This window comes from Streptomyces tateyamensis, assembly GCF_003205575.1.
Lineage (GTDB): Bacteria > Actinomycetota > Actinomycetes > Streptomycetales > Streptomycetaceae > Kitasatospora > Kitasatospora tateyamensis.
On the sequence record NZ_PYBW01000087.1, the window covers coordinates 11,888 to 66,927 of the forward strand.

At 73.2% G+C, this 55,040-nt stretch carries 56 protein-coding genes and 1 pseudogene (1 of these 57 cut by a window edge); 30 read left to right on the forward strand and 27 right to left on the reverse strand.

Annotated features, from left to right (window positions below; all coding sequences use genetic code 11):
• Positions 1-51: 51 nt before the first annotated feature.
• From C7C46_RS23285 to C7C46_RS23300, 4 genes are all read right to left on the reverse strand, one after another.
• Entirely contained in the window at positions 52-846 is a 795-nt protein-coding gene (locus tag C7C46_RS23285; protein ID WP_146259183.1) for a peptidase, read from the reverse strand.
• A gap of 155 nt (positions 847-1,001) precedes the next feature.
• Positions 1,002-2,369: a VWA domain-containing protein gene (locus C7C46_RS23290; protein ID WP_110671853.1), complete on the reverse strand. Its 1,368-nt coding sequence runs from the start codon at positions 2,367-2,369 to the stop codon at positions 1,002-1,004.
• Between the two features lie 81 nt (positions 2,370-2,450).
• Positions 2,451-2,648, reverse strand: a complete 198-nt coding sequence (locus tag C7C46_RS23295) for a DUF397 domain-containing protein (RefSeq protein WP_110671903.1) — start codon at positions 2,646-2,648, stop codon at positions 2,451-2,453.
• Positions 2,649-2,656: 8 nt separating this feature from the next.
• Positions 2,657-3,484 carry a helix-turn-helix domain-containing protein gene (locus tag C7C46_RS23300; RefSeq protein ID WP_245984747.1) on the reverse strand — a complete coding sequence of 276 codons (828 nt, stop codon included), beginning with the start codon at positions 3,482-3,484 and terminating at the stop codon, positions 2,657-2,659.
• 97 nt (positions 3,485-3,581) lie between these two features.
• Between C7C46_RS23300 and C7C46_RS23305 the strand changes: the two genes are divergently transcribed.
• Positions 3,582-3,860 (forward strand): hypothetical protein, encoded by a 279-nt coding sequence (locus C7C46_RS23305; RefSeq protein WP_110671854.1) that lies wholly within the window; start codon positions 3,582-3,584, stop codon positions 3,858-3,860.
• A 9-nt stretch (positions 3,861-3,869) separates the two neighbouring features.
• Positions 3,870-4,067 carry a hypothetical protein gene (locus C7C46_RS23310; protein ID WP_245984749.1) on the forward strand — a complete coding sequence of 66 codons (198 nt, stop codon included), beginning with the start codon at positions 3,870-3,872 and terminating at the stop codon, positions 4,065-4,067.
• 138 nt (positions 4,068-4,205) lie between these two features.
• On the opposite strand, the gene C7C46_RS23315 is transcribed toward C7C46_RS23310, so the two are convergent.
• On the reverse strand, positions 4,206-4,619 hold the full coding sequence (locus C7C46_RS23315; RefSeq protein ID WP_110671855.1) for a DUF4259 domain-containing protein: 414 nt from the start codon (positions 4,617-4,619) through the stop codon (positions 4,206-4,208).
• 166 nt (positions 4,620-4,785) lie between these two features.
• Between C7C46_RS23315 and C7C46_RS23320 the strand changes: the two genes are divergently transcribed.
• Entirely contained in the window at positions 4,786-5,403 is a 618-nt protein-coding gene (locus C7C46_RS23320) for a GNAT family N-acetyltransferase (RefSeq protein ID WP_110671856.1), read from the forward strand.
• A gap of 89 nt (positions 5,404-5,492) precedes the next feature.
• Here C7C46_RS23320 and C7C46_RS23325 read toward each other — a convergent pair whose 3' ends face one another.
• Positions 5,493-6,707, reverse strand: a complete 1,215-nt coding sequence (locus C7C46_RS23325; protein ID WP_110671857.1) for a saccharopine dehydrogenase family protein — start codon at positions 6,705-6,707, stop codon at positions 5,493-5,495.
• Positions 6,708-6,967: 260 nt separating this feature from the next.
• Here C7C46_RS23325 and C7C46_RS23330 point away from each other — a divergent pair, with 260 nt between their 5' ends.
• Positions 6,968-8,041, forward strand: coding sequence for a hypothetical protein (locus tag C7C46_RS23330; RefSeq protein ID WP_146259184.1), 1,074 nt, complete (start codon positions 6,968-6,970; stop codon positions 8,039-8,041).
• Between the two features lie 113 nt (positions 8,042-8,154).
• Here the strand turns inward: C7C46_RS23330 and C7C46_RS23335 are convergent, their stop codons facing one another.
• A complete protein-coding gene (locus C7C46_RS23335; RefSeq protein WP_110671859.1) occupies positions 8,155-9,192 on the reverse strand; it encodes a PHP domain-containing protein in 1,038 nt (345 codons plus the stop codon).
• An 82-nt stretch (positions 9,193-9,274) separates the two neighbouring features.
• Between C7C46_RS23335 and ligD (C7C46_RS23340) the strand changes: the two genes are divergently transcribed.
• Positions 9,275-10,165, forward strand: coding sequence for a non-homologous end-joining DNA ligase (gene ligD / locus C7C46_RS23340; protein ID WP_110671906.1), 891 nt, complete (start codon positions 9,275-9,277; stop codon positions 10,163-10,165).
• Positions 10,166-10,295: 130 nt separating this feature from the next.
• Here ligD (C7C46_RS23340) and ku read toward each other — a convergent pair whose 3' ends face one another.
• A complete protein-coding gene (ku, locus tag C7C46_RS23345) occupies positions 10,296-11,402 on the reverse strand; it encodes a non-homologous end joining protein Ku (RefSeq protein ID WP_110671860.1) in 1,107 nt (368 codons plus the stop codon).
• Positions 11,403-11,488: 86 nt separating this feature from the next.
• Between ku and C7C46_RS23350 the strand changes: the two genes are divergently transcribed.
• Positions 11,489-12,151 carry a (2Fe-2S)-binding protein gene (locus tag C7C46_RS23350; RefSeq protein ID WP_110671861.1) on the forward strand — a complete coding sequence of 221 codons (663 nt, stop codon included), beginning with the start codon at positions 11,489-11,491 and terminating at the stop codon, positions 12,149-12,151.
• Positions 12,148-12,882, forward strand: coding sequence for a helical backbone metal receptor (locus C7C46_RS23355; protein ID WP_181442480.1), 735 nt, complete (start codon positions 12,148-12,150; stop codon positions 12,880-12,882). Before C7C46_RS23350 ends, C7C46_RS23355 begins: the two co-directional genes overlap by 4 nt.
• A 111-nt stretch (positions 12,883-12,993) precedes the next feature.
• Here the strand turns inward: C7C46_RS23355 and C7C46_RS23360 are convergent, their stop codons facing one another.
• A complete protein-coding gene (locus tag C7C46_RS23360) occupies positions 12,994-13,590 on the reverse strand; it encodes a TetR/AcrR family transcriptional regulator (protein WP_110671862.1) in 597 nt (198 codons plus the stop codon).
• A gap of 166 nt (positions 13,591-13,756) precedes the next feature.
• Here C7C46_RS23360 and C7C46_RS23365 point away from each other — a divergent pair, with 166 nt between their 5' ends.
• Both C7C46_RS23365 and C7C46_RS23375 read left to right on the forward strand, forming a co-directional pair.
• Positions 13,757-14,722 (forward strand): alpha/beta hydrolase family protein, encoded by a 966-nt coding sequence (locus tag C7C46_RS23365; RefSeq protein WP_110671863.1) that lies wholly within the window; start codon positions 13,757-13,759, stop codon positions 14,720-14,722.
• A 689-nt stretch (positions 14,723-15,411) separates the two neighbouring features.
• Positions 15,412-16,743: a recombinase family protein gene (locus C7C46_RS23375; RefSeq protein ID WP_110671864.1), complete on the forward strand. Its 1,332-nt coding sequence runs from the start codon at positions 15,412-15,414 to the stop codon at positions 16,741-16,743.
• Positions 16,744-16,745: 2 nt separating this feature from the next.
• On the opposite strand, the gene C7C46_RS23380 is transcribed toward C7C46_RS23375, so the two are convergent.
• Entirely contained in the window at positions 16,746-17,081 is a 336-nt protein-coding gene (locus tag C7C46_RS23380) for an SHOCT domain-containing protein (protein WP_220040682.1), read from the reverse strand.
• Between the two features lie 305 nt (positions 17,082-17,386).
• On the opposite strand from C7C46_RS23380, the gene C7C46_RS23385 reads away from it, so the two are divergent.
• Entirely contained in the window at positions 17,387-19,201 is a 1,815-nt protein-coding gene (locus tag C7C46_RS23385) for a SpoIIE family protein phosphatase (protein ID WP_110671865.1), read from the forward strand.
• A gap of 157 nt (positions 19,202-19,358) precedes the next feature.
• The gene (locus tag C7C46_RS23390) at positions 19,359-19,736 is read left to right on the forward strand and encodes a hypothetical protein (protein WP_181442481.1); all 378 of its coding nucleotides are present in this window, start codon (positions 19,359-19,361) and stop codon (positions 19,734-19,736) included.
• A gap of 147 nt (positions 19,737-19,883) precedes the next feature.
• Here C7C46_RS23390 and C7C46_RS23395 read toward each other — a convergent pair whose 3' ends face one another.
• Positions 19,884-20,270: an Imm32 family immunity protein gene (locus C7C46_RS23395; RefSeq protein ID WP_110671866.1), complete on the reverse strand. Its 387-nt coding sequence runs from the start codon at positions 20,268-20,270 to the stop codon at positions 19,884-19,886.
• A gap of 61 nt (positions 20,271-20,331) precedes the next feature.
• Complete coding sequence (locus tag C7C46_RS23400; protein ID WP_110671867.1) at positions 20,332-20,850, reverse strand: histidine kinase; 519 nt, start codon at positions 20,848-20,850, stop codon at positions 20,332-20,334.
• Between the two features lie 461 nt (positions 20,851-21,311).
• On the opposite strand from C7C46_RS23400, the pseudogene lnt reads away from it, so the two are divergent.
• Positions 21,312-22,634: pseudogene (gene lnt / locus C7C46_RS23405) on the forward strand (apolipoprotein N-acyltransferase); the annotation flags it as partial.
• A gap of 232 nt (positions 22,635-22,866) precedes the next feature.
• Here lnt and ligD (C7C46_RS23410) read toward each other — a convergent pair.
• The gene (gene ligD, locus C7C46_RS23410; protein WP_181442482.1) at positions 22,867-23,874 is read right to left on the reverse strand and encodes a non-homologous end-joining DNA ligase; all 1,008 of its coding nucleotides are present in this window, start codon (positions 23,872-23,874) and stop codon (positions 22,867-22,869) included.
• Positions 23,875-24,039: 165 nt separating this feature from the next.
• Between ligD (C7C46_RS23410) and C7C46_RS23415 the strand changes: the two genes are divergently transcribed.
• From C7C46_RS23415 to C7C46_RS23440, 6 genes are all read left to right on the forward strand, one after another.
• Entirely contained in the window at positions 24,040-25,119 is a 1,080-nt protein-coding gene (locus tag C7C46_RS23415; protein WP_110671868.1) for an ATP-dependent DNA ligase, read from the forward strand.
• Between the two features lie 92 nt (positions 25,120-25,211).
• Positions 25,212-25,445, forward strand: coding sequence for a DUF3040 domain-containing protein (locus tag C7C46_RS23420; protein ID WP_146259185.1), 234 nt, complete (start codon positions 25,212-25,214; stop codon positions 25,443-25,445).
• A 159-nt stretch (positions 25,446-25,604) separates the two neighbouring features.
• Complete coding sequence (locus C7C46_RS23425; protein ID WP_110671870.1) at positions 25,605-26,126, forward strand: hemerythrin domain-containing protein; 522 nt, start codon at positions 25,605-25,607, stop codon at positions 26,124-26,126.
• Between the two features lie 96 nt (positions 26,127-26,222).
• Positions 26,223-26,516 carry a DUF6158 family protein gene (locus C7C46_RS23430; protein ID WP_110671871.1) on the forward strand — a complete coding sequence of 98 codons (294 nt, stop codon included), beginning with the start codon at positions 26,223-26,225 and terminating at the stop codon, positions 26,514-26,516.
• Between the two features lie 10 nt (positions 26,517-26,526).
• The gene (locus C7C46_RS23435) at positions 26,527-27,171 is read left to right on the forward strand and encodes a TIGR03086 family metal-binding protein (protein ID WP_181442483.1); all 645 of its coding nucleotides are present in this window, start codon (positions 26,527-26,529) and stop codon (positions 27,169-27,171) included.
• Between the two features lie 228 nt (positions 27,172-27,399).
• The gene (locus tag C7C46_RS23440) at positions 27,400-28,269 is read left to right on the forward strand and encodes an LPXTG cell wall anchor domain-containing protein (protein ID WP_110671872.1); all 870 of its coding nucleotides are present in this window, start codon (positions 27,400-27,402) and stop codon (positions 28,267-28,269) included.
• Between the two features lie 117 nt (positions 28,270-28,386).
• Here the strand turns inward: C7C46_RS23440 and C7C46_RS23445 are convergent, their stop codons facing one another.
• Positions 28,387-28,605 (reverse strand): DUF2277 domain-containing protein, encoded by a 219-nt coding sequence (locus C7C46_RS23445; RefSeq protein ID WP_110671873.1) that lies wholly within the window; start codon positions 28,603-28,605, stop codon positions 28,387-28,389.
• A gap of 167 nt (positions 28,606-28,772) precedes the next feature.
• Between C7C46_RS23445 and C7C46_RS23450 the strand changes: the two genes are divergently transcribed.
• From C7C46_RS23450 to C7C46_RS23460, 3 genes are all read left to right on the forward strand, one after another.
• Positions 28,773-30,314, forward strand: a complete 1,542-nt coding sequence (locus C7C46_RS23450) for an ATP-dependent DNA ligase (RefSeq protein WP_110671874.1) — start codon at positions 28,773-28,775, stop codon at positions 30,312-30,314.
• 86 nt (positions 30,315-30,400) lie between these two features.
• Complete coding sequence (locus C7C46_RS23455; RefSeq protein ID WP_110671875.1) at positions 30,401-31,051, forward strand: NAD(P)-dependent oxidoreductase; 651 nt, start codon at positions 30,401-30,403, stop codon at positions 31,049-31,051.
• A 2-nt stretch (positions 31,052-31,053) separates the two neighbouring features.
• Positions 31,054-31,548 (forward strand): MarR family winged helix-turn-helix transcriptional regulator, encoded by a 495-nt coding sequence (locus tag C7C46_RS23460; RefSeq protein WP_110671876.1) that lies wholly within the window; start codon positions 31,054-31,056, stop codon positions 31,546-31,548.
• Between the two features lie 22 nt (positions 31,549-31,570).
• Here the strand turns inward: C7C46_RS23460 and C7C46_RS23465 are convergent, their stop codons facing one another.
• Together C7C46_RS23465 and C7C46_RS23470 are read right to left on the reverse strand one after the other, a co-directional pair.
• A complete protein-coding gene (locus C7C46_RS23465; protein WP_110671877.1) occupies positions 31,571-32,164 on the reverse strand; it encodes an Rv1733c family protein in 594 nt (197 codons plus the stop codon).
• 213 nt (positions 32,165-32,377) lie between these two features.
• Complete coding sequence (locus C7C46_RS23470; protein WP_110671878.1) at positions 32,378-33,337, reverse strand: helix-turn-helix transcriptional regulator; 960 nt, start codon at positions 33,335-33,337, stop codon at positions 32,378-32,380.
• Positions 33,338-33,486: 149 nt separating this feature from the next.
• Between C7C46_RS23470 and C7C46_RS23475 the strand changes: the two genes are divergently transcribed.
• Positions 33,487-34,992 carry an MFS transporter gene (locus C7C46_RS23475; RefSeq protein ID WP_110671879.1) on the forward strand — a complete coding sequence of 502 codons (1,506 nt, stop codon included), beginning with the start codon at positions 33,487-33,489 and terminating at the stop codon, positions 34,990-34,992.
• 49 nt (positions 34,993-35,041) lie between these two features.
• On the opposite strand, the gene C7C46_RS23480 is transcribed toward C7C46_RS23475, so the two are convergent.
• The 3 genes from C7C46_RS23480 to C7C46_RS23490 are packed head-to-tail and all read right to left on the reverse strand — an operon-like array spanning position 35,042 to position 39,750.
• Positions 35,042-36,703 (reverse strand): SpoIIE family protein phosphatase, encoded by a 1,662-nt coding sequence (locus tag C7C46_RS23480; RefSeq protein ID WP_110671880.1) that lies wholly within the window; start codon positions 36,701-36,703, stop codon positions 35,042-35,044.
• A 16-nt stretch (positions 36,704-36,719) separates the two neighbouring features.
• Entirely contained in the window at positions 36,720-37,193 is a 474-nt protein-coding gene (locus C7C46_RS23485) for a universal stress protein (protein WP_110671881.1), read from the reverse strand.
• Between the two features lies 1 nt (position 37,194).
• Positions 37,195-39,750 (reverse strand): ATP-dependent Clp protease ATP-binding subunit, encoded by a 2,556-nt coding sequence (locus tag C7C46_RS23490; RefSeq protein ID WP_110671882.1) that lies wholly within the window; start codon positions 39,748-39,750, stop codon positions 37,195-37,197.
• A 159-nt stretch (positions 39,751-39,909) separates the two neighbouring features.
• Between C7C46_RS23490 and C7C46_RS23495 the strand changes: the two genes are divergently transcribed.
• Positions 39,910-41,397 (forward strand): MFS transporter, encoded by a 1,488-nt coding sequence (locus tag C7C46_RS23495; RefSeq protein ID WP_110671883.1) that lies wholly within the window; start codon positions 39,910-39,912, stop codon positions 41,395-41,397.
• 27 nt (positions 41,398-41,424) lie between these two features.
• Here C7C46_RS23495 and purB read toward each other — a convergent pair whose 3' ends face one another.
• The 4 genes from purB to C7C46_RS23515 all read right to left on the reverse strand — a co-directional run bounded on the left by purB (position 41,425) and on the right by C7C46_RS23515 (position 44,753).
• Entirely contained in the window at positions 41,425-42,864 is a 1,440-nt protein-coding gene (gene purB, locus C7C46_RS23500) for an adenylosuccinate lyase (RefSeq protein WP_110671884.1), read from the reverse strand.
• Positions 42,865-43,058: 194 nt separating this feature from the next.
• The gene (locus tag C7C46_RS23505) at positions 43,059-43,499 is read right to left on the reverse strand and encodes a MarR family winged helix-turn-helix transcriptional regulator (RefSeq protein WP_245984751.1); all 441 of its coding nucleotides are present in this window, start codon (positions 43,497-43,499) and stop codon (positions 43,059-43,061) included.
• 85 nt (positions 43,500-43,584) lie between these two features.
• Positions 43,585-43,977: a DUF3037 domain-containing protein gene (locus C7C46_RS23510; protein WP_110671885.1), complete on the reverse strand. Its 393-nt coding sequence runs from the start codon at positions 43,975-43,977 to the stop codon at positions 43,585-43,587.
• Between the two features lie 14 nt (positions 43,978-43,991).
• Positions 43,992-44,753 carry a HipA family kinase gene (locus tag C7C46_RS23515; protein ID WP_110671886.1) on the reverse strand — a complete coding sequence of 254 codons (762 nt, stop codon included), beginning with the start codon at positions 44,751-44,753 and terminating at the stop codon, positions 43,992-43,994.
• A gap of 132 nt (positions 44,754-44,885) precedes the next feature.
• On the opposite strand from C7C46_RS23515, the gene C7C46_RS23520 reads away from it, so the two are divergent.
• Complete coding sequence (locus C7C46_RS23520) at positions 44,886-46,244, forward strand: NAD(P)/FAD-dependent oxidoreductase (protein ID WP_110671887.1); 1,359 nt, start codon at positions 44,886-44,888, stop codon at positions 46,242-46,244.
• 87 nt (positions 46,245-46,331) lie between these two features.
• Here C7C46_RS23520 and C7C46_RS23525 read toward each other — a convergent pair whose 3' ends face one another.
• Positions 46,332-47,501, reverse strand: coding sequence for a GDSL-type esterase/lipase family protein (locus tag C7C46_RS23525; RefSeq protein WP_245984757.1), 1,170 nt, complete (start codon positions 47,499-47,501; stop codon positions 46,332-46,334).
• Between the two features lie 253 nt (positions 47,502-47,754).
• Complete coding sequence (locus C7C46_RS23530; RefSeq protein ID WP_110671888.1) at positions 47,755-49,095, reverse strand: aminotransferase class I/II-fold pyridoxal phosphate-dependent enzyme; 1,341 nt, start codon at positions 49,093-49,095, stop codon at positions 47,755-47,757.
• A 49-nt stretch (positions 49,096-49,144) separates the two neighbouring features.
• Between C7C46_RS23530 and C7C46_RS23535 the strand changes: the two genes are divergently transcribed.
• The 5 genes from C7C46_RS23535 to C7C46_RS23555 all read left to right on the forward strand — a co-directional run bounded on the left by C7C46_RS23535 (position 49,145) and on the right by C7C46_RS23555 (position 54,077).
• Positions 49,145-49,822 (forward strand): pyridoxamine 5'-phosphate oxidase family protein, encoded by a 678-nt coding sequence (locus tag C7C46_RS23535; RefSeq protein ID WP_110671889.1) that lies wholly within the window; start codon positions 49,145-49,147, stop codon positions 49,820-49,822.
• A 251-nt stretch (positions 49,823-50,073) separates the two neighbouring features.
• Positions 50,074-51,489, forward strand: a complete 1,416-nt coding sequence (locus C7C46_RS23540) for a sugar porter family MFS transporter (RefSeq protein ID WP_110671890.1) — start codon at positions 50,074-50,076, stop codon at positions 51,487-51,489.
• A 157-nt stretch (positions 51,490-51,646) separates the two neighbouring features.
• Positions 51,647-52,342: a dienelactone hydrolase family protein gene (locus tag C7C46_RS23545; protein WP_110671891.1), complete on the forward strand. Its 696-nt coding sequence runs from the start codon at positions 51,647-51,649 to the stop codon at positions 52,340-52,342.
• Positions 52,343-52,457: 115 nt separating this feature from the next.
• Positions 52,458-53,726, forward strand: coding sequence for an MFS transporter (locus C7C46_RS23550; protein ID WP_110671892.1), 1,269 nt, complete (start codon positions 52,458-52,460; stop codon positions 53,724-53,726).
• Positions 53,727-53,840: 114 nt separating this feature from the next.
• A complete protein-coding gene (locus C7C46_RS23555; RefSeq protein ID WP_425470110.1) occupies positions 53,841-54,077 on the forward strand; it encodes a hypothetical protein in 237 nt (78 codons plus the stop codon).
• On the opposite strand, the gene C7C46_RS23560 is transcribed toward C7C46_RS23555, so the two are convergent.
• Positions 54,074-54,406 (reverse strand): hypothetical protein, encoded by a 333-nt coding sequence (locus C7C46_RS23560; RefSeq protein ID WP_110671893.1) that lies wholly within the window; start codon positions 54,404-54,406, stop codon positions 54,074-54,076. The two genes, C7C46_RS23555 and C7C46_RS23560, sit on opposite strands and share 4 nt — an antisense overlap.
• Positions 54,407-54,560: 154 nt before the next feature.
• Between C7C46_RS23560 and C7C46_RS23565 the strand changes: the two genes are divergently transcribed.
• Positions 54,561-54,752, forward strand: a complete 192-nt coding sequence (locus tag C7C46_RS23565; RefSeq protein ID WP_110671894.1) for a YegP family protein — start codon at positions 54,561-54,563, stop codon at positions 54,750-54,752.
• Positions 54,753-54,813: 61 nt separating this feature from the next.
• Here C7C46_RS23565 and C7C46_RS23570 read toward each other — a convergent pair whose 3' ends face one another.
• Positions 54,814-55,040 carry the end of a CPBP family intramembrane glutamic endopeptidase gene (locus tag C7C46_RS23570; RefSeq protein WP_110671895.1) on the reverse strand. The gene runs 568 nt beyond the window's last position, so only the last 227 of its 795 coding nucleotides appear in the window; its start codon lies beyond the right edge, outside the window; it ends in the stop codon at positions 54,814-54,816.

Below are 55,040 nucleotides of genomic sequence, written 5' to 3' on the forward strand. Positions count from 1 at the left end.
ACGGGGCCCGGCCCACGGTCACTTCTTCACCGGTCCACCGGCGAACAGGTCCTAGGAGACCTCCTCGTACCGCCGGACCTCCTCTCGGACCACCCGGCGCCCCCGGTGCCCGCGCGGGTGGCGGGTCAGGGTGTAACCGCCGATCCCGGCCAGCCCGGCCAGTGCGGCGCCCGCCAGGGTCCAGCCCCAGCGCGAGTTCCACCCCGAGAAGAGCCCCGAGTACCAGTGCTCCGCCGCCTTCACCGGCGCCGCCACGCTCGCCCCGCCGGGGGACGGCGCGGCGGTGGGCGAGGGCGGGGTCGAGGCGGAGGGCAGCGCGGTGGCCCCGGGCGGGGCCGTCGCCCCGGCGTTGACCGGCGGCACCAGCGGCGCCTTCAGGTCCCCGCCCTCGGGCTGCGCGTCGTCCGCCCCGCCGGTCGCGGCCACGTGCAGCCGCACCCGGGCCGCGAGCCCGAGGTCGGTTTGTGGCACGTCGGAGACCGAGAGCCGCGCGTAGTAGGTGCCCGGCAGCGGGTCCTCCGACCACGGCTCGGCCCAGGACCGGACCTGACGCAGCGTGCAGCTCAACGAGAGCGTGCCGGTGCCCTGCGCGGCGGTCCCGCTCTGCGGTCCGGCAGTACAGGCCTGCCGGCGGCGCAGCCCGTCGAACAGCTCGACCGTCCAGCTCTGCGGCCCGTGCCGGTCAGCCGACCCGGGCAGGGTGACGTCCACCCGAACCGTGTCGGTCTGTCCGGCCGAGGCGGCGAACTCCCAGTACAGGTAGTCGCCGGTGGCGGCCGCCACGTCCGCGTCCCGACCCGCCGCCAGCGCGGTGGCGGTCAGGAAGGACGTCCCGGCGCTGGTCACCGGCGCGGCCGGTCCCGAGGCGGAGGCAGACGCGGAGGTGGACGCGGACGTGGACGGCGAGGACTGGGCAGTCGGCGAAGCCGCCACTGCCCCCGGCGCTGTGGCGCCCGCCAACAGCAGGCCGAGCAGCCCGGTCCCAAGAACCCTACGCATCATCAGTTCTCCCGCCAGACCGAGATCCGCCAGCGCGCGATCCAGCCCCAGACCAGACCGGTCAGCAGGCCCGCGCCGGTGAGCACCAGCAGCATGATCCAGCCACGCCCGAGCCCCAGGGCCGGGCCGGCCGGCGCCGGGGAGGCGTTGGCCACGTCGACCGTCAGCTCCAGCGGCAACCCGGGATCGTTCTGCACGCCCGCCTGGCCGGCGAACGAGTTGCTGACCACCAGGCAGACGGTCCGGGCACCCGCTCCCGCGCCGCTGGGGCTACTCGCGCTGCTGCCGCCGCTCGGGCTGCCCGACGGCGCGTCAGCCGCCGACCAGCGCAGTCCGGTGGATGCCACGTCGGTGCGCCCGCTCCCGGCGTCCGTGCCGCGCACCAGTTCCTGGCCGGCGGCGTCCGTGGCCCGCAGCAGCACCCCGTAGTCCAGCGCCACCGCGCGGTCGGGGGTGACGCTGACCGAGGCGCGCAGCTCCTGTCCGGCGTGCACCGGCACCCGGTAGACCCGGTGCTCGGAGAACTTCTCCCGGTCCGCGTAGACACCGGGGGTGAGCAGCGGCGCGGTGGCGCACTGGTCGGTCCCCGTGACGTTGGCCGGCGTCGCCCGGTAGCTGGTGTCCGACCGGGTGACCAACTGCTTCACCCGGTCGGTCAGCTGCTGCTGGGTGCGCACGTCGGTGTAGCTGCCGCCGGTCGCGTTGGCGATGCAGAGCAGCTGCTGGCGCACCTTGTCGTCGTGCGCCAGGCCGAGCGTGTCGACCACCAGATGCACGCCCTGGGCGGCCAACTCGCGGGCCACGTCGCACGGGTCGGGCGGGGCGCAGTCGTCCTCGCCGTCGGTGATCAGCACCACCCGGCGGGTGGCCTGCCCACTGCCCAGGTCCTGGGCGGCACCGCGCAGCGCCAGGCCGATCGGGGTCCAGCCGGTGGGCCGCAGGGTGGCCACCGCGGTCTTGGCCTCCACCTTGTCGGTGCGGCCGACCGGGTAGAGCACCTTGGTGTCCTTGCAGCCGTCGGTCTTGTCGCTGACGGGATACGTCGCGCCCAGCGTCCGGATGCCGAACTCGGCCTCCGGCGGCAGCGCGTCGATCACGTCGTCGATGGACCGCTGGGCCACCGCCATCCGGCTCTTGCCATCGATGTCGCTGATCCCCATGGACCCGCTGACATCCAGCACCAGGTCCACCTTGGGCGCTTCGGGCGCCCCCGCCTCCGTGGGCGCCGCACTGGCCGTACTGCTGGGCACCCCGGCCGAGGGGCTCGGATCAGCCTGCGCCGGCAACACCCCGACCGTGGCAAAACCCACCGTCAGCAGCGCAGCCGCCAGCGCGGCAGAGCGCACCGACCGTCGTCGTCTGATGATCATCACGGCCGCATCCTACGGAGACTCAGTTCCGATCTCCCAACGCGGCTCCTGGTACGAACGAGCCCTGGAGCAGCGGGAAGTTCACCCCCGCCCCTCAAACACCCCCGCCCGCACCCCGCCCACGAACGCCCGCCACCCGTCAACAGAGAACGCCAACACCCCGCCTTCGGGATCCTTCGAATCCCGCACCGGCACGGCACCGGGCAGCCCGTCGGCCACCTCGACGCACGCGCCCTGCTGCTGGCTGTAGGAGGATTTCCGCCACCGAACGCCGGACATATCCGTACTCACCCAAGTTCCTTTCGGACAGCGCGAACCAGGTCGATGGACGCGGTCTCGGCGAGTGCTCCCACCTGTAGTCGATGGTAGTCCCTGTCCCAGCCCGTAAGGATGTTGGGATCACGCTGGACATGGCCCTGACCTTCGGACTCCGAGTATCCGATCAAGCTGCGATCCGCGAGTGTCAGCAGGTGGACGGGCAGCGCAAAGGGCCGGTCAACGCCCATCGAGAACGGGGCTACCTGGATGATCATCGCCGGGGCATGGAAATGCTCCTCCAGCGCTTCAAGCTGTCTCACCATCACCCCGCGACCACCGACCAGTCGACGGATGCAGCTCTCGTCGAGCACCGCATGCAGCAGCGGCGCATCGATCGTCGAGAGACGCCGCTGGCGGGCCATCAGGTGCGCGCACCAGTTGTCCGCCTCGTCCTGGGTGATGGTGCCCCGCCTCACCTGAGCGCCTGCCAAGGCACTCGCGTACTCCGAGGTCTGCAACAGACCGGGTATCACCCCGATCTCGAAGGCTCGAATCTCCCGAGCCTTCGCTTCCTGAGCCGCGTACTCCGCGAACCCTTCAAGCATGGACTCGCTTCGAACGTCATGGAACCGATTAACGAACAGACTGCCGGTCCCGAACACCACGTCAGCTTCTCGGGCGAAACGAATGGTTGGAGGCTTCCGACCGGTTTCCACGGCTGAGATGTGCACCGCCGAGTACCCCATGCGTCGAGCGAGCTCCTCCTGAGTCCACCCCCGCTCCTCACGCGCACCGCGGATCTGGGCGCCGAACCGAGCGCTGGGGGATGCATCGGGGTCCAGCTCTCTGCGGTTCAAGATCCCTTCCTTCCGCTCTGGCGCGGTTGAAGACATCCCCAAGGTACGGGACATTTTCTCTGCCCGTAGCCGAATGGTTACAGAGAGGAGCGCCCCCATGCCCCGTACCACCCCTCCCCCCACTCCGTACCGCCCCCAACTCGGCGAGCTTGTCTCCGACTTGGCCAACAACGGAGTGCACGGCATCTACATGGGCACACTGGACGAGCGGGCCTATCTGCGCCCGGCCGGTGGCGGGGTCGAGTGGGAGACCGATCCGCGTCAACTGCAACGGCTGCCCGGCGAGCGGCAGTTGGAGCGCGTCAGCCGCCGCAGCCTGCCCCGCGACGAGGCGTGCGTCCAACTGCCCGAGAGCAGCGGGACCACCCACCACTGAGGAGTTCAGATGCCCGACCTGCCCCGCCCCGAGGTCCAGCACGGCTGCACCGTCTGCTTCGACTCCCACAACAGGGAGGCGAGGGCCCGCGCCCAGAAGGACGGATCCGCCGAGACGGACGCCCGTGTCCTGTGGCGCCAGCACCTGGCCACCACGCACGGCATCGACGCCTTCGCGGTCCGCCCCTCCGCCCCCGCCTCCCCGTAGTCAGGGGGCGCCCCGCGAGCGCCCCCTCCCCCGGCCTGCAGTCAGCTCGGCCCTGAGCCGTCATCAGTCAGCGGCGCCGACCGCCTTCTGCACGTTCTGCTTGGCCCCGTGTGCATCAGTGTGTCATGTGATGAACCCTCATACGGGATCGTCACCCTCCAGCACCCGCCGCAGCCGGGCCGTGCGCTCCCGCCAGCGGAGCCCCTCGCCGGAGTCGTCCCAGAACTCGACCAGCTCCGACTTCGGGCCGAGCACCCGCTCCAACGCGCGCAGCGCGAGCCCGACCCAGCGGTCGTCCAGACCGGGGATCGGCCGCTTCGGACCGTGCGAGGGGTCCACCGGCTCGCCGCCCGGGCACTGCGCGGCCACCAGGGCGGCGGCGGCGACCGCCACGTCGCCCTCCTTGCCGGACAGGTAACCGCCGGAGGCCGACACCCGCTCCAGCACGGCCACCACCAGCCGCGCCCGCTCCTCGGCCACCGCCTCGTCCAGCTCGCCGGCGAAATCGGCGGCCGGGTCGTTGTCGAAGGGGCCGAAGTCCCAGGTCCCCATGGCCACCCTCCTCGTTCGAGTGTTTGTTCGAATTACTGATTCCATAGTCTCACCTCCCACCGACAGAAGCGCGCCGACCGGGCGGGCGGGCGGCGAGTCACGAGGCACGGGCCGGCAAGCCGCAAGGCACGGAAAACCGCTGGACGGGGCTGACAGGATGCGGACCATGAGCTTCGAACTGGTGGGCCCGGTACTGGAGGGGCGGCTGGTGCGCCTGGAGCCGCTGGGCCGGCAGCACGCGGCCGGGCTGGCGGCGGCCGCCGAGCAGGACCGGGGCGAGTACCACTACACCTGGGTGCCGCGCGCCCACGAGGTCGAGCAGTACCTCGACGCCCAACTCGAACGCGCGGCCGCCGGCACGCTGGCGCCGTACGCGCAGGTCTCGCTCGCCACCGGCCAGGTGGTCGGCGCCACCGCCTACTTGGACCCGCGGTCCTGGACGGTCGGCAAACTCGACGCCGTCGAGGTCGGCTTCACCTGGCTGGCCGGCTCCGCACAGGGCACCGGGGTCAACGCCGAGGCCAAGTACCTGCTCTTCCGGCACGCGTTCGAACAGTGGGGCGTGGCCCGGCTGGACCTCAAGACCGACGCCCGCAACGCCCGCTCCCGGGCCGCTATCGCCTCGGTCGGCGCCCGGTTCGAGGGCGTGCTGCGCAACTGGTCGCGCTCCTGGGCGCCCGGCGAGGAGGGCCTGCCGCGAGACTCGGCGATCTTCTCCGTCACAGCCGCCGAGTGGCCCGAGTGCCGCGCCGCCCTGGAACTGCGGCTCGAGAAGTACCGCTGACCTGGCGCGGACCCGCTGACCTGGCCCGGTACCACCGAGCCGACGGCGTACCGCCGACCCGGCCCGGAAGCCTGACTGGCGCCGTACCGCTAGCGGTGCCTGGTGGGCGCCTTCGCCGGGATCCCGTCCAGCACCTCGAACCGCATCCCGGCCGCCCGCAGCCGGTCGACCAGCGCGTCACCCATCGCGACCGCCGGGGTCACCTGACCGGCGGTGCTGGGAAGTTCGTCGTAGGCCAGGCAGAGCGCGGCCTCGGCCAGCATCTTCGCCGTCTCGGTGTACCCGGGGTCGCCGCCGGAGACCTCGGTGACCACCCGGGCGCCGGCGCTCTCGGCCACGAACCGCACGGTGAACCAGGAAGCGGCTCGCCGCTCCGCGCTCGGCCCCTGCCCCGGCGCGTGCAGCCGCTCCAACGCCCGGCGCAGCGGCGGGACCTGCGCCACCAGCACCAACAGGCCCAGGCCCAGCACTCCGCCCAGCGCCACCGGCAGCCGCTTGACCGCCGCGTAGTGCGCGTAGCCGAACTCCCGCCCGTAGCCCGGCTGGGCGGCGGCCGACCGGCCGACCACCTGCGGGTCGATGGTGGGCATCGGCAGCGCCCAGGCGCGTGCCTCGGCGGACCGGTGCGGGCCGCGCGGCGAGGTGCGGATCCGCCGCCCGGCCGGACGCGGTTCGGCCGCCCGACGCTCCCGGGCGGTCCGCGCGGCGGTCCGGGCGCGGCCGATGGCGGTCAGCGCGGAGGCGAGGGTGCCGCCGGAGAAGGTGCCGCCGGCCCGCACGTAGCCGCGCACCGAGACCGCCGACTCCTCAATGGGGAGGGGAAGTTGGGAGACCGTGAAGAGCACGCCGAGATCGTGCGGGATCGAGTCGAAGCCGCAGGAGTGCACCAGCCGGGCCCCGGTGGCCAGAGCCCGCTCGTGGTGCAGCAGGTACATCCGGTCCACGAACTCCGGCTCGCCGGTCAGGTCCAGGTAGTCGGTGCCGGCCTGCGCACAGGCGGCCACCAGCGGCTCGCCGTAGCGCTGGTAGGGCCCGACCGTCGAGACCACCACCCGGGCGGACTCGGCCACCTCGCGCAGCGCGGCGGCGTCCGCGGCGTCCGCGAGCAGCAGCGCGGGCTCGGGCAGCTCGGGGCGCTCGGCCAGCAGCTCGCGGCGCACCTCGGCCAGCTTGGCCTCATTGCGCCCGGCCAGCGCCCAGCGGCAGCCGACCGGCACCGCACCGGCGAGGTAGTGCGCGGTGAGCCGACCGGTGAAGCCGGTCGCGCCGAAGAGCACGAGGTCGTACGGGCGGTCGGCGTCCATCGCAAGATCCCTACTAGCCGGTAATGCGGTGCGCCCACGCTAGGGACCGCACCCCCCGGTGTCAACGCTCGACCCTCGCTCGCCATCCGGACCGATATGCAGGCTGTGCCTGGGTCAACACTCCGTCAAATCTGCCAACTGTCGTTCCCTGAGACCTTGCTGGGTGTTTCCTGATGCTGTTTGATGAGCATCGGTCAAGCCCTCCGGCAGCGTCCCGGCACCCCCACCTCGCCGGGCTACGCACTACCGGGCTACGCACCATGCTCCCCGCACGCCTCGCACCGTCCCAGGCCGAGGACCTCGGCCCGGGGCGCACCAGGCTGCGCCGCCCCTTCTGGCCCCACACCTTCCACGAGGAGCTCAGCATGCGCGAACCGCGCACGAACGGCACCCCCACCTCCCGGCGCCTGCGCCGCACCGCGGCCGTCGCCGCACTCGCCCTGGCCGGCCTGGTCGGCTCGGCCACCACCAGCACGGCCGCCCCGGACAGCAGCGTCCACCTGGTCCGCACCCACGGCCGGGTGGTGGCGGTGCAGACCCACGGCCGGCACGGCGTGGTCCCGATGAAGAACGCGTCGAGGAGCACCTCGGTCGGCACCGCCGCCGGTCACCGCGGCGCCCGCCCCGCTGCTTCGGGCAACCTGGTCTACGGCGGCGGTCCGGTCCAGCACCAGGTCACGGTCTACCTCGTGTTCTGGGGCAACCAGTGGGACAGTGACAGCAACGGCGTCCAGCAGTACGAGACCGACCTGTTCAACGGCCTGGGTACCGGGCAGGACACCTGGTCCACCGTCACCTCGCAGTACACCGACAGCAGCGGTGCGGGCCCGACCTTCAACGGCGCCGTGCTCGGCGGCACCTGGGTGGACGACGCGCAGGCCGCACCCGCTTCCTCCGCCCAGGCCGACATCGCCGCCGAGGCCAACGTCGGCGCCCAGCACTTCGGCGTCTCCGGCAACGACGTGCAGATCGTGGTGATGAGCCCCAGCGGCACTTCGCCCGACGGGTTCCCGAACGGCGGCTTCTGCGCCTGGCACGACTACAACGGCAACGTGCCCTACACCAACATGCCGTACGTGCTGGACGCGGGCAGCGGCTGCGGCGCCAAGCAGGTGTCGGGCCAGCTCGACGGGTTCAGCATCGTCGAGGGCCACGAGTACGCGGAGACCCTGACCGACCCGCAGCCCTCCAGCGGCTGGGTCGCCTCGGACGGCCAGGAGAACGGCGACCTGTGCGCCTGGCAGAACCTCGGCGCGGTCTCCCTGCCCACCGGGTCCTTCGCCATGCAGCCGACCTGGAGCAACGCGATCGGCGGCTGCGCAATGAGCTCCTGACCACGCTGAACGGCCTGCGTAAGGCTCTGTCCTGAGTTGTTGTCAGCCACGGAGCACCGTGCAGGAAATCCGGATGACCGCTCGTCATCCCTGGACCCGGGTCGGGGCAGCTGCTACCCCTCCCGGGTCCAGGCCAGCAGCTCGTCCACACCCCAGGTGGTGATCACCCGCTCGGTCGGGACACCCGCTTCCGCCGCGCGGACGCAGCCGTAGTCCTGCCAGCTCAGCTGGCCCGGCGCATGGGCGTCGGTGTCCAGCGAGAACAGGCAGCCGGCCGCTTCGGCCTGCCGCAGCAGCCGCAACGGCGGGTCCAGGCGCTCGGGGCGGGAGTTGATCTCCACTGCGGTCCGGTGCTCGACGCAGGCCGCGAACACCTCGGCGGCGTCGAACTCCGACTCCGGCCGCTCCTTCGCCCCCTCCTTCGCCCCCTCCTTCGACCCCCGCAGCCGCCCGGTGCAGTGGCCGAGCACGTCCACCAGCGGGTTGCGCACCGCTGCCACCATCCGCCGGGTCATCGGCCCGGCCGCCATCCTCAGCTTGGAGTGGACCGAGGCCACCACCACGTCGAGCTCGGCCAGCAGCTCGTCCTCCTGGTCCAGCGAACCGTCCTCCAGGATGTCGCACTCGATGCCGGTGAGCAGCCGGAACGGCGCCAGCTCCCGGTTCACCTGCGCGACCACCTCCAGTTGTCGGCGCAGCCGCTCCGCCGTCAGCCCCCGGGCCACTGTCAGCCGGGGCGAGTGGTCCGTCAGCACCGCCCACTCGTGGCCCAGCTCACGCGCCGTACGGGCCATCAGCTCGATCGGGCTGCCACCGTCCGACCAGTCGGAGTGCAGGTGGCAGTCCCCGCGCAGCGCCGCCCGCAGTGCGGCCGCCGCCGGAGGCAGCTGCGGCAGCACCCCGTCCGCCCGCTCCTCCAGCTCCGCCAGGTAGCGGGGGGTGCGGCCCTGACTCGCCTCGCTGATCACCGCAGCCGTCTTCGGCCCGATCCCGGGCAGCGCCGTCAGCCCACTGGCCGTCCGGGGCAGTTCCTGCCCGGCGTGCTCGCGCAGCGTGCCGACCGCGTGCCGGAAGGCCTGCACCCGGTACGGGGAGGCCTGCTCGCGCTCCAGCAGGAAGGCGATCCGCTCCAGGGCCACGATCGGATCCATGCCCGCCATCATGGTCAGCCCGCCCCGCGCGTCGCGGCAGACTCGCCGGGGTTGGCCCACCTGGGCTGCCACCATCGCAGACATGCCCGATCCCACGGCGACGGTGACCGAAGTCCAGGGCCGCCGACTGCGGCTTACCCACCTGGACCGCGAGCTCTACCCCGGCACCGGGTTCACCAAGGCCGCCCTGCTTCGCTACTACACGCTGGTCGCCCCCGCGATGCTGCCGCAGCTCGCCGGGCGACCCGCCAGCTTCCTGCGCCTGCCCGAGGGGGTGACGGGCCAGCGGTTCTGGGCCAAGCGGGTGCCGCCCGGCGCACCCGACTGGGTGCCCGAGCTGACTGTGACGCACCGTCAGGAGGACCTGCGCCAGGTGGTAGTGGCCGATCTGCCGACCCTGCTCTGGGCGGCCAACCTGGGCTGCCTGGAGATCCACACCCCGCAGTGGCGCGACGACCCCGCCCGGCACGACCGTCTGATCGTCGACCTGGACCCGGGCGAGGGCACGAGCGTGCTCGAATGCTGCGTGGTCGCCCTGGCGGCCCGCGAGCTACTGGCCGCCGACGGACTGACCGCCTGGCCCAAGACCACCGGTAGCAAGGGCCTGCACCTGTCCGTCCCACTGCCGCCCACGCCGGCCGAGCAGGTCACCGGCTACGCCCGCGAGCTGGCCCGGCGGCTACGGCGCGCGCTGCCCGAGCTGGTGGTGGACCAGATGGCCAAGGAGTTGCGCCCGGGCCGGGTCTTCGTGGACTGGTCACAGAACAACAGCGCCAAGAACACCGTGGCCGCCTACTCGCTACGGGCCGGGCCCACCCCGACCGCCGCGACCCCGGTCGGCTGGGCCGAACTGACCGCCTGCCGCAGGCCGGGTGACCTGGTGTTCACCCCCGACCAGGTCACCGCCCGGCTGGCCGGCACCGGTGACCTGCACGCCGGACTGCCCGGCTCGGCGGCGCCACTGCCGGACTGAGCGGCTCCTGCGCCCCGCCCCGTCCTGGGACCTGTCCGTCCACCTGTCCGTCCCCAGCCGACCCTGAGCTCCGCTCCCAAGCCGGGCCCTGAGCCGGGCCCCGAGTCGTGCTTTGAGCCGGATCGCCCGATCAGGAGACAGCCCGCAGCTTGCCCGTGCGCTTCCCGGCGCCCTTGAGTGCGGTGAGCAGCTGCTCGCGGGTCATCGAGGAACGGCCTGGCAGTTCCCGTTCGGATGCCAGCCGGTACAGCTCGGCCTTGCTCATGCCGCTCAGGTCGGCGTCCGCCGACTCCTCCTCGGCCGCATTCCCCTTCTTCCCCTTGGCCGGCCTCCCCTTCACCGGCCTCTCCTTCACCGACTTCCCAGGTTCCGGCTTTCCGGCCGGCGACGTTCCCGCCGCCGACTTCCCGGCTGCCGACTTCCGGGGCTCCGGTGCCGCCCCCGCCGCGGCCTCCCCGCCCGCCTGGGCCAGGCTGCGCTCCAGGACCGCCATCAGGTCCACCACGTTGGTGGACTCCGGCGCCGGCGCCGCCGTGACCACCTCCTCACCCGACAGCTTCGCCTCCACCAGCTCACGCACCTGCGCGGTGTAGGTGTCGTGGTACTGGTCCGGGTCCCACTCCTCGCTCAGCGCCTCGATCAGCTGGCGGGCCATAGCCAGCTCCTTCTCGATCGGCTCGACCGCCGGCTCGGGCAGGTTGTCCAGCTCGTGGTGCGGGTCACGGACCTCGTCCGCGTAGTGCATGGTCTGCAGCACCAGCACGTCGCCCTCCACCCGGACGGCGGCCAGGTACTGCTTGCCGCGCATCACGAAATTGGCCAGGCCGGCCCGGTTGGTGTCGGCGAGTGCGCGGTGCAGCAGGCCGTACACCTTGGCGTACTCCTTGCCGCGCGGACCCAGGTAGTAGGTCTTGTCGAAGTAGATCGGGTCCACCCGGGTCAGGTCGACGAAACCGCTGATCTCGATCGACTTGGACCGTCCGGGTGAGATCCGCTCCAGCTCGGCCGGCTCGACCACCACGTACTCGCCTTCGGCCAGCTCGTAGCCCTTGACGATGTCGCGGTACTCGACCTCCTCGCCGGTGCGCTCGTTCACCCGCTGGTTGCGCACCCGGTCGGAGGTGCCGCGCTGCAGCTGGCGGAAGTGCACTGCGTGGTCCTCCGTGGCCGAGTACAGGCCCACCGGGACGGCCACCAGGCCGAAACTCAGCGTGCCGGTCCAGATCGGTCTGGCCATCGTCGTGCACCTTCCGTCTAGCCCCCGGACTCCATGGTGCGCCCCCGCCCACCCGCGCGACCACTGCGCGCGGTACACCTGTGGCCATGACCGCCGAGCCGTCCGTACACCCCGCCGCCGCCCTGGGCCCCTACTTCGCGCTCGCCCTCGGGAGCGCCCCGCCGCCCGGCTACCGGCCGCTCGACGAGCTCTTCACGGCCGGTGTCGCGGCGCGCCTGCCCGAGGTGGCCGCGCGGCTGCACACCGCCGAGCCCCGGGTGGCTGCCTCGGTGATGCAACTCGGGCTGGCCGCCCGTTTCTGGTCCGTCACCCTGGGCGCGCTGGCGGTGACCGGGGCGATCCCGGCGCTGGAGCAGGCCCACTGGCGACAGCTGCCGGACGGGCCGCTCGACCTCTGGCTCCCGGCCGACCACCCGACGACCACCGACCCGCACGCCGTACTGACCACCGTGCTCACCCCGCTCAACGCCGCGGTGCGCGCCGCCGCCCCGGTCTCCGAACGCCTGCTCTGGGGCAACGCCGCCTCCGCGCTGGTCGGCACCCTGCGGATGATCCAACGTCAACTGCCGACGGCCCAAGCCGCCGAGCAGGCCACCCGCGCCCTGCTCGCCCGCGCCCCGCTGGCCGGCACCCTCGCCGCACACGGCCCTCGACTGCGCCGCACCAGCTGCTGCCTTTACTACCGCCTCCCGGGCGGCGGGCTCTGCGGGGACTGCGTCTTCGACACCGCGCCTAGGCTGTCCCGGTGACCACCGTGCGCCGCATCGTCTCCCTGGTCCCGTCGCTCACCGAGGCCGTGGCCGCCACCGCGCCCGACCTGCTGGTCGGGGTCACCGACTGGTGCAGCCACCCGGCGGACCTCGACCTGCCGCGCGTCGGCGGCACCAAGAACCCCGATCTGGGGGCGGTCCGCGCTCTGCGGCCCGACCTGGTGATCGCCAACGAGGAGGAGAACCGGGCCCCTGACCTGGCCGCGCTGCGGGTCGCCGGGCTTCGCGTCGAGGTGACCGAAGTCCGTTCACTGGAGCAGGCGTTCAGCGAGCTGGATCGCCTGTTGGTGGCTGTCTGCGGCTTGCCCCGGCCTGCTTGGCTCGATCACGCGCAGGCCGCCTGGGCCGGGTTGCCGGTACAGCTGCCGGGCGAGCGGCGCACCGCCGTGGTCCCGATCTGGCGGCGCCCGTGGATGGTGCTGGGCCGGGACACCTTCGCGGGGGACCTGCTGCGCCGCCTGGGCGTGGACCACCTCCACGCCGCCCACCCGGAGCGCTACCCGGCCATCCCCCTCGCAGAGCTCCGCGAAGCTGGACCGGACCTCGTGGTCCTGCCCGACGAGCCGTACCGCTTCACCGCCACCGACGGCCCCGAGGCCTTCCCAGCCATCCCGGCCGCGCTGGTCAGCGGCCGCCACCTCACGTGGTACGGGCCTTCCTTGACGGAGGCACCCGCCATCCTCAGGACCCAGCTCGATTCGACCTCCTGACCCGTTCACCTCCTGACCCGTTCACCTCCCGATCCGTCCGGCCTACTGCTCCAGGGCGCCCTGTCGCACCGAAGTCGCAGCGGGACCTGGGGCGCGAGGCGCTCGCCGGCGTCAGGAAGCGTGAGGTTGCCGGAGCCCCTGGAGGAGGAGGGCGATCAGGCGTCGAGGATCGTAGCGGGGGTCGTTGTCGCGTCCGATACAGAGGTTGCCGATGCCGCGCATCAGCTCGTACGGCTGGATGCCGGGCCTGATCTCGCCGGCCTCGACCGCAACGTCAAGCAGTTGGGCGCAGACGGGCAGCAAGCGGTCGAGGAAGTACGCGTGCAGCGCGGCGAAGCGGTCGCTGTCGGACTGGAGGGCGTCGGCGAGGCCGTGCTTGGTGACCAGGAAGTCGACGAAGAGGTCGATCCACTGGTGCAGCGCCTCGAACGGGGAGTCCGCGCCGGCCAGCAGGCTCGGACCGGCCGTGGCGCATTCCTCGATCTGGTGGCGGTAGACGGCGGTGACGAGATCCGCCCGGGTCGGGAAGTGACGGTAGATCGTGGCCATCCCGACGCCCGCCCGGGCCGCGATCTGACGGATCGGCGCGTCGACGCCGGAGGTGACGAACACCTCGGCGGCGGCGGCAAGCACCGTCTGCCGGTTGCGCTGCGCGTCGGCCCGCATGCCTCCGGACGGCGGCGCCCCCACAGGGCCCTCGGCGGCCATACGTAGTCCCTTCCTCTCGATTGACAAAACGGAGCAGCGCTCCGGATACTAAATGGAGCGGCGCTCCGCTTCAGGTTAGCCGAAGCGGCCCGCTCCTGACCCGCCCTGTCCGTCGCCGGTCGCAGAAGCCGGCGGACGGCGGGTGCCACCGAAGGGAATCCACATCGTGAGCACCTCCACCGCCCCCAGTGCCGACACCTTGGGCGCGCCTGTCCCGGTCCTGTCCTTCAGCCCCGTGGTCCTCTCCGTGCCCGGACGTCCCGTGGACCTCCAACTGCGCGTCTCCGCACCCGCGACCGGGACCGATCTCCCCGTCATCCTCCTCTCCCACGGTCACGGCCCCTCGAACAACCTCTCCTCGCTGAACGGCTACGCGCCGCTCGCCAACTTCTGGGCCGCCCACGGCTTCGTCGTCATCCAGCCCACCCACCTCACCTCCCGCACACTGAGTCACCTGGTCGCCGACGCACCCGGCGCACCCGACTTCTGGCGCTCCCGCGCCGAGGACATGACCCACATCCTCGACCGGCTCGACCTGATCGAGCGCACCGTGCCGCAGCTTGCCGGACGAATCGCCCCCACCAAGATCGCCCTCGTCGGACACTCGCTCGGCGGCTTCACCGCCGCCCTCCTCCTGGGCGCCGGACTCAACGACCCGGACACCGGGAACCTGGTGCACCTCGTCGACCCCCGGATCAAGGCGGGCGTCCTGCTCGCCGCGCCCGGCAGAGGAGGCGAGGTCCTGAACGGGCCCATGGCCAAGCAGTGGCCGATCATCGGGGCCGTCGACTTCTCCACCATGACCGCGCCCGCACTGGTCGTCGCCGGCGACAAGGACGACTCCCCGCACTTCACTGACATGGGGCCGGACTGGCACGCCGACCCCTACACCCTCGCCCCCGGCCCCAAGACCCTGCTCACCCTGTTCGACGCGGAGCACGGACTCGGCGGGATCGCCGGATACGACGCCGCCGAGACCACCGACGAGAACCCCGAGCGAGTCGCCGCCCTCGCCCGGCTGACCGCGGCCTACCTCCACACCCAGCTTCACCCCGGCACCCCCACGTGGCAGACCACGTACGAGGCACTGACGACCGGCCCCGACCCGGTAGGACGAGTCGAATCCAAGTAGGCCCCCACCCTCCTGCCTCGGGCTGCCGGCCGGCGCGCCCTCGGCGTCGGTGGAGACATCCGGCCGGTCTTTCAAGGCTTCAGCCCGTTGTTGGTACGCCGTCCCGGGTCGAAGTGGCGGGCTACTGGTGGCCCGCGCGGCCGGACGGCTGGCAACCCCCGGCCGAACTGGTGGATTTCCTGCGGGCCGGTCGGCCCCCGGTGTTCATCGGGTTCGGCAGTATGGCGCCGGGGAATGGGGAACGGCTCAGTGTGCTGGTCTCTGCGGCGGTGGAGCGGGCTCCGCCCAGACCACCACGCTCGCCTCCAACAACTCGCACCATGGCTTCCTGGTGCGTCCGGGTCCCAGTGTGCACATTCTCACCTGAATCCCCATCAACCCCCGGGTGGACTCTCGGGCCCGCTGCTCTCCCCCCTGGAGTGGAGCTCCGTCTCCACCCGCCTCTCCACCCCCGGATTGAGGCGACATCAGCTCCCGCCGGTCATCCTTTGCGCCATGGACAACACCAACCTCGCCTGCCACGTCTCCGAGCCTTCTCCTCCCTCCCTTCCGGCTTCAAATGAGGCTAGGCTAGCCTTTCTTAGGCTGCCCTTGCCTGCACGCGAGGGCCAGTCCTCCTTGCGCCGCCACAGCCGGTCCAGCCGGGTCCCGTTGCTGCGCGCGCACTGCCCAGACCCGAGGACCAGGACGTGCCCGTTCCGCGCAGCAGCAGCGACAACTCCCAACGCGCCGCGGTCTACTGCTGGCCGGACCCAGAAGCGGCCCGGCCGGCCGCCACCGCCGGCGCGCCCTCGGCGGATCCACGCTGGCTGCTCGCCCTCCAGGAGAAGCACGCCCGCACCCAGGCCGCCACCCTCGGCCTCAGCCTGGCCCCGCGGCACGTCTTCACCGACCCTCGCCCTCCCCAGCTCCCCCCGGCCGCGGGTGCCGGGCGGCCGACCACCACACCCGCCGCCTGGTCCGCCATGCTCGCCGCCCTGCGCGCCGGGGAGTTCCGCCACCTCCTGGTCCCCCAGGCCGAGCAACTCGCGCACTACCACCACGCGTTCGCCCAGCTCCTCACTCTCGCGACCGACCACCAGGTCCTGCTGCACGGCCACCCCAAGGACCTCAACGATCCGGCAGTCCGCGGCGAGCTGCTCCACTCCGCACAGGACAGCTGCCGCACCGCGGAGGAGGCCTCCGACCGAGCCAAGCGCGCCCACCGCAAAGCCGCGGCGAACGGACGCACCCACGGTGGCGGCCTGCGCCGCTACGGCTACACGGCAGGGCTGGCTGCCCTGGTGCCGGAAGAAGCAGCCGTGGTCCGTGAACTCTTCACCCGCTACCTCGACGGCGAGTCCCTGCGTGCGCTCGCCGTCGACCTGAACAACCGTGAGATCCAGACCGCCTACGGCAACAAGTGGACCGTCAGCGGTGTCGGCCGAATCCTCGAAGCCCCTCGCTACGCCGGCCTGCGAGTGCTCGACGGGGAGGTGGCCCGCACCTCCACCGGTGAGTACGTGGTCGCCGAATGGCAAGCCTGCGTCACCATCGCCGTATGGGAGGCCGCCCAAGCCCTACGAGCCACCCGCAACCGCGACCAGGCGGTCGGCCGCCGAGCCCGCCGCGAGTACCCGCTCACCTCGCTACTGCGCTGCACCCGCTGCGAACGCCACATGGTGGGCTCCATGGTCGGCAGCTACCCCACCTACGCCTGCACCTCGAACAGCAGCCTCGAATCCGCCCACTGCTCCCGTCACATCGGTGCCGAATCCCTGGAGGCCCATGTCACCGACCGCGCAATAGCCATCCTCGAAGCCTTGCCCACGCCGCCCGATCCTGACAGCCCTGACGCGCTCGACGGCGTCCAGACCGGCCCCGGTGCCCGCTTCGCCTGGTCCCGGCTCAGCCCGGCCCGCCGGGCCGCGGTCTTCCGCCACCTCTTCGCGACGATCCGGATCGCCGCCTCGTCCACCAGCCGCAGCGTCTTCGACCCGACCCGGATCGAGATCCTGCCGCGCCACCTCTCCGCCGGCTGACCTCACCCGGCACCTGCGGGTCCGCCCCGCAGGACGCGCAGCCTGCGCTGATACTCCTCCTCGTCGATCTCCCCGCGCGCGAACCGCTCCCCGAGAATGCGCTCCGCCCCGTCTCCCACCCCGCCGCTACTCCTGTTCCCGTCCCCACTAACGCCCCCGCTGCCACCCCAAGCAGCCGGCCCAGGTCCCGGCCGCGTCCAATGCGCCGCCGATCCCCGACGCATTGTTGTCAACAGCAGCCCGAGCAGCACCAACAAGATCAACACCCCGGTCACGAGGAGCCCGAACCCCCAGCCTCCTACGCCCATGCCAGTCCAGTGATGATGGTGGACCCACATCACTCATCACCTCTCTCAACCCACCTCCCAGTGTGCTCCCGCCCTCCCGCGCATCACGGCAACGGGGCAGTCGGGGCCCAAGCACGCTCGTGCCCGAGGCCGCCACACCGCCCCGTCCCGCACTGCGTGCTCCTCCTCGCGGACTCCTGCCGCCGCCCGGCTCCACCCCCAGCGGCACCCGCCATCGGGTGGGATGATCGGTCCGAGGTCCACTCACGGCCCACCCCAGCTCCCAGACCCCGGACCTCCCGCACCCAGCGCCCGACCACCACGGACCCGCGACCGACACCAGCAGCGGAGGGATCATGGCCCCGGATCAGCCACGCTCCCCGGAATCCCCGAGCCCCACAGCTTCCGCTGCCGCGCCGCTCACCGTGCTCAGCCACACCGCCGCCCAGAAACTCGCCGACACGCTCACCCCGGCCCCGGATCCGGCCCTGCTCGACCTGTTGCTCACCGACTACCGGCTGCTGCGCCAGATACTCGACCGGGCCACCGTCGGCGTCGCCGTACTCGACACCCAGCTGCGCTACCGCTACGTCAACAGCACCCTCGCCGCGATGAACGGAGTCAGCGCCGAGCAGCACATCGGCCGCCAGATCGCCGAGGTGGTCCCCGGGATCGACGTGGCCGCCGCCGAGGAGGCCCTGCGCGCGGTCCTGGCCGACGGCGTACCCCGGCTGCACACGGTCGAGGGCACTACCGCCTCCGATCCAGCCACCGAGTCCCGCTGGTGGCACAACGCCTACCACCGACTGGACGACCCGCGCTCGCCCGAAGGGCCGAACGCCGAGCCGCTCGGCCTGGTCGCAGTGATCCTGGAGATCACCGAGGACCGCCGGATCCGCCAGGCCCTGGACGGGGCCCGCACCAGACTCGCCCTGCTGGACGAGGCCGCCACCCGGATCACCACCACCCTGGACGCGGAGCAGGCCGCCCAGGAACTCACCCGACTTCTCGTCCCCAGGCTCGCCGACGCCGCCGCAGTCGACGTGCTGGAGCCCACCCCCCACGACAACGGCGGCCTGACGATGCGTCGGCTCTCGCTCAGCACCACCCCCGAACTGGTCGGGGCCGGCCGGTACTTCGGGGCAGCTGGCGCCCTCCTGCACCCGCAGCCCGGATCGGCCCTGGCGAGTTGTGTGACCGGGCAAGCCCCGATCGTTTTCAGCCACCCCACCGACGAGGAGGTGCGTCGGCTGGCCACCACCTCCCACCGGCTCACCTGGTACCGCAGGCTCGGCCTCCACTCGGCCGTCTTCGTCCCGCTCACCGCGGGCGGTGCGCCCATCGGGGTGGTCTCGCTCGGGCGGGCCGGCTCCTCCCCGGAGTTCACTGCCGACGAGGTCGAGTTGATCTCCGAACTCGCCGATCGCGCCGGCTCCGGCATCAGCAACGCCCAGCGCTACGCCCATGAGCACGAGTCAGCCCTCGCCCTGCAACGCGCCCTGCTGGCCGAGCCCATGACGCCCCATCCGAACATCGAGTGCGCCCTGCGCTACCTGCCGGCGGGTGCCACCGCCGAGGTCGGCGGCGACTGGTACGACACCGTGGCACTGCCTGGCGGCCACACCCTGCTGGTCGTCGGCGACGTGATGGGCCACGGGCTCGACGCGGCGGCCGCCATGAGCGAGTACCGCTCGCTGGTCCGGGCGCTGGCGTTGCAGCGCCGCTCCCCGGCCGGGATCCTCAACGAGGCCGAACGGATCCTGGACGCGCTGACCCCGGAGCGGGTGGCCACCTGCGTCCTGGCCTTGGTGGACCCGGTCAAGCTGCACACCACCTTCGCCACCGCCGGCCACCTCCCGCCCCTCCACCTGACAGATGACGGCACCGCCCAACTGGTCGACCTGCCGATCGGCCCTCCCCTCGGCGCCGGGGTCGGCGGCTACCAGCAACTGACGCTGCCCTTCGGCCCGGGAGCCACCCTCCTGCTCTACACCGATGGCCTGATCGAGCGCCGCGGCACCGACATCGAGGACTCCCTCACCACCCTGCGCAACCTGCCCCTCGACCCGACAGCCCCACTGGAACACCTGATCGACACCGCCCTGACCGGCCTGGCCGCGGGCCACGGCGAGGACGACGTGGCGGTGCTGGCCGCGCGCCTCGCCCGGTAACGGCCACTCAGCGAGATCCACCAGCCCGGAACTTCGCCGGCACATACCTTCACCCGACAGAGCGGCCCGCGATGCGCTCATCCACATTCCGGCTCCCTCGTGCGCCACCGCGAATCCGCTTGGGCCGCCCAGCAGACTGCGCGTAGCCTGTCGGACCATGTGCTACCACGCGTTCAACGGCGCCTTCCGGCACTACGTGTGCGTGCCGTGTCGGCTCTCCTTCAAGGGCAGTACGTGGCCGATCCGGAGGCACATCTGTCCGGGCTGTCGTCAGCCGCTCGCCCTCGCCGGCTACGACTTCGCCGCACCCCGGCGACGCGACACGAAGGCGTGGTCCGTCGTCGCCGCCGTGCTCGCGGAGGGCCTGACTTACGATCACCGCCCCGGCTGCGGCTGCTCGCGGGTCCCCTCGTACCGACCCCGGACCCGAGCGCAGCTGCGCATCCGACGACGCGCGGCCAAGCAGCTGGGCCTGCCTCTGTCGGTGACCCTCGCCCGCCGCGATGCCTTCACCCCGGAAAGTCGCGACGAGTAAGCGCTCTCGATTGACCGCTCTCGATGTCGACCGCGCGACCCACGAGGCGACCTGAGCGCCGCTGGTCGCCGACGACCAGCGGCCCTGCCATCGACTCCAGCCGCCATGGACCCGAGCGACCGTCGACCGCGGCAACCAGCGGCTCGCTCAGCGGGTCGGCATACCTCCGTGCGGGCTGTTGACCACCAGCGGCAGAGATCCTTCAGCAAGGTAGAAGTGCCCGGGGAAGTAGTCGATGTGGAGATGACCACCATCCTCGGCGGAGGCCATGCCGCGCAGGTTGTCCGCAAGCACCTCCCTGCTGGCCGGGTCACCACTGATCACGAGGAACCGTCGCTCGGGATCCAGATCGACGAGGACACCAGGACCAGCGGTCTTCCTCACCTCGATCCCCGCCAGTGCGTCGGTACCCGGTGAGGGCGAGGAGTCAAGGAACCCCTCGCCCTCGGCCACCCTGCTCACCAAACGGTTCAGTTCGTCCGCCGATGCTGTGAGATCCACTTCACCGCCCGCAGGGTCGCTGATGAGTCTCACGCGGTCAGTACTCCTTCACAATGGGACGCCGAATCCTCCCCGCACAGCTCGCCTCCACCCCTTACAGCTCCCCCCGCTCCGCTCGCGCGGCCTCCTCCGCCGCCGTCTCGGCGGCCTTCACCTCGGCCTCGACCTCTGCGGCGGGGCGGCGGGCCACCCGGCCGCCGTGTTGCTCGGCGACCATGTCGAGCAGTGCCGGATCGGTCTCGTGGGCCTCGACGATCAGCATCGCGTGGCCCTCGGTCAGGTCCTTGCTGAAGACCAGCAGCCCCTCGGCTCCGGTCTGGAAGCGCTTCAGCTCGGCTGCTCCACCCAGCACGGTCCCGGCGGTCCAGCCCAGCAGCACGCCGATCGGGCCGCCGAAGAGCCCGAGCAACCCACCCACGATTCCGGTCGCCACCGTCGGGGTGCCCGCGCCACGCACCCAGCTCTCCGGCGTGTCCAGCAGCCCCTCGGCCGTCCGGACCAGCACCGCGGCCTGCTGCACCCCGTGCACGGCCTTCGCCTCGCCGAAGGCGTCGAGCGCCGGCTGCTTCCCGTCGAAGGTGATGAACACCATCGTGTGCTCAGCGTCCGCCATCGCCAGTCCTCCACTTGTCACGTTCGACCACTCATCACGTTCCACCGACCGGACGCATCCCACACGGACCCGTCCCAGGCCGTCCCTACCCGCCCTGGCCCGACCCAGGCCTACCCCACCGACACGAGCCGGCCCCAGACCGTCCCGACCAGGCCGACCGGGCCGACCAGGCCGAACCGCCCCAGGCCGACCGAACCGGCGGACCCGACGGCGGACCGATCTGCGGACCGATCCGCGCACCCGACCCCACCCGCAGGCTAAGCGCCTGCCACTGAAACAGCATCAGGACGGCTGCCGTCCGTTAACCGTCCACCAGCCGTCCGGATGCCGAACAGCTCGCGACACGCCGAATCCACCCGCTCGGCCTCATGGTGGCGGCAGCCCCGGAAGCGGACAATCAGGGCATGCCGCTCGGTCCCGCACTCACCCGACCCGCCCGCTACGGCTCGCTCGCCGCGGGCATGCTGCCGGTGCTGGCCTTCCCTGCCACCGACCTCGAATGGCTCGCCTGGGTGGCCCTGGTCCCAGGGCTGCTGCTCTTCCGGCGAGCCCCGCGAGCGCGCGAGGCGGTGGTCCGCGGCTGGTGGTTCGGCGCCGGGTTCGTGCTGGCCGCGATGTACTGGCTGCTGCCCACCGTCGGACCGGGGTTGCTGCTGATCGCGGTGCTCTTCGGCTCGCTGCAGGGCGCGGTCGGGCTGGCGGTCTGGCTGCTCCTGCGGCCCCCGTTGACGGCGCGCCGCGCCCTGGCGGCGCTGCTCGTGGTCCCCTCCGTCTGGGTGCTCACCGAGTTCGCCCGCTCCTGGCAGGCGCTCGGCGGGCCGTGGGCACTGCTCGGCGCCACCCAGTGGCGCCACCCCACCGTCCTCGCGCTCGCCTCGGTCGGCGGGATCTGGCTGGTCAGCGCCGCGGTGGTGGCGGTCAACACGGCCGTGCTGATCGTCCTGGTGGCCGATCGCACCGCGCTGCGAGCCGGCGCCTGCTGGGCGGCCGCGGCCGTGCTGCTGGCGGGGCCGGTGGTCTTCGCGCTCACGCCGGGTCCGCCGTCGGCCCGCACCCTCACCGTGGCGCTGATCCAGCCCGGCCCGGTCCCGGACAGCACTGCGCGGCTCGATGCCTCCGCCGCCCTGACCACCGAGTTGTTCCGCTCTCCGGGGCCGGCCCCGGAGCTGGTGGTCTGGGGCGAGTCCAGCGTCACGACCGACCTCACCCGGGATGCCACCACGCTGGCCAGGCTGCGCGCGCTGGCGGCCACCGGCGGCACCGAGCTGCTGGTCAACGAGGACGCCCGCAAGGCCGACGGCCACATCTCCAAGGACGCCGTGCTGATCGACCAGCGCGGCATCGAGGCCCGCTACGCCAAGATGCGGCTGGTCCCGTTCGGCGAGTACATCCCGTTCCGCTCCGCCCTCGGCTGGCTGACCGGGATCAGCAAGGCTGCCGACGAGAACCGCACCCCGGGGCAAGAGTTCCACCTCTTCCAGCCCCCGGACCGCAGTGGGCGCCCGGTGCCCACCGGGGTGCTGATCTGCTTCGAGTCCGCCTTCCCCGACCTGTCCCGCACCGCCGTGCTGCAGGGCGCCCAGCTGCTGGTGTACCAGTCGTCCACCTCCACCTTCCAGGACACCTGGGCGCCCAGCCAGCACGCCTCGCTGGCAGCGGTCCGGGCGGCCGAGACCGGGCGGCCGGTGGTCCAGGGCGCGCTGACCGGAGTGTCGGTGGCCTTCGATCCGCAGGGGCGCGAACTGGCCCGGCTCGGCACCGACCAACGCGGCCCACTCACCGTCCGGCTCGCACTGCCCGCCCCGAGCTGGCGCACCTGGTACGACCGCCTCGGCGACGTGGTCCCGTGGACCGCCCTGCTGGTCACCGTGGTCGCGATCGGCGCCGGACTGTACAACCAGCAGCGGCCCCGAACCCCCGCTCCGCCAACCTCCACCCCCGCCCTGGCGGCTTCCACCCCGAGCCCCTCAACCCGCTCGGCCTCCACCCCCTCGTCCTCAACCCCAGCTACTTCTGCTACTTCTGCTTCGCCCGGCTCGGCTGCACCCTGGCGGGCTCGCCGGGCATCTTCGGGTGATCCGGGGGGTACGGCAGCTCGCCGAGCCCCTCGTCCCGTTCCTGACGCTCCGACAGCTCCAGCACCGATTCCAGACCGAACGAGTGCTCCGCCAGCTCCGCCCACGGATCACCGTGCTCCGCGAGCCGACCGGGGACCGTCCGCAGGGTGAAGTCACCCGGCTCCGCGTCGTCCAGCTCCTCCCAGCGCAACGGGGTGGAGACGGTGGCCTCGGGCCAGGCCCGCAGCGAGTAGGCGGAGGCGATGGTGCGGTCCCGGGCCATCTGGTTGTAGTCGACAAAGAGCTTCTGCCCGCGCTCCTCCTTCCACCAGGCGATGGTCACGTGCTCGGGCATCCGCCGTTCCAGCTCGCGGCCGAGCGCGATCGCGCAGCGCCGCACCTCCTGGAAGGTCCACTCGGGGCGCACCGGCACGAAAACGTGCAGGCCGCGGCCGCCGGAGGTCTTGGGCCAACCGCGCAGCCCGTGCTCTCCGAGCAGTTCGCGCAGTTGGTGGGCGGCCCGCACCGCGTCGTGGAAGTCGGTGCCGGGTTGCGGGTCCAGGTCGAGGCGCAGCTCGTCGGGGCGGTCGGTGTCGGCCCGTCGGACCGGCCACGGGTGGAAGGTCAGGCAGCCCAGGTTGGCGGCCCAGAGCACGGCGGCCGGTTCGGTCGGGCAGATCTCGTCGGCGAAACGGCCGCTGGGGAAGGCGATCCGGGCGGTGGGCAACCAGTCGGGCGTGTTCTTCGGTGCCCGCTTCTGGTAGAAGAACTCGCCCTCGACCCCGTCCGGGAACCGCTGCAGCGTGGTGGGCCGGTCACGCAACGCGCCGAGCGCCGCGTCGGCCACCGCCACGTAGTACTGCGCCACGTCGAGCTTGGTGTGGCCGGGGCCGGGGTAGTACACCTTGCCCGGATTGCTCAGCCGCACCGTGCGCCCGCCGACCTCCAGCTCCACCGCTTCGCCCATGCCCACCACGCTAGGGCCGCCACCAGCAACCGGCACGCCGTGCGGCCGAGCAGCCCCACCAGGCACACCAGAGGCACCAGCGAGACCAACGGCATCAGGCGCGCCGAATGCGGCTCCGAACGGCACGCCGTGCGGCGGGCGGGCGGGTGACGCACCATCAGGGGTATGGACCTTCCCGTGCTGCCCCCGGTCGAACCGATGCTGGCCAAGGCGGTCACCGAGATCCCGGACGGCCTGCACTACGAGGCCAAGTGGGACGGCTTCCGCGCCCTCGTGTTCCGCGACGGCGAGGCGGTGGAGGTGGCCAGCCGCACCGGCAAGTCGCTGGCCCGCTACTTCCCCGAGCTGCTGGACGCCTTCCGCGCCGAGCTCCCCGAGCGCTGCGTACTGGACGGCGAGATCGTGCTCGCCCATGACGGGCGGCTGCACTTCGAGGAGCTCCAGGAGCGGATCCACCCGGCCGACTCCCGGGTGCGCAGACTCGCGACCGAGAACCCGGCCACCTTCGTCGCCTTCGACCTGCTCGCGCTGGGTGACCGGTCGCTGATGGAGGTCCCCCTCGCGGAGCGCCGACCCGCCCTGGTGGCGGCTCTGGCGGGGGCCGGCCCCCGGGTCTTCACCGCCCCGGCCACCCGGGACCGGGCGCTGGCCCAGGAGTGGTTCACCGCCTTCGAGGGAGCCGGCCTGGACGGGATCGTGGCCAAGCCGCTGGACCAGCCCTACCGTCCGGGCGTGCGCGCGATGTTCAAGATCAAGCACGGGCGCACGGCCGACTGCGTGGTGGCCGGCTACCGCGAGCACAAGGACGGCCAGGGTGTCGGCTCGCTGCTGCTCGGCCTGTACGACGACGGGGGGACCCTGCAGCACGTGGGAGTCTGCTCCTCCTTCACCGCCGCCCGCCGCAAGGCGCTGACCACCGAGCTGGCGCCGCTGCGCCTCGCCGACCCGGCCGAGCACCCGTGGGCGGCCTGGACCGAGGAAGCCGCCCACGAGGCGAGCCGGATGCCCGGCGCGCCCAGCCGGTGGAGCGGCGGCAAGGACGCGCAGTGGGTCGCGCTCCGCCCTGAGCTGGTCTGCGAGGTCGCGTACGATCACATGGAAGGGACCCGGTTCCGGCACACCACCCGCTTCCAGCGCTGGCGGCCCGACCGGACCGCACGGAGCTGTGACTACAGCCAACTGGAGGAACCGGTCGGATTCGACCTGAACCAGCTACTGGCCCGGGGTGTCTCCCCCGACCGCTGAAGTCCGGGGGCCGAGCGCCGAGCCCCAGGGGCCGACCGCTGGAGCCGACGGCCGACCGCCTCCGCGCTACCGAGGAACGGCAGGTGAGGATCATGCTCCTCTCACGGCACGAAGCTCGGGAGAGCCGTCGGATCGAGGCCAGGCTGATCGCAGAGGACCCGCGGCTGGCACGAAGATTCGACCAGTGGCGCCGCAGCCGCGACCGGGTGGCCGAGGCGGCCGCGCTCGCCACCGGCCGTGAACCGGCCCAGGACCCGGACGCCGCCCCGACCCGCCTGCGCCGCCTCTGGCACGAGATCCTGCGCGGCCGCATACCGCTGCCGTGACCAGCACCGGCACCACCCCCGCCGCCCCCTCGACGGCGCCGCCACCACAGCCATCCCACCGGCGCCGTCACTCCAACGGCCGCGCGCGCCCGTCCGTCGGGGCGAGGGATTTGGCACCATCGAGTCAGGGGACACCCGAGGCCGAGAAGGTGAGTGCGGATGTCCAGCGACGCGATCGTGCTGCTGAAGCAGGAGCACAAGGAGCTGCTGCGGCTCTTCAAGGCGTACCGCACCACGCCCCCCGCCGAACTGGCCGCGCGCGGCGAGCTGGCGCAGCACATCGTCCACGACCTGACCGTCCACTCGTACCTGGTCGACGAGGTGCTCTACCCGGAGGTCGTCAGCCTGCTGAAGGACCCGGCCCACCCGGCCGTGCAGGGCTACCAGGACCACACGGCGGTGGATCGGCTCTGCGAGGAGGTGGCCGAGCGCAGCCCGGAGGACCCCGGCTTCGGCCAGAGCGTGGAGGCGATGCTGACCGCCGCGCTGCGCCAGATGGAGCGCGAGGAGCGCGAGTGGTTCCCCCTGCTGCGGGCCACGCTGAGCCGCCGGGACCTGCAGCAGATCGGCACCCACGTTCTGGCGGTGCGCGAGACGGCCCCCCGCCACCTCCCCGAGGCCGCCCCCCACCCGGACGCCGACCAGCACCAGGGCGGCCCAGCCGTCCCAGGCGCCGCCTGACCGCAGCGGGGCGAACCCCGCGCTGACCGCACCACCGCTGACCGCACCAACCACCCCCTCACCGACAGGGCACCACCGACCAAGGAGGCAACCGCGATGCCACCGACCGCCACCACCGACGGCACGCCCGAAGGCGTGGCCGCCACCCGCCTGCTCGACGACCGACTGCTGCACGAACTGGAACAGCTGCACCGCACCCGGCACGAGACCTTCCTCTACGGCTCGGACGACGCGCTGCGCCACCACAGCGAGCGCACCGCCGCGCTGGAGGCCGAGTACCTGCGGCGCTTCCCGGACCGCCTGGTCACGGCCGGCCGCACCCGCTCGGGCGCCCGGGCCCGCGAGACCGCCGCCCGGGTCGAGGCCACCCCGACCGAGAGCGCGGGCTGAGGCGGTCCGGATGACCGATCCCACGGCGAGGGGGCCGGCCGCCCGGCCGTCCCCGGAAGAGCTGCTGCTCCTGCACGCGGAGGCGATGGCCTCGTTCGGCCGCCGGGTGGCGGGGGTGGCGGCGAACCAGTGGTCGGCGCCGACCCCGTGCGAGGGCTGGTCGGTGCGCGAGCTGGTGAACCACCTGACCGTCGAACAGCTCTGGGTCCCCGAGCTGCTCCTGGGGGCCACCATCGCGGAGGTGGGCAGCCGCTTCGACGGCGACCGGCTGGGCGGCGACCCGGTCGCCGCCTGGACGGCGGCCGCGGCGGCCGCCCGGACCGCGCTGACCGGGCCGTACGCACTTGAGCTGACCGTCCACCTCTCCTACGGCGACCGCTCGGCGCTGGAGTACTGCTCCGAGCTGACCGTGGACCTGACCGTGCACACCTGGGACCTGGCCCGCGCCACCGCCCAGGACGCCCACCTGGCACCGGAACTGGTGGACTTCGCGCTGCACGAGGTCACCCCGTACGCGGACCAACTGGCCGGCACCGGCTACTTCGCCCCGGCGGTGCCCACCGCGCCGGACGCCGACCCGCAGACCCGCCTGCTCGGACTGCTCGGCCGCCGGACCGAGCCCGAGCCGCGGATCGACCCGGAGCTGATGAGCTGACGCGCCGACAAGCTGCGCCGACCAGCTGCCGAGCTGACAATCCGCCGAGTTGATCGCACTCAAACTGCTGACCTCGACCCCCAGCAGCCACCCTCCGGAGAGCCCCCGTTCACCATCGGATATCGTCACCGCTCTCATGACGCGAGAACCGCGGCCCGGACCCCACGGTCCGGGCCGCGGGCGCGCACGGAACACTTCGTGCACCTACGTCCTAGGGAGCAAGTCCACGTGCACCACCAACCCCTGCGCCGGATCCTTCCGGCCCTTGCGGCGCTCGGCATAGCCGCGGCCGCCCCGATGCTGACGGCAGGTCCGGCCGCCGCCCACGACAGCGGCCACTGCGAGACCGCCGGGATCAGCTACTCGACCGACGGCGGCACCCACTTCACCAAGTCGGACGACCTGGGCGGCCCGGCCGGCCAGGTCGTCGTCAAGCTGGACGGGGAGGTCGCCCGCGGGTGCGAGTACCCGGTCTCGCTGGCCGCCTACTCCACCGAGGGCGCCACCTGGAAGACCTCGGGCAAGCAGACCCTGGTCGGCTTCGCGACCGGCCTGCTCACCCAGCAGAAGCCGCAGCTGCTGCTGGACCTCGGCGGACGACTGCCGGAGTGCTTCGGACAGGTCGACCTGTACAACGGCAGCGAGAAGTACGCGGGCGACAAGGCCCCGCACTACCCGAACGCCGTGATCGGTGACGACAAGATCGCCTGGTGGAACGGCGGCAAGGCCTGCCCGTCCGGCACTCCGTCGTCCACCCCGAGCCCCAGCAGCTCGACCCAGGCGCCCAGCCCGACGCCGACCCCGAGCAGCACCACGCCGGCCACCGGCAGCCCGACGCCCTCGGCGAGCCCGAGCAAGTCGGCCTCCCCGAGCCCGTCGACCCCGAGCGGCACTGCCACCCCGGTGGCCCCGGCCCCCGGCACCGACGTGCCCAGCGGCAAGCCCGAGGTCAAGCCGGTCTCCGGCACGCCGACCAACCTGGCCAGCACCGGCACCGACGGCAGCGCGCTGGCCGTGACGGCCGGCGCGGGCGTCGTCCTGCTCGGCCTGGGCGCGGGCGCGGTGGTGCTCACCCGCCGCCGCAGCGCCAAGCGCTGACCGACACCGCTGACCGACACCACTACGGGGCCCGCGGCAGCACCGCCGCGGGCCCTTCGGCGGCAGGCCCGCCACCCGCACGCCCTGCCGTCACGAACAGCTACCGCTGCCTCGCGGTCAGCCCGTGCTCGCGCCCCGGACCCGCAGGCCGGCCAGCAGCTCCGCGGTGGCCTCCGCCACCGCGGCCACCGCCTGCTCGAACACCTCGCGGTTGTGCGCGGCCGGGGCCCGGAAGCCGGAGACCTTGCGGACGTACTGCAGGGCGGCCGCGTGGATGTCCTCCTCCGTCACCTCGGGCTGGACGGGCGGACGCAGCGTCTTGATGCTTCGGCACATGGCTCCAGTCTGCCGCGCGACACCGACAATCGGACCCTCGCCCGCGACCGGATCCCTCCGACACCCGGGCCCCGCCCGCGACCCCGACACCCTGGCGAGTCCACCATCCGCCGCCGGACCCGGCTCCCGACTCGCCCCGTCCCCGGGTGCCGGGTGAGCATGGGTGCATGCTGCTGGCCGACCTCGCCCGGACCTCGCAGGAGGTCGCCGCCACCACCGCGCGCTCGCGCAAGACCGCCCTGCTCGCCGAGCTGTTCCGGGCCACCGACCCGGCCGAGCTGCCGGTGGTGACCACCTACCTGGCCGGCCGCCTCCCGCAGGGCCGGATCGGCGTCGGCTGGAGCAGCTTCGCCGACCCCGTCCCCCCGGCCACGACCGCCACCCTGACGGTGCCTCAGGTGGACCACGCGCTCACCGAGCTGGCCGCCGTCCGCGGCGCGGGAGCCCAGGCGGAGCGGCGCCGCCGTCTCGCCGATCTGCTGGCCGCCGCCACCCCCGTCGAGCAGGAGTTCCTGATCCGGCTGATCGGCGGCGAGGTCCGCCAAGGCGCGCTCGACGCGGTCGCGGTGGACGCCCTGGCCGCGGCGGGCGGGGCCGATCCGGCGGCGGTTCGCCGCGCGGTGATGCTCGGCGGCAGCCTCGGCGCGGTGGCCCGGGCGCTGCTCGCCGAAGGTCCGCAGGCCCTGGAGCTGTTCACCCTGACCGTCGGCCGCCCGGTGCTGCCGATGCTGGCGCAGACCGCCGGGTCGGTCGCCGAGGCCCTTGACCGCCTCGGGCCCTGCCTGGTGGACGAGAAGCTGGACGGCGTGCGGATCCAGGTGCACCGGGACGGCGACCGGGTGCGGGTCTACACCCGCACGCTGGAAGAGATCACCGCCCGGCTGCCCGAGGTGGTGGCGGCCGCCCGGGCGCTGCCGGCGGACCAGGCGGTGCTGGACGGCGAGGTGGTCGCGCTCGGACCGGACGGGCGGACCAGGCCGTTCCAGCAGACCGCGGGGCGGGTCGGCTCCAGCCTGGACGTGCCGGGCGCCACCGAGGCGCTGCCCCTCACCCCGGTCTTCTTCGACCTGCTCGCGCTCCAGGGCCGCGACCTGCTGGCCGCGCCCACCGCCGAGCGGCAGGCCCGGCTGGCCGAGCTGGTCCCCGAGGAGCTGCGGGTGCGCCGGCTGACGGTGTCCGATCCGAGCGCGCCGGCCGAGCGGGCGGCGGCGGCCGAGTTCGCCGAGCAGGCACTGGCCCGCGGCCAGGAGGGCGTGGTGGTCAAGGCCCTGGACGCCGGCTACACGGCCGGGCGGCGCGGCGCGGGGTGGCTGAAGGTGAAGCCGGTGCACACGCTGGACCTGGTGGTGCTGGCGGCCGAGTGGGGACACGGACGGCGGGCCGGACGGCTGTCCAACCTCCATCTGGGCGCCCGCCAGGAGGACGGCGGCTTCGCGATGCTCGGCAAGACCTTCAAGGGCCTGACCGACGCACTGCTCGCCTGGCAGACCGAACGGCTCCAGGAGCTGGCCGTCGCCCGGCCGCCCTGGGGGGTCGAGGTGCGGCCGGAGCTCGTGGTGGAGATCGCCTTCGACGGCGTCCAGCGCTCCACCCGCTACCCGGCCGGGGTGACGCTGCGGTTCGCCCGGGTGCTGCGCTACCGCGCGGACAAGACCCCCGCCGAGGCGGACACGGTCGCCACGGTCCGCGGTTTCCTGCCGGCGTCCTGAACCCGGGCGGCGCTCGGGAATACCTGTGCAGTCAGGTACTGTTCCCTCAGATAACAGTTCGCATCTGTATCTCTACGGAGGACGCCATGTCCAAGATCGCCGTTTTCGGTGCCGCCGGCAGCATCGGCAGCCAGGTCGTGCAGGAGGCGCTGGCGCGCGGGCACCAGGTCACCGCCGTGGTCCGCGACCCGGCCAAGGTCACCATCACCCACCCGGCGCTCACCGTCGTCAAGGGCGACGTGCTGGACCCGGCCGAGGTGGCCGCTGCCGCCGCCGGGCAGGACGTGCTGGTCAGCGCGGTGGGCGGGGGCGACGGCCCGGGGCACCAGGCCACCATCGCGCCGTCCGCCGAGTCCCTGGTGGCGGGGCTGCGCGAGCTCGGCGAGCAGGCACCGCGACTGATCGTGGTCGGCGGCGCGGGTTCGCTGCGCACCCCGGACGGCGGCCAGGTGTGGGACGCCCCGGGGCTGCCCGACTGGCTGCTGCAGATCATGCACGCGCACGGCGACGCGCTGGACTACCTGCGCACCGTTACCGACGTGACCTGGACCAGCCTGAGCCCGGCCGCCCTGATCGAGCCGGGCGAGCGCACCGGCCGGTACCGCACCGCCACCGACGACCTGGTGGCGGCGGCCGACGGGACCAGCACCATCTCCGTCCCGGACTACGCCGTGGCCCTGGTGGACGAGATCGAGCACCCGCAGCACCTGGGCGAGCGCTTCACCTGCGGTTACTGACCATGGCCGACAACCGGGATCCGGTCGACCGGGTCGACCAGGTGCTGGCCGACCCGCGGATCCGGGCGGCCGGCGTGCTGTTCAACACCTCCGCCATGCTGGAGCGGCTGCTCGGCGCGGCGATCCAGCGGGAGACGGGGATCAGCCACTCGATGTTCGAGGTGCTGCTGATGGTCGCCGCCGAACCGGCCGGCGCCCCGATGAGCCGGCTCTCCGGCGGGGCGCTGCTGACCAGCGGCGGGGCCACCCGGCTGGTCGACCGGATGGTGGAGGCGGGCCTGGTCACCCGGGCCCCGTCCGCGGCGGACCGCCGGGTCCAACTGGTCTCGCTCACCGAGCACGGCCGCGGGGTGCTGCTGGCTGCCGCCGCGGCGCACACCCGGGAGAGCGACCGCCTGATCGGCGCGGCCCTGTCGGCCGATCAGGCGGGTGCCATGGTCGAGTCGCTGGACCTGCTGGGCCGTCACCTGCGCACCGAGCAGCCCCCGCTGCGCTGAGCGACACGCACCCGTCAGCCCGTCAGGCTGCCGGGCTCCCGGGCCGTCCGTCCACCCGGCCGGACCAGTGCGGCTCCACTCGCGCCCAGTCGGCGGCCCACTGCCGCTGGGCGCGGTGGTCCAGGCTCCGACAGCGCAACAGGTAGAGCAGGTAGACCAGCAGGCCGAACGCGAGCAGGCAGACGGCCGCGGCGGCGACGGCCAGCAGCGCCAGCCCGGCCGCGGACGGTGGGGGGTCGGCCAGGTCGCCGCGGTCGGTGACCCAGATCGGCACCGACTGCCCTGGCGCGGCATCCCCGGTCAGCGCGAACCGGCCCGTCACGGGGTGGCCGGCGGGGTACGTCCAGGCGGCCCGCACCTGTTCGCCCGCCCGGAGCCGGCCGGCGACCGCGGGAGCGTCCGAGCCGGCCGCCCCCAGCACCGAGGCGTCGACGCGGTGCAGCCGCTCCGCCTGCGCCCTGGCGCGGGCCGGCGCGGTGGCCACCCCGTGCGCGGCCTGCACGGCACCGGCAGCCAGCACGAGCAGCAGGCCGCAGATCAGCAGCAGCCGGGCCCGGCTGCGGGCCCGGTCCAGCGGGCGCCACAGCGGTCCGGGGTCACGCAGGACTCGCCGCACGGCTGTCCTCTCTCCGGCACCGATCAGACGATCAGACGATAACTCAGGACGGGACCCCCGCACCCTGTCTCACCGCACGCCTTTCCGCCGGACGGCTGAACCCCGGTCAGCAGGTGGCTGCACCACAGTCAGCACCTGACTGAACCACAGTCAGCACCTGACTCCGCCTCACCCGGTGCCCGAGTCCGCCTCGGTCACCACCTGACCCCGCCCTCACCCCCCGGCCGCCCGGCCGATCCGCCCGCCCAGCTCCCGCAGGTGCGCCACCAGCTCGGCCGGCTCCTCGACCCGGAACTCGCAGCCCAGCGCGAGCAGCCGGACGGCCAGCCACTCCAGCGTGTCCCCGCTGGTGTGCACCCGGCAGCGGTGCTCGTCCAACTCCTCCACCCGTACCGGCGTTCCGCCGAACCGCCGAACCGCCTCCGCAGCAGGCAGTTCCAGCACCGCGACGGCCTGCCGGGCCTCGGCGTGCAGCCGCAGGCTCCGCGAGACGTAGGCGGCGGCGTCCGCGGCGGGCGGGCGGCGCGGCTCCACCCGCACCCCGGTCGGCCGCGGTTCGGCGACCCGGTCGACCCGGAAGATCCGCCAGTCCTCGCGGTCGTTGTCGAAGGCGACCAGGTACCAGCGCCGCCCGGTGGCGACCAGCCGGTGCGGCTCCACCAGCCGGCGGCTGCGGGCGCCGTCGCCGGCCTGGTAGTCGAACCGCAGCCGCTCCCCCGCGGCGACCGCCCCGGCCAGCACCACCAGCAGTTCGGCGTCCACCACCGGCCCGGCACCGAGCAGCGGCACGGTGGCCGCTCCCAGGGTGGCGACCCGGCGGCGCAGCCTGGACGGCAGCACCTGCTCCAGTTTGGCCAGGGCCCGCACCGCGGCCTCCTCGATCCCGCTGACGGCGCTGACCGCGGCCGAGCGCAGGCCGACCGCGATCGCCACCGCCTCCTCGTCCTCGAGCAGCAGCGGCGGCATCGCCTTGCCGGCGGCCAGCCGGTAACCGCCGACCGCACCCATGCTGGCCTGCACGGGGTAGCCGAGCTCGCGCAGCCGGTCGATGTCGCGGCGGATGGTGCGGGTGGTCACCCCGAGGCGCTCGGCCAGTTCGCTGCCGGGCCATTCGCGCGGGGTCTGCAACAGCGAGAGCAGGCTCAACAGCCGGGCGGGGGTGTCGGTGCTCATCGGCCGGGGGTGGCGGGCGCGGCGAGAGCGGCAGGCGCGCCGGGGGCGTCGGGATCCATGGGGACAGCATGGCGGACAACTAGGACCGGAACTGACCTACATGCCGCCTACCGTCGTGCCATCGACATCGGCGGAGAGGGCCAACGACCATGACCACCAGTCCCGCGAGCGCCGACCGGCGCCGCTGGATCGCACTCGCGATCGTGATGACCGCGTCCTTCATGGACCTCGTGGACGTCACCATCGTCAACGTCGCGGTCCCCAGCATCCAGCGCGACCTGCACGCCACCTTCAGCTCGGTCCAGTGGGTCACCGCCGGGTACGCGCTGGCCTTCGCGATCGGCCTGATCACGGGTGGGCGGCTGGGCGACATCCATGGCCGCAAGCGGATCTTCCTGCTCGGCATCGGCGGCTTCACCGTGGCCTCCGCGCTCTGCGGCCTGGCCGGCGGGCCGGCCATGCTGGTGGCCACCCGGCTGCTGCAGGGCGGCACCGCGGCGCTGATGGTCCCCCAGGTGCTGGCGATCATCCACAGCTCCTTCCCCGCGCACGAGCGCGGCAAGGTCTTCGGCATGTTCGGTGCCGTGGTCGGGCTCGGCGCGGTGAGCGGTCCGCTGCTGGGCGCGCTGCTCACCCAGTGGGACCTGGCCGGCCTGCAGTGGCGGCCGATCTTCCTGATCAACCTGCCGGTGGGGCTGGTCGGCCTGCTGCTCGGCCGCCGCTTCATCGACGAGTCGCGGGCCGAGCGCAGCCTGCGGCTGGACCTGGGCGGCATGGCGCTGCTGGCGCTCGGCCTGCTGATGCTGCTCTACCCGCTGACCCGGGGCCGCGAGGACGGCTGGCCGGCCTGGGGCTTCGTCACGATGGGGCTGAGCCTGCCGGTGCTGGCGCTGTTCGTCCGGTACGAGCGGTTCAAGGCGCGCAAGGACGGCTCGCCGCTGGTCGAGCTCTCGCTGTTCCGGGTCCGCAGCTTCGCGGCGGGCATCGGGGTGCAGCTGGTCTTCGGCCTGACCTGCGGGATCTTCTTCCTGATCTGGACCCTCTACATGCAGCTGGGCCTGGGCTGGAGCCCGCTGCACGCGGGGCTGACGGGCATTCCGTTCTCCCTGGCGGTCTCCGTCGCGGCCGGCCTGTCGGTGCAGCAGCTGGTCCCGCGGTTCGGCCGCCGGGTGCTGCAGGCAGGGGCGCTGGTGATGGCGCTGGGCGTGCTGCTCTACCTGTGGGAGTCGGGCCGGTACGGGGTCGGCATCCACTCCTGGCAGATGGCACTGCCGCTGGTGGTGATGGGCGCGGGGATGGGCCTGATCGTGGCGCCGCTGACCGAGGCGGTGCTGGCCGAGGTGCCGCGCGAGCACGCCGGCTCGGCCTCCGGGCTGATCAACACCACCCAGCAGCTGGGCAACGCGCTCGGCCTGGCACTGGTCTCGGTGGCCTTCTTCACGGTGGTGGACGCGGCCGGGCCGGGCGAGGCGGTCGGCGCGGTCTTCAACCACGCCTTCGGCCACGCGCTCTGGTGGCTGGTCGGCACCCTCACCGCGGTCTTCGTGCTGATGTTCGCACTGCCCCGCAAGGCACCCGCCCAGCCGCAGCCGGTCGAGGACCAGGACCGGGCCCACGGCCTGGAGCAGGACCGCGCGCCCGAGCTGGTGCGCTGAGCAGCTGACGGCCCGCCACCTGGTGCCGCGTCAGGACCCGGCGCGGCGCTCAGTCGCGGTGGAGCAGCAGCAGCGCCGCGTCGTCCTCGGCCTCCAGCCGGCTGCCCAGGGTGTCGCGGACGTGGTCGGCCAGCGCCGGGAGCTGCGCCGGGCCGGTCCGCAGCACCTCGGCCAGCCGGTCCAGGCCGAGGTCCAGGTCCTCACCGGGCCGCTCGACCAGCCCGTCGGTGTACAGCAGCATGGTGGCACCGCGCGGCAGGTGGAAGCCGGCCGCCGGGTAGCCGTCCGGGTCCCAGTCGGACGGCAGGCCCAGCGGCAGGCCGGGGGGCAGCGCGATGCGCTCCACCCGGCCGTCGGGCAGCCGCAGCAGCGGTGGCAGGTGGCCGGCGTTGGCCAGGCTGACCTCGCCGCCGGTCAGGTCCACCCGGGCGTACAGGCAGGTGGCGAACCGGTCGGCATGTAGTTCGGCCAGGAAGGCCGAGGCGCGCTCCAGCACCGCCGAGCACTGGTGGCCCTCGGCGGCGTAGGCGGTCATCGCGATCCGCAGCTGGCCCATCACCGCGGCCGCCTCGGTGTCGTGCCCCTGCACGTCGCCGATCGCCACCGCCACCGCGCCCTCGGAGAGCGGCACCGCGTCGTACCAGTCGCCGCCGATCCAGGTGCCGACCCGGGCGGTGCGGTAGCGCACGGCCAACGATCCGCCGCGCAGCAGCGGCAGCCGGCGCGGCAGCATCGCGCTCTGCAGGCCGGCCGCGATCTCCCGGGACTGGTCGACCAGCATGGCCCGCTGCAGCGACTGGGCGATCGCGCTGGCCAGCGTGGTCAGCAGGGTCCGGTCCTCGCTGCTGAAGGCGCGCCGGCCCTCGTACACCAGGGCCAGCGCGCCGATCGGGCGCCCCTGGGCGATCAGCGGCAGGAAGGCGCCCGCGGTGGCCTTGGTGTCGATCAGCTGGTCGGCCAGGTCGGGGTAGCGGCGCAGGAAGCCGGCCAGCGAGGTGAAGAAGGCGGGCTCGCCGGAGCGCACCACGTCGTTCATCGGCCACGGCTCGGTCAACCGGGCCCGGCGCAGCTCGCGCACCTTGATGTTGACCCGGCCGACCGCGCCGACCAGCCGGATCCGGCCCTGGTCGACCACGCCCAGGGTGATCCCCTGCGCGCCGAGCCGGCGCATGCTCTGGTCGCCGGTGAGCACGGTGACCACGTCGTCCACGGTGAGCGCCTCGCCGAGCGCGTCGGCCACCTCGCGCAGAGCCGACTCCTGGCGCTGCCGGTCGTCCTCGGCCATCAGCCGCAGCGCGGAGTGCGAGAGCTCGTGGGTGGCGTCCCGGACCACGCCGACCACCCGGGTGCCCGGCCGCTCGGGCCACTGCGAGTCATGGGCCAGCTGCCCCTGGCAGTGGGTCCAGCGCATCGTGCCGTCGCGCAGCTTGATCCGGAAGTAGCTGCTGTACGACTCGGCCCGGCCGGTCTTGATCGCCTCGACCAGCTTGTGCAGCCGGATCTGCTCCTCCACCGGGATCCGCCGGTTGAGCCCGGCGGCGAACCCCTCGTACTCCTCGGGCTCCAGGTCGAACACCGCCAGGCCGCTGGCGTCCAGCGTGAAGCGGCCGGTGACGGTGTCCCACTCGAAGCAGCCGAGCCCGTTGGCGGCCAGCGCCTCCGCCTGGTCCAGCTGCGGTACGGCGCCCTGACTGTCGTTCAGCGCGGTCATCGGGCTCGACGCTCCGTCAGGTGTCCTGCCGCGGTGCCCGGACCACTACCACCGGGCAGGGCGCGTGCTCCACCACGTGCCGGCTCACCGAGCCGAGCAGCACCCCGGTGAAGCCGCCCAGCCCGCGGCTGCCGACCACCAGCAGCTCGGCGCCCTCGGCCTGGCGCAGCAGCGCGGCCGCGGCCGGTCCGGGCAGCACCAGCCGGCGGACCTCGACACCCGACGCGTCGGACGCCCCTCCCCCGGCCGTCTCGCGCGCGACCGCCTCGGCCAGGATCCTGCCCGCCAACTGCTCCGGCTCCAGGCCCTCCGTCGGCGGCGGCAGCACGCCCACGGCCAGCGTGTAGTAGCCGGGCAGCTCCCAGACGTTGACCGCCTCGACCACCCCGGCCCCGGTGGCCGCGGCCTGGGTCAGCGCCCAGCGCAGCGCGGCGGCCGCCGGGTCGGAGCCGTCCACGCCGACCACGATGCGACGCTCGTTGCCCGCCATCTCAGGCCTCCGTCCCGGCGTCGGCAGCTGCCGCACCGTCAGCGGCGGCCGCGGCCGGGCGGGCCAGGGTGCAGACCAGCTGGCCGTCCGAGACGTCGGCCAGCACGGTGTCACCGGCCTGCACGGTGCCCTCCAGCAGCAGATTGGCCACCCGGTTGTCCAGCTCGGACTGGATGGTGCGGCGCAGCGGCCGGGCGCCGAACTCGGGCTGGTAGCCCTTGTTGGCCAGCCACTCCTTGGCCGCCCCGGTGACCTCCAGGTCCACGCCCTGCGCCTTGAGCCGTCGCCGGCTGCGGGCCAGCAGCAGGTCCACGATCCTTACCAGGTCGGCCCGGGTCAGCGCGTGGAAGACGATCACCTCGTCGATCCGGTTGAGGAACTCGGGCCGGAACTGCTGGCCCAGCTCCTTCATCAGGTCGCTGCGGATGGCGTCCACGTCGCCCCGGTGGTCCAGGATCCGGCGCGAGCCGATGTTGCTGGTCATGATCACCACGGTGTTGCGGAAGTCCACCGTGCGGCCCTGGGCGTCCGTCAGCCGCCCGTCGTCCAGCACCTGGAGCAGCAGGTTGAAGACGTCCGGGTGGGCCTTCTCCACCTCGTCGAAGAGCAGCACGCTGTACGGCTTGCGGCGCACCGCCTCGGTCAGCTGGCCGGCCTCGTCGTAGCCGACGTAGCCGGGCGGCGAGCCGACCAGGCGGGAGACGGTGTGCTTCTCCTGGAACTCGCTCATGTCGAACCGGATCATCCGGTCCGGGTCGCCGAACAGCAGCTCGGCCAGCGCCTTGGCCAGCTCGGTCTTGCCCACGCCGGTCGGGCCGAGGAAGAGGAAGGAACCGGTCGGGCGGTCCGGGTCGCCCATCCCGGCCCGGCCGCGGCGCACCGCCTGGGCGACCGCGACCACCGCCTCGTCCTGGCCGATCACCTTCTGGTGCAGCGTCTCCTCCAGCTTCAGCAGCCGGTCCCGCTCGGTCTCGGTGAGCTGGGCGACCGGGATGCCGGTGCGCCGGGAGAGCACCTCGGCGATGTCGTCGGCGGTCACCCTCACCACGCCCTCACGCTGCTCGGCCACCTCGGCCAGCTCGTCCTCGGCCTGGCGCAGTTGCGGCTTGAGCTCGGCGGCGCGCCCGAAGTCCTCGTCCGCCACCGCCTCGTCGAGCTCCCGGCGCAGCCTGGCGATCCGGTCCTTGACCGCCTGGCCCTCGGTACCGGACCCCAGCGAGCGCAGCCGGACCCGGGCGCCGGCCTGGTCCAGCAGGTCGATCGCCTTGTCGGGCAGGAACCGGTCGCTGACGTAGCGGTCGGACAGGGCGGCTGCGGCGTCCAGCGCCTGGTCGGTGAACCGGACCTGGTGGTGCGCCTCGTAGCGGTCCCGCAGACCCTGCAGGATCTGCACCGTCTCGTCGACGGTCGGCTCGGGCACCAGCACCGGCTGGAACCGGCGCTCCAGCGCGGCGTCCTTCTCCACGTGCCTGCGGTACTCGTCCAGGGTGGTGGCGCCGACCACGCTCAGCTCGCCGCGGGCCAGGGCCGGCTTGAGGATGTTGCCGGCGTCCATCGAGCCCTCGCCGCCACCGGCGCCGACCACGGTGTGCAGTTCGTCCAGGAACAGGATCACGCTCTGCTCGGCCTCGACCACCTCGTCGATGACCTTCTTGAGCCGCTCCTCGAACTCGCCGCGGTACTTGGAGCCGGCCACCAGGCCGGTCAGGTCCAGGGTGACCACCCGGCGGTCCTTCAGGGTCCGCGGCACGTCTCCGGAGACGATCCGCTGCGCCAGACCCTCCACGATCGCGGTCTTGCCGACCCCGGGCTCGCCGATCAGCACCGGGTTGTTCTTGGTCCGGCGGGAGAGGATCTCCACCGTCTGCTCGATCTCCTCGGCCCGCCCGACCACCGGGTCCAGCTTGCCCGCCCGCGCCGCCACCGTCAGGTCGTGGCCGTACTCGTCCAGGGTCGGCGTCTGGCTGGGGTGCTCGCCGGTGGAGCTGCGGTCCCCGCCGGTGCCGTGGCCGTCCACCACCTTGCGCAGTGCCTCCTGGTTCGGCGCCACCGAGCGCAGCGCCTGCCCGGCGCCGGAGCGCTCCTGCTCGAGCAGCGCGCCCAGCAGGTGCTCGGGCCCGATGTAGGAGGAGCCGGCCGCCTGCGAGCGGGCGTGCGCGGCCAGCAGCACCCGCTTGGCGGCGGGGGTGAGCGAGGGCTCCTCGGTGAGCCCGTCGGCCCAGGTCGGCAGCGCCTCGCGCAGGTCGGCGGCCAGTTCGTCCGGGTCGACCCCGGCCCGCTCCAGCATCCGCCGCGAGGACTCCACCTGGGTGGCGGCCCACAGCAGGTGATCGGTGTCCAGGTCGGTGCTGCCGTCCTCGGCGGCTCGCTGGGCGGCGGCCTCGATCAGCTCCCGGGCCGAGTCGCTGAGCAGTCGCCCGATCGGGACCCGCTGCACCGCCGGGGGCGAGGAGAGCGGACTCGTACCGAAGAACCGGCTGAAGAGGTCACCGTAGGGGTGCCCCCAGCCGAAGGCTGGGGGCAGCTCGCCGGCCCCGAAGGCCGAGGGCATCGTCATCGATCTCACCTGACTGCGGGAGGAGGTGGTCCGCTCCCCACCCTGACCCGGCAGTTGACTGCACGCCACCGGAGTGCACCCCCTCGGGAACCGGACGTTCTGTGACGTGATCGGGTGCAAGCGGCTGCGCCCGCCGCCCGGAGCGAGCAGGATCGAGCCATGGAGAACGGGATCAGGCTGAAGAGCGCCCAGGGCCGCTGGGTGGTGCTGGCCGCCGCCCTCGGCTCGGGCATGGCGATGCTCGACGGCACCGTGGTCAACGTGGCGCTGCCGCACATCGGCGCCGACCTGGGTGCCTCGCTCGCCGCCCTGCAGTGGACGGTCAACGCCTACCTGCTCACGCTGGCCGGGCTGATCCTGCTCGGCGGCTCGCTGGGCGACCACTACGGGCGGCGCCGGGTCTTCGTGATCGGGATCTGCTGGTTCGCCCTCGCCTCGGCGCTGTGCGCGCTGGCCCCCAGCATCGGGGTGCTGATCGCGGCCCGGGCGCTGCAGGGCATCGGCGGCGCGCTGCTCACCCCGGGCTCGCTGGCCCTGCTGCAGGCCGCCTTCCATCCCGACGACCGCTCCGGCGCCGTGGGTGCCTGGTCCGGCCTGGGCGGGGTGGCCACCGCGGTCGGCCCGTTCCTGGGCGGCTGGCTGGTCAGCGGTCCCGGCTGGCGGTGGATCTTCGTGCTCAACCTGCCGGTGGCCGCCGCCGTGGTGTTCCTGACGCTGCGCCACGTCCCGGAGAGCCGTGACGAGGAGGCCACCGGCCGGTTCGACGTGCCGGGCGCGGTGCTGGCCGCCCTCGCGCTGGGCGGGGTGACCTACGCGCTGACCGAGGCGGCCGAGGGCTTCTCCCCCGCGGTCGCCGTCTCGGCCCTGGCCGGGGTGCTGTTCGGGATCGCCTTCCTGCTGGTGGAGCGGCGCACCCCGGAGCCGATGCTGCCGCTCGGGCTCTTCTCCTCGCGGCTGTTCACCGTGGTCAACCTGGCCACCCTCGGCATCTACGGGGCGCTCGGCGGGATCTTCTTCTACCTTCAGGTCCAGTTGCAGACGGTGGCGGGCTTCACCCCGCTGGTCGCCGGGGTGGCCTTCGCGCCGGTGACCCTGCTGATGCTGCTCTTCTCGGCCCGGGCGGGGCGGCTGGCCACCCGGATCGGGCCGCGGCTGCCGCTGACGCTGGGTCCGCTGGTGGCGGCCGCCGGAGTGCTGCTGATGCTGCGGATCGGCCCGCAGGCCTCCTACTGGACGGACGTGCTGCCCGCCGCGGTGGTCTTCGGCGTCGGGCTGACCGCGCTGGTGGCGCCGCTGACCGCGACCGTGCTGGCGGCGGTGGAGGTGCGCCGGGCCGGCATCGCCAGCGGGGTCAACAACGCCGCCGCCCGGGCGGCCGGCCTGCTCGCGGTGGCCGCGCTGCCGCTGCTGACCGGGCTGAGCGGCGAGCAGTACCGGGTGGCGAGCTCGGTGGACGCCGCCTTCCGCAGCGCGGTGCTGATCTGCGCCGGGGCGCTGGTGGCGGCCGGCCTGCTGGCGCTGGTCGCGGTCCCCGGGCGCACCGCGCCGCCGGCCGCGGCCGCGGCCGAGCCGGACGTGACCTGGTACTGCGGCTCGACCGCGCCCCCGGTGGACCCCGGGCACCGCAGCCCGGAGTCCGCCGCCTGACCCGCCGTCACCGGCCGGTGCTGCTCGTTACAGGATGTCCCCGGGGGCGTACTTGGCCGCCGCCGGGTACCGGGCCGCGACCTCGCCGATCCGCTCGACCAGCGCGGCCACCTGGGCGCCGGCCGCGCCGGTGAAGGAGAGCCGGTCGGCCAGCAGCGCGTCCAGCGCGGCCCGGTCCAGCGGGATCCGCTCGTCGGCGGCCAGCCGGTCCAGCAGCTCGTTCTCCCGGGCGCCGGCCCGCATGGCGAGCGCCGAGGCGACCGCGTGCTCCTTGATCACCTCGTGGCCGACCTCGCGGCCCACCCCGGCCCGCACCGCGCCCATCAGCACCTTGGTGGTGGCCAGGAACGGCAGGTAGCGGTCCAGCTCGGCCTCGATCACGGCCGGGAACGCGCCGAACTCATCGAGCACGGTCAGGAAGGTCTCCAGCAGGCCGTCGAAGGCGAAGAACGCGTCCGGCAGCGCGACCCGGCGCACCACCGAGCAGGAGACGTCGCCCTCGTTCCACTGGTCGCCGGCCAGCTCGCCGGTCATCGAGGCGTAGCCGCGCAGGATCACCGCGAGGCCGTTGACCCGCTCGCAGGACCGGGTGTTCATCTTGTGCGGCATCGCCGAGGAGCCGACCTGGCCCTCCTTGAAGCCCTCGGTCACCAGCTCGTGACCGGCCATCAGGCGGATCGTCTTGGCCAGGCTGGAGGGGGCCGCGGCCAGCTGCACCAGGGCGGTGAGCACCTCGAAGTCCAGCGAGCGGGGGTAGACCTGGCCGACGCTGGTGAAGACGTTCTCGAAGCCGAGGTGGCCGGCCACCCGCTGCTCCAGCTCGGCGAGCTTGCCGGCGTCCCCGCCGAGCAGGTCGAGCATGTCCTGGGCGGTGCCGACCGGGCCCTTGATCCCGCGCAGCGGGTAACGGGCGATCAGCTCCTCCAGCCGGGCGAAGGCGACCAGCAGCTCGTCGGCGATGCTGGCGAAGCGCTTGCCGAGGGTGGTGGCCTGCGCGGCCACGTTGTGCGAGCGGCCGGCCATCACCAGTTCGGAGTGGTCGGCGGCCAGCCGGCCCAGGCGCACCAGCACCGCGACGGTGCGGTCGCGGACGTGCTCCAGCGACTGGCGCACCTGCAGCTGCTCGACGTTCTCGGTCAGGTCCCGGGACGTCATGCCCTTGTGGATCTGCTCGTGGCCGGCGAGCTCGCTGAACTCCTCGATCCGCGCCTTGACGTCGTGCCGGGTGACCCGCTCGCGGTTGGCGATGGAGGCCAGGTCCACCTGGTCCACCACCCGCTCGTAGTCGGCGACGGCGGTGGCCGGGACCTCGATGCCGAGGTCGCGCTGGGCCTTCAGCACCGCCAGCCACAGGTGGCGCTCGAGGACCACCTTGTGCTCGGGGGACCACAGCTGGGCCAGGGTGGCCGAGGCGTACCGGGCGGCCAGGACATTGGGGATCAAGGGCTTCGCGCTCACGCTTCGCAAGCCTAACAGTCGAGGTCAGCGCCGCCCGCAGGCAGGCCCTACCGGGCCGGCGGCCCCTTGGTCAGGGTGGTGACGCCGCCGCCGAGCGCCGGCAGCAGCACCAACCGGGGCACCGGCCAGCACCACCAACCGGGGCACCGGCCAGCACCACCAGGCGGCCAGTACGTCGTCCTCCCACCCCCGCACTGCCGCGCTCAGCCCTCGAGCAGTGGCAGCAGTTGGGCGCACATGGCCAGCAGTGCGGCCCGCTGCCCGGCGTCCAGCGCGTCCAGTGCGCGGTGCGCCCGGACCATGTCGGCGCGGATCTGCTGGAGCACCGCACGGCCGGTCTCGGTGATGGTGACGATCTTGACCCGGCGGTCGGTGGCGGCCGCCTCACGGCCGGCGAAGCCGAGGGCCTCCAGCCGGTCCACGATCCCGGTCACGTTGGACGCGTCGCAGCCCAGCCGGCCGGCCAGCGCCCGCATCGGGACCGCATCGGTGACCACCCCGAGCGCCTTGGCCTGCGAGGAGCTCAGCCCGTGCCGCGCCGCCGCCCCCGCGAAGTCGACGAAGAAGGCGGCGCTGACCGCTGCCACCGCGTCCATCAGGTCGGCGGTGGTGATCTCGGGGCCGGCGGTCGTCATGGGAGCCATGGGATCAGATTACGCATAAAAGCTTTATTAACTCCAGGTTTGACCCGTTGAACGAGCTGCCCCGGTGGACGAGCGGTTCGACCGGCTACGCGACCAACTGCGCGAACAGCCGGGCCAACTCGCCCGCCGGATCCGCGGTCAGCCCGGTGTGGACCGGGCCGGGCTGGACCACGGCGCTGCGCGGGGCGGTGAGCCAGCGGAACCGCTGACCCGGGGAGTCCTTCGCCGCCGGGCCGGCCGCCTCGCCGCCGGCCGCGACCGCCTCGATCCCGCGCAGCGCCCGGGCCACCCCGGCCAGGTCCACCGCCGGGTCCAGCGCCAGCAGCTTCGCCTCGGGCAGCAGGGTGCGCACCACCAGCCGGTCCTGCCAGCGGCAGTAGAGCAGCACGCCGAGGTTGACGCACTCGCCCCGCTCCACCCGCGGCACCGCCCGCACCACCGCGTACTCGTACTCCCGCAGCTCCTGCTGCTCCGACATGTCCGTCACATCCGTCACGCCGTCACCTCCGGTACCGGCAGCCACTCCCGCGGTCCGACCAGCCGCGCCGTCAGCTGGGCGACGTACGCCGCCCGCACCTCGTCGGGGTCGGCGAACCCCGGTTCGTCCACCAGGAACTCGTCCGGCACCGCCGCCGCGGCCGCGGCCAGCTGCGGCCCGGCCAGCGCCGCCAGTTCCTCGTCCACCTGCGCCGTCGGCAGCGCGAACCGGGCCAGCGCGTGGTCCCCCGCGTCGTAGTGGCGCCGGACCCAGCCGGCGGCCCCGGGCCAGTGGTGGTGGAAGACCAGGCTCGCCCCGTGGTCGATCAGCCGCAGCGCACCGCCCACCACCAGCAGGTTGGGGTTGCGCCAGGACCGGTCGACGTTGTTGATCAGCGCGTCGAACCAGAGCACCCGGGCGGCCAGCTCGGCGTCCACCTCGAAGCAGAGCGGGTCGAAGTTGAGCGCCCCGCTCTCGAAGGCCAGCCCGATGTTGAGCCCGCCGCTGGCCCGCATCTGCTCCTGGATCTGCTGCTCGGGCTCGCTGCGCGCCAACACCGGGTCCAGCCACAGGCGCACCAGCTCCGGCACCGGCAGTCCGAGCCCGCGGCCCAGCTCCCCGGCCAGCACCTCGGCCACCAGCGCCTTTCGCCCCTGGGCGGCACCGCTCCACTTGAGGGCGTAGAGCCGCCCGTCGTCAGCGGCCACCAGGCCGGGCATCGAGCCGCCCTCACGTAGCGGGGTCACGTAGCGCACGGCCGTCACTTCACGAAGCACGCGCCAACCCTACCCATCCGCCGGGTTGCGGTGGCGCGGCCCCGTGCCGCATGCGAGGGTGACGGAGAGTTGGCACCCCGTCCGCCCTGGCGCCGCGCCGGCAGCGCAGGCTCGTCCAGCGAAGGAACAGTCATGGAACGTCCTCGGATCCTGGTGATCGGCGGCGGCTTCGCCGGGCTGGAGTGCGCCCGTCGGCTGGAGCGCAAGCTGGCCGCCACGGAGGCCCAGATCAGCCTGGTCGCCCCGTTCAGCTACCAGCTCTACCTGCCGCTGCTGCCGCACGTGGCCGCCGGGGTGCTCACCCCGCAGTCGGTGGCGGTCTCGCTGCGGCGCTCGCTGCGCCGCACCGACGTCATCCCGGGCGGCGCGATCGGCATCGACCCGCGGGCCAAGGTGGCGATCATCCGCAAGATCACCGACCAGGAGATCGTGGAGCCGTACGACTATCTGGTGCTCGCCCCGGGCAGTGTGACCCGCACCTTCGACATCCCCGGCCTGACCGACCACGCCCGCGGCATGAAGACGCTGGCCGAGGCCACCTACATCCGCGACCACGTGATCGCCCAACTCGACCTGGCCTCCACCACCCTGGACCAGAACGAGCGCGCCGAGCGGCTGCAGTTCGTGGTGGTCGGCGGCGGCTACGCCGGCACCGAGACCGCCGCCTGCCTGCAGCGCCTGACCACCGCGGCGCTGGACCGCTACCCGCGGCTGGACCCGCGCCTGATCAAGTGGCACCTGATCGACATCGCGCCCAAGCTGATGCCCGAACTCGGCGACCACCTGGGCGCCCGGGCGCTGAAGGTGCTGCGCGAGCGCGGCGTGGAGGTCTCGCTCGGCGTCTCGGTCAAGGCGGTGGACGAACACGCCGTCACCTTCACCGACGGCCGGGTGATCCCGTCCCGCACCCTGATCTGGACCGCCGGCGTGGCGGCCAGCCCGCTGATCTCCACCCTGGACGCGGAGACGGTGCGCGGGCGGATCGCGGTCACCGCGGAGATGCGGGTGCCGCAGTTCGAGGGCGTCTTCGCGCTCGGCGACGCGGCCGCGGTGCCCGACCTGGCCAAGGGCGACGGCGCGGTCTGCCCGCCCACCGCCCAGCACTCGGCCCGTCAGGGCAAGAAGGTGGCCGACAACCTGGTCGCGGCGCTGCGCAACCAGCCGCTCCAGCCGTACTACCACAAGGACCTCGGCCTGGTGGTGGACCTGGGCGGCAAGGACGCGGTCTCCAAGCCGGTCGGCGTGGAGATGACCGGGGTGCCGGCCCAACTGGTGGCCCGGGGCTACCACCTGATGGCGATGCGGACCAACGTGGCGAAGTTCCGGGTGGGCTGCAACTGGCTGATCAACGCCACGGCCGGCGACGACTTCGTGCGCACCGGGTTCCTGGCCCGCCAGCCCGCCCGACTGCGCGACTTCGAGTACACCGACGCGTACCTGACGAAGGAGCAGGTGCGCGAGCACGCCCAGGCGCTGCAGGCCAAGCACTGAGCCCACCGGCGAACGCCGCCGCGCCCGTCCCCGGGGTCGAGGGGCGGGCGCGGCGGCGTTGGCGCCGACTGCCTAGCTGACGGCCGGTCAGTTCAGGTACACGCCCGAGGCGTCCCGGCCCGGGGTGTTGCGGCAGGCGTGGTTGCCCGCCGATGCCGCCCACATCAGGCTCAGGCAGCGGCCCAGTGCCAACTGGCCGTAGTAGTCGGGGTGCATCGACTCCTGCACGGTGCCCTGGCTGGCTGACAGGCCGGTGTCCACGAACCGGGCCCACTCGCTGGTGGTCGCCGAGGGCGCGGTGCCGGGGGCGGCCAGTCGGGTGCTGGTGGAGCAGACCTCGCGGCCCTGCAGGAAGTCGCGCAGGTCCAGGAAGTCCACGCCCTTGGCCGCGGCCACCTGCCTCAGCGCGTCGGAGATCTGCGGCACCATCGAGTCGCGGGCCCAGTCCGAGTCGGCGTCCCAGAACGGGCAGCCGCCGCTGTCGGCCCGGTCCCAGCCGCTCTCCGAGTAGCGGTTCTCCGAGCTGCGCGGGATCGGCGAGGGGTAGGACTGCAGCACCAGGCGGTAGGAGCCGGCGCTGTAGCCGTCGGCCGCCATCACCGCACGGATCTCGTCGATCGACTTGCCGACCCCGGCCATCGCGGCCGGCATCCGGCTGTCGATCGCCGCCTGCTGGTCGTCGTGGCAGTAGGAGTACCAGATCAGGTAGTCCTTGGCACAGGTGGTGATCACGTCGCTGAAGCCGAGGTCGTTGCCGCCGATCGACAGCGTGATCAGCTTGACCGTGTTCGTGGCCGCCACCGCGGCGAGCTGGTCGGCCTGCGGGGCTTCGCCCTTGTAGGCCTGGCCGCCGTTCGCGGCGCGGAAGATGTTGGCCGTGGTGGCACCGGAGCAGGCCAGGTTGATGCTGGTGGCGGCGATCCCGGTGGCGCTCCTGACCTCGGCCGAGTCCGAGCGGTCGCACCCGCTGGCGTAGGTCGAGCCGTAGACCGCACCGGGGTTGTAGCCGGAGCCGGTCCAGGACCGGTCGGTGCCGGCCCGGCTGCCGGAGGCGGTGTCGCTGTTGCCCTGCCAGCGACCGGCCTCGCCGGAGATGTACGAGTCGCCGAGGCTGACGCTGGCGGTCGGGCCGCTGGTCGCGTGTGCGGGGGCGGCCAGCACCAGCAGGCCGGTGGCACTGAGCGGGAGGGCGAGCAGGGCGGCGGTGAACCGCTTCGTTCGGGGGATGCGCGTGGTGCTGGACGAACTTTCGAGCACGACGGAACTCCTGCGGTCGGGCTCCCCCTGCTGTGGGGCGGAGGAGCCGCGTGAGGTGAGGGAGAGCCGCCGGCCGGTGGCGCGACGAATGTGGCATGCCCGCGTTGTTACCGCTAGGTAGGGAACGGCGCCGTTCCCGCTCTGTTACCGATGAGTTTCACGGCCGAGTTGCGATGCTCTGCGTAGCCGAATGCCGGCTGCCAAGCCCGGCACCGCTTACCGCCGGTAAGGACGCGGGCGAACCGAAGATTCTTCAGATCCGCCGGGCGTCCGCTCCCCGGGTACCGAGGACCGCCGCCAGGTCGGCCGCCAGCCGCGGCGCCTGGGCCGGCTCCAGCCGGCTCACCGTGATCCGGATCCCGGGCGGCGACTGCAACCGGAACACCGCGCCCGCGCTGACCGCCCAGCCGCGCTGCAACAGGCCGACCACGGCCGCCGTCTCCTCCGGCACCGGCACCCACACGTTCAGCCCGCTGCGCCCCCAGCCGTGGATGCCGTGCCGGGCCAGCTCCGCCAGCAGCGCCGAGCGCCGCTGCCCGTAGGCCTCCACCACCCCGGGCGGCGCCGCACCAAGGGTGCGCCACAGCTCGGCCGCGGTGCGCTGCAGCAGGTGGCTGACCCAGCCGGTGTCCAGCCGCTGGCGGCCGAGCAGCCGGTCCACCGTGTCCGGGTCGCCGGCCAGCACCGCCAGCCGCAGGTCCGGGCCGAAGGCCTTGGCGGCCGAGCGGATCACCACCCAGTGCCGCGGCTCGCCCGGGCCGACCAGGGTGTGGCAGGGCAGGTCGGTGATGCCGTGCCCGTGGTCGTCCTCGATCAGCAGCACTGCGGGGTGCTCGGCCAGCACCGCGCGCAGCTGCGCGGCCCGCTCTGCGGTGAGCGCGGCACCGGTGGGGTTCTGGGCCCGGTTGGTGAGGATCAGCGCCCGCACGCCGGCCGCGCAGGCCGCGGCCACCGCGTGCGGCAGCGGCCCGGACTCGTCCACCGCCACCGGCACCGGGCGCAGCCCGTGGGCCGGCAGCAGGTCGAACAGGCTGGCCCAGCCCGGGTCCTCGACCGCCACCTGGTCGCCGGCCCTCAGCCGGACGGCGAGCACCCGGTCGATCGCGTCCAGCGCGCCGTTGCTGACCGCCATCGCCCCGGTCGGCACCCCGTCGGCGGCGAAGCCGGCTCCGGCCAGCGCGAGCAGTTCGGGGTCGGCGGCCGGGTGGCCGTAGAGCACCGGCGCGCGGTCGGCGGCCGCACCGGCCGCCGCGAGGGCCGCGCCGAGCGGGGGCAGCAGGCGCGGGTCGGGGTCGCCGGCGGCCAGGTCGTGCACGCCGGGCGGGACGGCCGGGCGGACCTTGTCCCGGTAGCTGGTGACCGGGCGCGGGCGGATCCGGCTGCCCTTGCGGCCGGCCGTCTCGATCACCCCGCGGTCGCGCAGCAGCCGGTAGGCGGCGGCCACGGTGTTCGGGTTGACCCCGAGCTCTTCGGCCAGTTCGCGCAGCGGCGGCAGTGCCGCGCCGGGCTCCAGCCGGCCGGCCGCCACCGCCTGCTCCACGTCGGCCGCGATCTCGCTGGCACGGGCCCCGGTGATCCGATAGTCTCCTAGCACAAACAAGATTATGCACTAGTACATAATGGATAGCCAGTCGGGAGCACCCATGTCGGAGACCGCGAGCTACGCCCGCACCCCGCGGACCACCCCTACCCGCTACCGGGACCGGGCCACCTGGGAGCGGGCCGAGATCCACGCGGTGCTGGACTCGGCCTGGCTCTGCCACCTCGGCTTCACCGACGAGCAGGGCCGCCCGGTGGTGCTGCCCACCATCTACGCCCGCGTCGGCGACCGGCTCTACCTGCACGGCTCCACCGGCAGCCGCCCGCTGCGCACGGCCGGCCGGTCCGCCGGGCTGCCGGTCTGTGTGACGGTGACCCAGGTGGACGCCCTGGTGCTGACCAAGTCCGCCTTCAACCACTCCGTCAACTTCCGCTCGGTGGTGGCCCACGGCCTCGCCGAGCAGGTCACCGACCCGGCCGAGCTGGCCGTGGCGCTGGACGCGCTGGTCGACCAGGCGGTGCCGGGTCGCGCCGCCGACTGCCGCCCGGCCAACACCAAGGAGCTCGCCCAGACCGCGGTGATCCGGCTGGTGCTGGACGAGGTCTCGGCCAAGATCCGCCAGGACGGCGCGGACGACGATCCGGCCGACGAACAGCTCCCCCACTGGTCCGGCCTGGTCCCGGTCCGCACCGTGTACGGCGCCCCGCAGCCGCACCCGGGCACCACCCGCGAACTCCCCGGCTACCTGGCCGACTTCCAGCCCGGCGGGCCCCGCGGTTGACCGTTGGCGGTCCGTCCCCCACGAGGCTTGACCCTGGGCGCACCATCTGCCGGGCCTCGGTGAGCGTCACCTTGTCATCGGCGGCTACGACGGCGCGGTCCGCTTCGAGGGAGGCCGCGCTCCTGGCCCAGGTGCGCCGACGTCGGCTGCCCGGTGCACCCGAGGCGACATACCGCTGTTATTTCGCGGAAATCGGGCAGACTGCTGGTCTGATGGCCAGGACCATGCCCACTTTGTGACGGGAGCCGCCCGTGTCCAGTACCGCCCCACCGACGCAGGCCGACACGCACGCCCTGCTCGGCCACGTTGTCTTCATCTCGGCCGCCGCCGCCATGGGCGGCTTCCTGTTCGGCTACGACAGCGCGGTGATCAACGGAGCGGTCACCGGCATCCAGAAGCACTTCCAGGTCGGCAGCGGCGAGACCGCCTTCGTGGTGGCGATCGCGCTGCTCGGCTCGGCGGCCGGCGCCGTGGTGGCCGGTCAGCTGGCCGACCGGATGGGCCGGGTGCGCACCATGCTGCTGGCCGCGGTGCTGTTCGCGATCAGCGGGGTGGGCTCGATGTTCCCGCCCAGCATCCAGGTGCTGGCGCTGTGGCGGGTGCTGGGCGGGGTGGCCATCGGCATCGCCTCGGTGATCGCGCCCACCTACATCGCCGAGGTGGCGCCGACCGCCTACCGCGGCCGGCTGGCCTCCTTCCAGCAGATGGCCATCGTGCTCGGCATCACCGTCTCCCAGCTGGCCAACTGGGCGCTCAACAGCGCGGCCGGCGGCGAGTCCACCAACCACCTCGGCGGCGTCCAGGCCTGGCAGTGGATGCTCGGCGTGGAGGCGGTGCCCGCACTGGTCTACGGGGTGATGGCGCTGGCCATCCCGGAGTCGCCGCGCCACCTGATCGCCACCGGCCGCGAACAGCAGGCCCGCACGGTGCTCGCCGACGTGGAGGGCCCGGGCACCGACCTGGACGCCCGGGTGGCGCAGATCCGCGGCGTGCTGAAGAGCGAGCACAAGCCCAGGCTCACGGACCTGACGGGCGGTCGGTTCGGGCTGCTGCCGATCGTCTGGGTCGGCATCGGGGCCTCGGTCTTCCAGCAGTTCGTCGGCATCAACGTGATCTTCTACTACTCCTCGGTGCTGTGGCAGTCGGTCGGCATCAACGAGAGCAACTCGCTGCTGATCAGCCTCTCCACCTCGATCGTCAACGTGATCGGCACCGTGATCGCGATGGCGCTGGTGGACCGGATCGGCCGCAAGCCGCTGGCGGTGGCCGGCTCGATCGGCATGGCGGTGGCGCTGGCCACCGCCGCCTGGGCCTTCTCCTACCGCTCCGGCACCGGCACCTCGGCGACCCTGCCCAACCTGCAGGGCACCGTGGCGCTGGTGGCCGCGCACGTCTTCGTGCTCTGCTTCGCCTTCTCCTGGGGCGTGGTGGTCTGGGTGCTGCTCGGCGAGATGTTCCCCAACCGGATCCGCGCGCTGGCCCTGTCGGTCGCCGCCTCGGCCCAGTGGATCGCCAACTGGGCGATCACCGTGACCTTCCCCAACCTCTCCGACTGGAACCTGTCGGCCACCTACGTGATCTACGCCTGCTTCGCGCTGCTCTCCATCCCGTTCGTGGTCTTCTGCATCAAGGAGACCCGGGGCAAGGCGCTGGAGGAGATGGGCTGAGGCCCGCGCTTGGCCCGGACGGGCGACATGGCGGCTGCCCGGTCCGGCAACTGACCGGGCGCCGGGTACGCAGCCCCTACCATCGTCCCCGCGGGCCGCCCGGTCCCGCCGGCGCGGCACCCCACCGCTGCGCTCGCGGCTTCCCAGGAGATGCCCGATGGCCGAATCCGCCGCGCAGAACGTCACCTTCCCCAGCAACGGGGGCCAGGCGCACGGCTACCTGGCGCTGCCGCCCCAGGGGCACGGACCGGGACTGCTGGTGGTGCAGGAGTGGTGGGGGCTGACCAACCACGTCAGGTCACTGGTGGACCGGTTCGCGGCCGAGGGGTACCTGGCCCTGGCGCCCGACCTGTACGGCGGCACCACCACCCACGACCGCACCGAGGCCGCCCGGTTGCTCGCCGAGCTGCCGGTCGACGGCGCGGTGCGCGACCTGCGCGGCGCGGTCGACTTCCTGCTCGCGCACCCGGCGGTGGTCGGCGACGCGGTCGCGGTGGTCGGCTTCTGCATGGGCGGCGGCTTCGCGCTGCGGCTGGCCGCCCAGGAGGGCGACAAGGTGGCCGCCGTGGTCCCGTTCTACGGCCTGCCGCGCGAACCCGACTACGACTACCGGGGCCTGACGGCGCACGTGCTGGGCCACTTCGCCGAGCGCGACCACGGGCTGCCGCCGGCGGCGGTGGACGAGGCGGCGATCCGGATCGGCGAGGCCACCGACCGGCGGCCCGAGCTGCACTTCTACCCGGCCGGCCACGCCTTCATGAACGACGAGAACCTGCTGGGCACCTACGACCCGCTCCAGGCCCGCATCGCCTGGCGACGCACCCTCAGCTTCCTCCACGGCCACCTGGGCTGACCCGGCTTCGCCACCCCTGACGGGTTTGGTCCACCCGTACCGGGGTAGCTCCCCAAACCTGTCCCGCGCACCGGTCAGGACAGCTGCCACCCATGCCACCGTCATAGTCGGGCGAATGCCGAACCGAACCGAGGACCGCGCCCCCCGCCTACCCCGGGGCGGCCGCAGCTACCAGCTCCAGACCGCCGCCACCGTGATCAGTGGCCTCGGCAACGCGGGCGCACCGATCGCCACCGCCTTCGCGGTGCTGCGGATCGGCGGCGGGCCCGGCGAGATCGGCTCGGTCACCGGCGCGCGGCTGGCCGCCACCGTGCTCTTCCTGCTGATCGGCGGCGCGCTGGCGGACCGGCTGCCCCGGCACCGGGTGATGGTGGCCGCCAACCTGGGCAACGCGCTCTCCCAGGCGCTGCTCGCGGTGCTGGTGGTGACCGGTGCGGCGCGGCTGTGGGAGATCGTGCTGCTGTCGGCGGCCAACGGGATCGCGCTGGCCTTCTTCGCGCCGGCCGCCGAAGGCATGCTGATGGAGTCCGTGGACCAGGAGCAGGCCGGGCGGGCCTTCGCCCTGTTCCGCACCGCGCTCAACTCCTCGCAGATCGTCGGCGCCGCGCTCGGCGGCACCCTGGTGGCGGCGGTCGGTCCGGGCTGGGTGCTCGGGCTGGACGCGGTGGCGCTGACCGCGGCGGCCGCGCTGCGCGCGCTGCTGCGCGCGCCGGCCGGAAGCGCGCTGCCCGGACCCGGGATGGTGGCCGATCTGCGGGTCGGCTGGCGGGAGTTCACCTCGCGGCGGTGGCTCTGGGCGGTAGTGGTGCAGTACAGCGTGGTGAACGCCGCGCTGGTGGCCGCCGAGTCGGTGCTCGGCCCGATCGTGGCCGACCTGCGCCTGGGCGGTCCGCGCCCGTGGGGCATGGTGAACGCGGTGATGGGCGCCGGGCTGGTGGCCGGCGGCCTGCTGATGGTCCGTTGGCAGCCGCGCCGGCTGCTGCTGGCCGGCACCTTCGGCATCCTCGCCTTCGGGCTGCCGGCCGCGGTGCTGGCGGCCGGCGCCCCGCTGGCCGTGCTGGGTGTGGCGATGTTCGCCTCCGGGATCGGCGGCACCGTCTACGGGGTCAGCTGGACGATGGCGCTGCAGCAGGAGGTCCCGGCCGCCTCCTTCTCCCGGGTGGCCGCCTACGACTGGTGCGGCTCGGTGGCGCTGGCCCCGGTCGGCACCGCGGTCGCCGCCCCGCTGGCCGGCGGGCTCGGCCTGGACGGTGCCCTGTGGGCCTGTGCCGCAGCGATGACGCTGCTGTCGCTGCTGGTGCTGGTGGTGCCGGAGGTGCGCCGGCTGGCCCGCTGCGGGGCGCCCGAGCCGGCCCGGGCGGTGCGCGCCGAGGCCACCGCCTGACCGGCTGTTCGAGCCGGCTCCCCCCGTTGGGCTGAACTTGCCCCCGGCGCACAACCTTCCCGGCATCATGGCGGTCAGTTCAGGAGAGGCCCGCCGTCCCGGGAGGGAGACCCGTTGCCACGGCCACCGCACTGCACCATTTTTGACGGCACGTCAGATTCGCTGCCGGAGGGCTGCTGGCTGGTCGAGCTGGCCGGCGTGGACGGCCGCCGCTACGCCTACCGGGTCTACGCGGCCCGCACCGCACTGCCCGGAGACCTGTTCTGGTCCGCCCTGCACCACCACGACGAGGGGCCGCTGCCGCGCGCCTTCGACCTCTTCGACACGGCCCTCATCCGCCCGATCAGCTAGTGCGGCGGCGGGCTGTCCCAGCTGTAGCTGTCCGGCATGTTGTGCCGGCCGCCGTCGTTCTGGTTGTGGATGGTCGCCGCGGCGGTGTAGGAGGTCCCGTCGGTGAAGACCACCAGGCAGCTCAGGTGGGCGGTGGCCCCGCGCGTCGTGTCGTGCACGTGCGGGGTGCGGGAGACCGAGCCGACCGGCCGGTGGTCCGCGGTGGTGATGTGTGACTTCATCGCGTTCTGCAACGACACGTAGGCATCGGTGCTCCCGCCGCAGCCGGTCGCCGCACACGCCAGCGCCGCGCCCGCCACCAGGGCCCGCCACCGTCTCCTCAGCCGCATGGGCGCACTCCTGCTCGCTGCTCGGAAGGAGCACGAGCGTAGCGGACCACCCCGCCCGGCGGGCTACCCGGATGGGTCAGCTGACCTGCGTGCCCGGGGATCTGACCCTACGTTTCGTTCGTGGGGGCCATCCAGACGAGAGGTGAGCACTGCCATGGCAGGCAAGTTCGAGCTCTACACCGATGCGGACGGGATGCACCGCTTCCGCCTCAAGGCCAGCAACGGCACGGTCGTCGTGGTCGGCGACGCGCACGAGACCAAGGAGTCGCTGCTGAAGAACATCGAGTCGCTGCGCAAACTGGCGCCCTACGCCCAGTTGCAGGAGTCGGTCGGCGCTCGGGCCTGATCGGTGGGCTCGGCACCGGTGGCCCGGACCGTCCGGTCCGGGCCACCGGCACGGCGGCGGGTCAGAGCCAGCCGACGTGCGGCTTGAGCAGCGCGTACCCGACGAAGGCCACCGTGTCGATCAGCGCGTGCGCGGCCACCAGCGGCATCACCCGGCCCCAGCGCCGGTACAGCAGCACGAAGACCGCACCCATCACCATGTTGCCGACCAGTCCCCCGACCCCCTGGTACAGGTGGTACGAACCGCGCACCACGGCGCTGGTGACCAGCACCGCCGCGGCCGTCCAGC

Coding starts and splice junctions, on each gene's coding strand:
- C7C46_RS23290 (WP_110671853.1), bottom strand. CDS start 2,369: ATGATCATCAGACGACGACGGTCGGTGCGCTCTGCCGCGCTGGCGGCT.
- C7C46_RS23295 (WP_110671903.1), bottom strand. CDS start 2,648: ATGTCCGGCGTTCGGTGGCGGAAATCCTCCTACAGCCAGCAGCAGGGC.
- C7C46_RS23305 (WP_110671854.1), top strand. CDS start 3,582: ATGCCCCGTACCACCCCTCCCCCCACTCCGTACCGCCCCCAACTCGGC.
- C7C46_RS23310 (WP_245984749.1), top strand. CDS start 3,870: ATGCCCGACCTGCCCCGCCCCGAGGTCCAGCACGGCTGCACCGTCTGC.
- C7C46_RS23315 (WP_110671855.1), bottom strand. CDS start 4,619: ATGGGGACCTGGGACTTCGGCCCCTTCGACAACGACCCGGCCGCCGAT.
- C7C46_RS23320 (WP_110671856.1), top strand. CDS start 4,786: ATGAGCTTCGAACTGGTGGGCCCGGTACTGGAGGGGCGGCTGGTGCGC.
- C7C46_RS23325 (WP_110671857.1), bottom strand. CDS start 6,707: ATGGACGCCGACCGCCCGTACGACCTCGTGCTCTTCGGCGCGACCGGC.
- C7C46_RS23330 (WP_146259184.1), top strand. CDS start 6,968: ATGCTCCCCGCACGCCTCGCACCGTCCCAGGCCGAGGACCTCGGCCCG.
- C7C46_RS23335 (WP_110671859.1), bottom strand. CDS start 9,192: ATGGATCCGATCGTGGCCCTGGAGCGGATCGCCTTCCTGCTGGAGCGC.
- ligD (WP_110671906.1), top strand. CDS start 9,275: ATGCCCGATCCCACGGCGACGGTGACCGAAGTCCAGGGCCGCCGACTG.
- ku (WP_110671860.1), bottom strand. CDS start 11,402: ATGGCCAGACCGATCTGGACCGGCACGCTGAGTTTCGGCCTGGTGGCC.
- C7C46_RS23350 (WP_110671861.1), top strand. CDS start 11,489: ATGACCGCCGAGCCGTCCGTACACCCCGCCGCCGCCCTGGGCCCCTAC.
- C7C46_RS23360 (WP_110671862.1), bottom strand. CDS start 13,590: ATGGCCGCCGAGGGCCCTGTGGGGGCGCCGCCGTCCGGAGGCATGCGG.
- C7C46_RS23380 (WP_220040682.1), bottom strand. CDS start 17,081: ATGTGGGTCCACCATCATCACTGGACTGGCATGGGCGTAGGAGGCTGG.
- C7C46_RS23385 (WP_110671865.1), top strand. CDS start 17,387: ATGGCCCCGGATCAGCCACGCTCCCCGGAATCCCCGAGCCCCACAGCT.
- C7C46_RS23390 (WP_181442481.1), top strand. CDS start 19,359: ATGTGCTACCACGCGTTCAACGGCGCCTTCCGGCACTACGTGTGCGTG.
- C7C46_RS23400 (WP_110671867.1), bottom strand. CDS start 20,850: ATGGCGGACGCTGAGCACACGATGGTGTTCATCACCTTCGACGGGAAG.
- ligD (WP_181442482.1), bottom strand. CDS start 23,874: ATGGGCGAAGCGGTGGAGCTGGAGGTCGGCGGGCGCACGGTGCGGCTG.
- C7C46_RS23415 (WP_110671868.1), top strand. CDS start 24,040: ATGGACCTTCCCGTGCTGCCCCCGGTCGAACCGATGCTGGCCAAGGCG.
- C7C46_RS23420 (WP_146259185.1), top strand. CDS start 25,212: ATGCTCCTCTCACGGCACGAAGCTCGGGAGAGCCGTCGGATCGAGGCC.
- C7C46_RS23425 (WP_110671870.1), top strand. CDS start 25,605: ATGTCCAGCGACGCGATCGTGCTGCTGAAGCAGGAGCACAAGGAGCTG.
- C7C46_RS23430 (WP_110671871.1), top strand. CDS start 26,223: ATGCCACCGACCGCCACCACCGACGGCACGCCCGAAGGCGTGGCCGCC.
- C7C46_RS23435 (WP_181442483.1), top strand. CDS start 26,527: ATGACCGATCCCACGGCGAGGGGGCCGGCCGCCCGGCCGTCCCCGGAA.
- C7C46_RS23445 (WP_110671873.1), bottom strand. CDS start 28,605: ATGTGCCGAAGCATCAAGACGCTGCGTCCGCCCGTCCAGCCCGAGGTG.
- C7C46_RS23450 (WP_110671874.1), top strand. CDS start 28,773: ATGCTGCTGGCCGACCTCGCCCGGACCTCGCAGGAGGTCGCCGCCACC.
- C7C46_RS23455 (WP_110671875.1), top strand. CDS start 30,401: ATGTCCAAGATCGCCGTTTTCGGTGCCGCCGGCAGCATCGGCAGCCAG.
- C7C46_RS23460 (WP_110671876.1), top strand. CDS start 31,054: ATGGCCGACAACCGGGATCCGGTCGACCGGGTCGACCAGGTGCTGGCC.
- C7C46_RS23470 (WP_110671878.1), bottom strand. CDS start 33,337: ATGAGCACCGACACCCCCGCCCGGCTGTTGAGCCTGCTCTCGCTGTTG.
- C7C46_RS23475 (WP_110671879.1), top strand. CDS start 33,487: ATGACCACCAGTCCCGCGAGCGCCGACCGGCGCCGCTGGATCGCACTC.
- C7C46_RS23480 (WP_110671880.1), bottom strand. CDS start 36,703: ATGACCGCGCTGAACGACAGTCAGGGCGCCGTACCGCAGCTGGACCAG.
- C7C46_RS23485 (WP_110671881.1), bottom strand. CDS start 37,193: ATGGCGGGCAACGAGCGTCGCATCGTGGTCGGCGTGGACGGCTCCGAC.
- C7C46_RS23490 (WP_110671882.1), bottom strand. CDS start 39,750: ATGACGATGCCCTCGGCCTTCGGGGCCGGCGAGCTGCCCCCAGCCTTC.
- C7C46_RS23495 (WP_110671883.1), top strand. CDS start 39,910: ATGGAGAACGGGATCAGGCTGAAGAGCGCCCAGGGCCGCTGGGTGGTG.
- C7C46_RS23505 (WP_245984751.1), bottom strand. CDS start 43,499: ATGGCTCCCATGACGACCGCCGGCCCCGAGATCACCACCGCCGACCTG.
- C7C46_RS23510 (WP_110671885.1), bottom strand. CDS start 43,977: ATGTCGGAGCAGCAGGAGCTGCGGGAGTACGAGTACGCGGTGGTGCGG.
- C7C46_RS23520 (WP_110671887.1), top strand. CDS start 44,886: ATGGAACGTCCTCGGATCCTGGTGATCGGCGGCGGCTTCGCCGGGCTG.
- C7C46_RS23535 (WP_110671889.1), top strand. CDS start 49,145: ATGTCGGAGACCGCGAGCTACGCCCGCACCCCGCGGACCACCCCTACC.
- C7C46_RS23545 (WP_110671891.1), top strand. CDS start 51,647: ATGGCCGAATCCGCCGCGCAGAACGTCACCTTCCCCAGCAACGGGGGC.
- C7C46_RS23550 (WP_110671892.1), top strand. CDS start 52,458: ATGCCGAACCGAACCGAGGACCGCGCCCCCCGCCTACCCCGGGGCGGC.
- C7C46_RS23560 (WP_110671893.1), bottom strand. CDS start 54,406: ATGCGGCTGAGGAGACGGTGGCGGGCCCTGGTGGCGGGCGCGGCGCTG.
- C7C46_RS23565 (WP_110671894.1), top strand. CDS start 54,561: ATGGCAGGCAAGTTCGAGCTCTACACCGATGCGGACGGGATGCACCGC.